The 45468-nt window shown below is 72.6% G+C and carries 41 protein-coding genes and 1 pseudogene; 24 read left to right on the top strand and 18 right to left on the bottom strand.

Features of this window, described 5'->3' with window-relative positions; translation table 11 throughout:
• The 3 genes from lanM to IEZ00_RS19740 form a co-directional block, all read right to left on the bottom strand.
• A partial coding sequence (lanM, locus tag IEZ00_RS36820; RefSeq protein ID WP_229795904.1) for a type 2 lanthipeptide synthetase LanM occupies positions 1 to 1237 on the bottom strand: 1237 nt, incomplete at its 3' end.
• Positions 1238 to 1353: 116 nt separating this feature from the next.
• Complete coding sequence (locus tag IEZ00_RS19745; protein ID WP_229795903.1) at positions 1354 to 1998, bottom strand: hypothetical protein; 645 nt, start codon at positions 1996 to 1998, stop codon at positions 1354 to 1356.
• A gap of 209 nt (positions 1999 to 2207) precedes the next feature.
• Positions 2208 to 2768 (bottom strand): hypothetical protein, encoded by a 561-nt coding sequence (locus IEZ00_RS19740; protein ID WP_189224753.1) that lies wholly within the window; start codon positions 2766 to 2768, stop codon positions 2208 to 2210.
• A gap of 120 nt (positions 2769 to 2888) precedes the next feature.
• On the opposite strand from IEZ00_RS19740, the gene IEZ00_RS19735 reads away from it, so the two are divergent.
• From IEZ00_RS19735 to IEZ00_RS19685, 11 genes are all read left to right on the top strand, one after another.
• Positions 2889 to 3890 carry a LacI family DNA-binding transcriptional regulator gene (locus IEZ00_RS19735; protein ID WP_189224752.1) on the top strand — a complete coding sequence of 334 codons (1002 nt, stop codon included), beginning with the start codon at positions 2889 to 2891 and terminating at the stop codon, positions 3888 to 3890.
• Between the two features lie 187 nt (positions 3891 to 4077).
• Positions 4078 to 5430, top strand: coding sequence for an extracellular solute-binding protein (locus IEZ00_RS19730; RefSeq protein WP_189224751.1), 1353 nt, complete (start codon positions 4078 to 4080; stop codon positions 5428 to 5430).
• The gene (locus tag IEZ00_RS19725; protein WP_189224750.1) at positions 5430 to 6299 is read left to right on the top strand and encodes a carbohydrate ABC transporter permease; all 870 of its coding nucleotides are present in this window, start codon (positions 5430 to 5432) and stop codon (positions 6297 to 6299) included. Before IEZ00_RS19730 ends, IEZ00_RS19725 begins: the two co-directional genes overlap by 1 nt.
• Positions 6296 to 7135 carry a carbohydrate ABC transporter permease gene (locus IEZ00_RS19720; protein ID WP_229795902.1) on the top strand — a complete coding sequence of 280 codons (840 nt, stop codon included), beginning with the start codon at positions 6296 to 6298 and terminating at the stop codon, positions 7133 to 7135. The genes IEZ00_RS19725 and IEZ00_RS19720 overlap by 4 nt, the downstream gene beginning before the upstream one ends.
• Positions 7136 to 7160: 25 nt before the next feature.
• Positions 7161 to 8681, top strand: a complete 1521-nt coding sequence (locus IEZ00_RS19715; protein ID WP_189224749.1) for a glycoside hydrolase family 13 protein — start codon at positions 7161 to 7163, stop codon at positions 8679 to 8681.
• A 9-nt stretch (positions 8682 to 8690) separates the two neighbouring features.
• Entirely contained in the window at positions 8691 to 10883 is a 2193-nt protein-coding gene (locus IEZ00_RS19710; RefSeq protein WP_229795901.1) for a discoidin domain-containing protein, read from the top strand.
• A gap of 351 nt (positions 10884 to 11234) precedes the next feature.
• The gene (locus IEZ00_RS19705) at positions 11235 to 11996 is read left to right on the top strand and encodes a DeoR/GlpR family DNA-binding transcription regulator (protein WP_189224748.1); all 762 of its coding nucleotides are present in this window, start codon (positions 11235 to 11237) and stop codon (positions 11994 to 11996) included.
• Positions 11997 to 12074: 78 nt separating this feature from the next.
• Positions 12075 to 13418, top strand: coding sequence for an ABC transporter substrate-binding protein (locus tag IEZ00_RS19700; protein WP_189224747.1), 1344 nt, complete (start codon positions 12075 to 12077; stop codon positions 13416 to 13418).
• A gap of 31 nt (positions 13419 to 13449) precedes the next feature.
• Positions 13450 to 14334, top strand: a complete 885-nt coding sequence (locus tag IEZ00_RS19695) for a carbohydrate ABC transporter permease (protein WP_189224746.1) — start codon at positions 13450 to 13452, stop codon at positions 14332 to 14334.
• Positions 14331 to 15131 carry a carbohydrate ABC transporter permease gene (locus IEZ00_RS19690; RefSeq protein ID WP_189224745.1) on the top strand — a complete coding sequence of 267 codons (801 nt, stop codon included), beginning with the start codon at positions 14331 to 14333 and terminating at the stop codon, positions 15129 to 15131. The genes IEZ00_RS19695 and IEZ00_RS19690 overlap by 4 nt, the downstream gene beginning before the upstream one ends.
• The gene (locus tag IEZ00_RS19685) at positions 15128 to 16117 is read left to right on the top strand and encodes a zinc-dependent alcohol dehydrogenase family protein (RefSeq protein ID WP_189224744.1); all 990 of its coding nucleotides are present in this window, start codon (positions 15128 to 15130) and stop codon (positions 16115 to 16117) included. The genes IEZ00_RS19690 and IEZ00_RS19685 overlap by 4 nt, the downstream gene beginning before the upstream one ends.
• Before the next feature lie 82 nt (positions 16118 to 16199).
• Here IEZ00_RS19685 and IEZ00_RS19680 read toward each other — a convergent pair whose 3' ends face one another.
• The 4 genes from IEZ00_RS19680 to IEZ00_RS19665 all read right to left on the bottom strand — a co-directional run bounded on the left by IEZ00_RS19680 (position 16200) and on the right by IEZ00_RS19665 (position 22930).
• Complete coding sequence (locus tag IEZ00_RS19680) at positions 16200 to 16871, bottom strand: LPXTG cell wall anchor domain-containing protein (protein WP_189224743.1); 672 nt, start codon at positions 16869 to 16871, stop codon at positions 16200 to 16202.
• A gap of 134 nt (positions 16872 to 17005) precedes the next feature.
• The gene (locus IEZ00_RS19675; RefSeq protein WP_189224742.1) at positions 17006 to 17635 is read right to left on the bottom strand and encodes a hypothetical protein; all 630 of its coding nucleotides are present in this window, start codon (positions 17633 to 17635) and stop codon (positions 17006 to 17008) included.
• A 258-nt stretch (positions 17636 to 17893) separates the two neighbouring features.
• Entirely contained in the window at positions 17894 to 21307 is a 3414-nt protein-coding gene (locus IEZ00_RS19670) for a TM0106 family RecB-like putative nuclease (RefSeq protein ID WP_189224741.1), read from the bottom strand.
• A 213-nt stretch (positions 21308 to 21520) separates the two neighbouring features.
• Positions 21521 to 22930 carry an SDR family NAD(P)-dependent oxidoreductase gene (locus IEZ00_RS19665; RefSeq protein WP_209621168.1) on the bottom strand — a complete coding sequence of 470 codons (1410 nt, stop codon included), beginning with the start codon at positions 22928 to 22930 and terminating at the stop codon, positions 21521 to 21523.
• Between the two features lie 77 nt (positions 22931 to 23007).
• On the opposite strand from IEZ00_RS19665, the gene IEZ00_RS19660 reads away from it, so the two are divergent.
• Both IEZ00_RS19660 and IEZ00_RS19655 read left to right on the top strand, forming a co-directional pair.
• Positions 23008 to 24240 (top strand): hypothetical protein, encoded by a 1233-nt coding sequence (locus tag IEZ00_RS19660; RefSeq protein WP_189224740.1) that lies wholly within the window; start codon positions 23008 to 23010, stop codon positions 24238 to 24240.
• A complete protein-coding gene (locus IEZ00_RS19655; protein ID WP_189224739.1) occupies positions 24237 to 24917 on the top strand; it encodes a hypothetical protein in 681 nt (226 codons plus the stop codon). The genes IEZ00_RS19660 and IEZ00_RS19655 overlap by 4 nt, the downstream gene beginning before the upstream one ends.
• Positions 24918 to 24968: 51 nt before the next feature.
• Here IEZ00_RS19655 and IEZ00_RS19650 read toward each other — a convergent pair whose 3' ends face one another.
• Positions 24969 to 25559, bottom strand: a complete 591-nt coding sequence (locus IEZ00_RS19650) for a TetR/AcrR family transcriptional regulator (RefSeq protein ID WP_209621160.1) — start codon at positions 25557 to 25559, stop codon at positions 24969 to 24971.
• Between the two features lie 102 nt (positions 25560 to 25661).
• On the opposite strand from IEZ00_RS19650, the gene IEZ00_RS36815 reads away from it, so the two are divergent.
• The 3 genes from IEZ00_RS36815 to idi all read left to right on the top strand — a co-directional run bounded on the left by IEZ00_RS36815 (position 25662) and on the right by idi (position 27702).
• On the top strand, positions 25662 to 26471 hold the full coding sequence (locus tag IEZ00_RS36815; protein WP_229795900.1) for a nuclear transport factor 2 family protein: 810 nt from the start codon (positions 25662 to 25664) through the stop codon (positions 26469 to 26471).
• Positions 26472 to 26554: 83 nt separating this feature from the next.
• On the top strand, positions 26555 to 27052 hold the full coding sequence (locus IEZ00_RS19635; RefSeq protein ID WP_189224738.1) for an AfsR/SARP family transcriptional regulator: 498 nt from the start codon (positions 26555 to 26557) through the stop codon (positions 27050 to 27052).
• Between the two features lie 68 nt (positions 27053 to 27120).
• The gene (gene idi, locus IEZ00_RS19630) at positions 27121 to 27702 is read left to right on the top strand and encodes an isopentenyl-diphosphate Delta-isomerase (protein WP_189224737.1); all 582 of its coding nucleotides are present in this window, start codon (positions 27121 to 27123) and stop codon (positions 27700 to 27702) included.
• Positions 27703 to 27723: 21 nt separating this feature from the next.
• Here the strand turns inward: idi and IEZ00_RS19625 are convergent, their stop codons facing one another.
• Entirely contained in the window at positions 27724 to 29172 is a 1449-nt protein-coding gene (locus IEZ00_RS19625) for a trypsin-like serine protease (RefSeq protein ID WP_229795899.1), read from the bottom strand.
• A gap of 190 nt (positions 29173 to 29362) precedes the next feature.
• On the opposite strand from IEZ00_RS19625, the gene IEZ00_RS19620 reads away from it, so the two are divergent.
• The 4 genes from IEZ00_RS19620 to IEZ00_RS19605 all read left to right on the top strand — a co-directional run bounded on the left by IEZ00_RS19620 (position 29363) and on the right by IEZ00_RS19605 (position 32055).
• On the top strand, positions 29363 to 30049 hold the full coding sequence (locus IEZ00_RS19620) for a DUF998 domain-containing protein (RefSeq protein WP_189224736.1): 687 nt from the start codon (positions 29363 to 29365) through the stop codon (positions 30047 to 30049).
• Positions 30043 to 30450: a type III secretion system chaperone family protein gene (locus IEZ00_RS19615; RefSeq protein ID WP_189224735.1), complete on the top strand. Its 408-nt coding sequence runs from the start codon at positions 30043 to 30045 to the stop codon at positions 30448 to 30450. The genes IEZ00_RS19620 and IEZ00_RS19615 overlap by 7 nt, the downstream gene beginning before the upstream one ends.
• Positions 30451 to 30515: 65 nt before the next feature.
• Positions 30516 to 30866, top strand: coding sequence for a hypothetical protein (locus IEZ00_RS19610; protein WP_189224734.1), 351 nt, complete (start codon positions 30516 to 30518; stop codon positions 30864 to 30866).
• Positions 30867 to 30996: 130 nt separating this feature from the next.
• Complete coding sequence (locus tag IEZ00_RS19605; RefSeq protein ID WP_209621151.1) at positions 30997 to 32055, top strand: glycoside hydrolase family 5 protein; 1059 nt, start codon at positions 30997 to 30999, stop codon at positions 32053 to 32055.
• A 151-nt stretch (positions 32056 to 32206) separates the two neighbouring features.
• Here the strand turns inward: IEZ00_RS19605 and IEZ00_RS19600 are convergent, their stop codons facing one another.
• The 3 genes from IEZ00_RS19600 to IEZ00_RS19590 are packed head-to-tail and all read right to left on the bottom strand — an operon-like array spanning position 32207 to position 35206.
• A complete protein-coding gene (locus IEZ00_RS19600; protein WP_189224733.1) occupies positions 32207 to 33685 on the bottom strand; it encodes a glutamate-cysteine ligase family protein in 1479 nt (492 codons plus the stop codon).
• 19 nt (positions 33686 to 33704) lie between these two features.
• A complete protein-coding gene (locus IEZ00_RS19595) occupies positions 33705 to 34364 on the bottom strand; it encodes a 4'-phosphopantetheinyl transferase family protein (protein WP_189224732.1) in 660 nt (219 codons plus the stop codon).
• Positions 34361 to 35206, bottom strand: coding sequence for a metallophosphoesterase family protein (locus IEZ00_RS19590; RefSeq protein ID WP_189224731.1), 846 nt, complete (start codon positions 35204 to 35206; stop codon positions 34361 to 34363). Before IEZ00_RS19590 ends, IEZ00_RS19595 begins: the two co-directional genes overlap by 4 nt.
• 430 nt (positions 35207 to 35636) lie before the next feature.
• Here IEZ00_RS19590 and IEZ00_RS19585 point away from each other — a divergent pair.
• Positions 35637 to 36028 (top strand): annotated as a pseudogene (locus IEZ00_RS19585) (transposase); the annotation flags it as partial.
• Between the two features lie 57 nt (positions 36029 to 36085).
• Here IEZ00_RS19585 and IEZ00_RS19580 read toward each other — a convergent pair.
• From IEZ00_RS19580 to IEZ00_RS19560, 5 genes are read right to left on the bottom strand one after another with little or no spacing between them, the layout of a single operon-like run.
• Positions 36086 to 37261 (bottom strand): histidine kinase, encoded by a 1176-nt coding sequence (locus tag IEZ00_RS19580; RefSeq protein ID WP_189224730.1) that lies wholly within the window; start codon positions 37259 to 37261, stop codon positions 36086 to 36088.
• Positions 37258 to 38979: a sodium/solute symporter gene (locus IEZ00_RS19575; protein ID WP_189224729.1), complete on the bottom strand. Its 1722-nt coding sequence runs from the start codon at positions 38977 to 38979 to the stop codon at positions 37258 to 37260. Before IEZ00_RS19575 ends, IEZ00_RS19580 begins: the two co-directional genes overlap by 4 nt.
• On the bottom strand, positions 38976 to 39362 hold the full coding sequence (locus IEZ00_RS19570; RefSeq protein WP_189224728.1) for a DUF485 domain-containing protein: 387 nt from the start codon (positions 39360 to 39362) through the stop codon (positions 38976 to 38978). The genes IEZ00_RS19575 and IEZ00_RS19570 overlap by 4 nt, the downstream gene beginning before the upstream one ends.
• A complete protein-coding gene (locus IEZ00_RS19565) occupies positions 39359 to 40198 on the bottom strand; it encodes a LytR/AlgR family response regulator transcription factor (protein WP_189224727.1) in 840 nt (279 codons plus the stop codon). Before IEZ00_RS19565 ends, IEZ00_RS19570 begins: the two co-directional genes overlap by 4 nt.
• Positions 40199 to 40233: 35 nt before the next feature.
• Complete coding sequence (locus IEZ00_RS19560) at positions 40234 to 40542, bottom strand: hypothetical protein (protein ID WP_189224726.1); 309 nt, start codon at positions 40540 to 40542, stop codon at positions 40234 to 40236.
• A 345-nt stretch (positions 40543 to 40887) separates the two neighbouring features.
• On the opposite strand from IEZ00_RS19560, the gene IEZ00_RS37945 reads away from it, so the two are divergent.
• Positions 40888 to 41538 carry a LysM peptidoglycan-binding domain-containing protein gene (locus IEZ00_RS37945; RefSeq protein ID WP_189224725.1) on the top strand — a complete coding sequence of 217 codons (651 nt, stop codon included), beginning with the start codon at positions 40888 to 40890 and terminating at the stop codon, positions 41536 to 41538.
• 228 nt (positions 41539 to 41766) lie between these two features.
• On the opposite strand, the gene IEZ00_RS19550 is transcribed toward IEZ00_RS37945, so the two are convergent.
• Entirely contained in the window at positions 41767 to 44268 is a 2502-nt protein-coding gene (locus IEZ00_RS19550) for a DEAD/DEAH box helicase (protein ID WP_189224724.1), read from the bottom strand.
• 115 nt (positions 44269 to 44383) lie between these two features.
• Between IEZ00_RS19550 and IEZ00_RS19545 the strand changes: the two genes are divergently transcribed.
• Positions 44384 to 45073 carry an energy-coupling factor ABC transporter permease gene (locus tag IEZ00_RS19545; protein WP_209621133.1) on the top strand — a complete coding sequence of 230 codons (690 nt, stop codon included), beginning with the start codon at positions 44384 to 44386 and terminating at the stop codon, positions 45071 to 45073.
• The gene (locus IEZ00_RS19540; RefSeq protein ID WP_189224723.1) at positions 45070 to 45357 is read left to right on the top strand and encodes a PDGLE domain-containing protein; all 288 of its coding nucleotides are present in this window, start codon (positions 45070 to 45072) and stop codon (positions 45355 to 45357) included. The genes IEZ00_RS19545 and IEZ00_RS19540 overlap by 4 nt, the downstream gene beginning before the upstream one ends.
• Positions 45358 to 45468 lie beyond the last annotated feature (111 nt).

Raw genomic sequence — 45468 nt, 5'->3', positions numbered from 1 at the left:
CGTCGTAGCCCAGCCGGAACCCGGCCAGCAGGGCGCACTCGTAGTCGGCGGGTTCGGCGTCCCGCCCGCCCACACGGGGCCGGTTGTGCGCGGACGCGGTGGGCGCGGGCACGCGCACCAGTCGCATCCGGTCGGTGCCCTCGTCGGCCCACGCGGCCACGTCGGCGGGGAAGCGCTCGGCGGGGTCGCCGCCCACCCCGCCGACGTCGTGGGCGCCGTGCTCGCCCAGCAGCACCCGCGGCAGCACGGCGGTGCGGTGCACCGACCGGGCCAGCGCCCACGCGGCGGGGTCGGCCGGGACGCCCGTCGTCGGGTGGAACAGCGTCTCCACGTCGACCAGGACCGGCTGGTCGCCGCAGGCGATGAGGTTCTCGTAGTGCATGTCGGTGGCGTCCACCGCGTGCAGCAGCGCCAGCAGGCCGCCCAGCCGCCGGTAGAACCGGCCCACTTCGGCCACGTCGGCGCACGGGGTGTGCTCGACGAACTCCAGCCAGCCGTACCCGTCGCCCGCCACCGCCGCCACCGGCCGCAGCCCCAGCCCGGTGTGCCCGTCGAACCAGCGCAGCAGCTCGGTGAAGCGGGCGTGCAGGTGCACCGGGCGCGGCTTGTGGACCACCCTGCGGCCGTCGGCGAACCGCAGCACGCTCACCGAGCAGCCGCCCGCGTGCGAGTCGCCGAGGCCGGTCTCCACGGCGACCAGCGCGCCGGGGTCCACCCCGCCCAGCAGCTCGGCCACGATCCGCGCGCGGTCGGCGGCGAACCGGTCCAGCAGGTCGCGGTGCGCCCGCACCGCGTGCAGGCAGGTCTGCCCCAGCAGCCGGGCCAGCACCGGGTACTCGGCGAACAGCTCGGGCAGCCGCACGGTGGAGACGAAGTCGGCGAAGCGCTGCCGGGGCGTGCCACCGGACAGCTCGCCCGCCACCCGCCGCAGGTTCAGCTCCAGCACCAGGGTGCGGGCGGCGATGCGGACCAGCCTGCCGCTCAGCCGCCGGGCGAAGTCGTCGTCGAGCCGCCGGTCCAGCGCGGTGGCCGCGCGCACCAGCGGGCGCAGCGCGAAGGCGAAGCCCTCCTCCCAGGTGCCGCCGGGGAAGGCGGCGTGCGCCGCGGTCGCGGTGGCGCGTTCCACGAACGCGGCCCACGCGGGCCGCCCCCCTGGGACGGCCTGGTCCTGCGGTGTCCCGCGCACGCCGCAGGACCACCACGTCGCGGCGGGCCGGTCTACGGCGGAGTGAGTCACAGTGACAACGTGGCACGTCCGCGGCGCGCGCACATGGGGGCTGCGCCCCCACATTCCGCGCCCCGTTCGCCCCCGCTGTTGCCTAACCCGAACGGCAGGCCGCTGTCCGGCGGACTTCACCACCCGCGCTTGGACATCGACCGGCCCAGCGACCCGAGCAGGCACAGGGCCAGGCCCACGACGAACAGGACGGCGCCCCGCGTCAGGACGTCGAGGTCGGGCGGCAGCGGGCGGCCCACCTCGTCCCGCCCCGCCGACATCGCCGTGGCCACGTCGAAGACCAGCAGGACCAGTCCCCCCAGCGCGCAGAGGGCGCCCAGCGCGGTCGCCACCTTGACCCACGCGGGAGCGCCGGAGTAGTTGCCGGGGTGCTCGGTGGAGCGGGACCAGCTCTTGTTGATGACGCCGCCGTGGGTCGCCTGGTCGCCCGAGCCGAAGTGCTGGACGTTGGTGCGCGCCCGCACCTGGTTGACCAACCGCCTGCCACCCGCCTGGTCCAGCCGGGCGACGATCGCGGCGATCTCGTCGGCGAAGCCCCGGTCCACCGCGGCGACGTTCTCCACCGCCCTGGCCACCCGCCCCCGCGCGGCTTCGTCCGCCGGGTCCGCTTGGAGGTCCTGCACCGCTCCGCCGCCGAGCCTGCGCACCACCCGGTCGTAGAGGCTCTTGAGGCCGTCATCGATCCGGTCGTTGACGAACCGCCCGGCCGCCTGGGTCATGAGCACGGCGAGATAACCCACCACCACGCCACCATCGATCAACGCCGCCCCCCGTTCCGGACCGCGCGAGGCTTTCCAGGAGCACGTCTGCGGAGGTCACTGTAGCGCCACTGACCTGCGGAAATGTCGATCGTGGACGTTTTTCACCCAGGCGGTCCAGCAACGTCCGAGCATTCCCGCGGAAATCGTGAGCCGTGCTTTCGCGCCATTGGGTCCACGACCGGCGGGACCGGCCTTCCCGCCGGGTGCGGTCAGCGCTGGGCGCAGTTGGGCGCCTGCGGCACGGCCCGCTGGAACTGCTCGGGCAGCGAGACCACGGCCAGCTTCTCCACGCCCTGGGTCATCCCGGTGACGGCCTCGGTCATGTTCTTCATGACGCCCTCGAACACCTCGCCGGTCAGCTCGGGGGCGTTGTCGACGGCTTCCCTGGCCGCGGCGAACTTGTCCCGCGCCTCGGCCAGCGGGGTGGTGATCAGCTCCACCGAGGTGTCAGCGGCCGGGTCCGGGGCGGGGGAGAGCTCGGCCAGGTCGTGCAGCGCCACGTCCAGCACGTCGACCACGCGGCCCAGCGACTCGCTCATCGCCTGCTTCATCCGGGCCGGGTCACCGGTCGGCTGGCCCGCGCTGACCGAGCCCGCGGCGATGAGGTAGTTGGCCACCCCGCAGAACTTGTCCACCCAGCGCACGACCTCGTCCGGAGCCGCCGCGGCGGCGGACGACGTCACCGGTGCGGCCACCGGCTTGCCCGCGACCGGTGCGGCGCACCCGGCGGACAACAGCAGCGCGCCCACCAGCAGCACCCACCTAGTCATGGGGGAGTTGTACCCCACGGATCACCCGGTAGGGGATAGAAGCGGAGAACGGGGGACGGGGGACGCAAACGAGTGCAAGCCTGCGCAAGTGGGCGACAAATCCTGCCCTATAGTTGCTCCATGACGCAACGGCGGTTGGCAGAGGTGGCCGCGAAGGTCGGCGTGAGCGAGGCGACCGTGAGCCGGGTGCTCAACGGCAAGCCCGGCGTGTCGGACGCTACCCGGTCGGCCGTGCTGACCGCGCTGGACGTGCTGGGCTACGAGCGGCCGACGCAGCTGCGCGGCGAGCGCGCCCGGCTGGTCGGGCTGGTGCTGCCGGAGCTGCAGAACCCGATCTTCCCGGCCTTCGCCGACGTGGTGGGCAACGCGCTGGCGCAGCGCGGGTTCACGCCGGTGCTGTGCACCCGGACCGCGGGCGGCGTCTCCGAGGCGGACTACCTGGAGCTGCTGCTGGAGCAGCACGTGTCCGGGGTGGTGTTCGCGGGCGGGCAGTACGCGCAGGCCGACGCCCCGCACGAGCACTACCGGCAGATGGCGCGGCGCAAGCTGCCCGCGGTGCTGGTCAACGCCGCCGTGGAGGACCTGGGCTTCCCGCGCGTGTCCTGCGACGACGCGGTGGCCGTCGAGCAGGCGTTCGGGCACCTGGTGGCGCTGGGGCACACCCGGATCGGCGCGGTGCTGGGGCCGACCGACCACGTGCCGTCGCGGCGCAAGCTGGCCGCGCTGGTGGCCTGCGCCGAGCGGGCGGGCGTGGAGCTGGCCGAGGAGCACGCGATGTTCTCCCTGGAGGGCGGTCAGGCCGCGGCCACCCGGCTGCTGCAGCGCGGGGTGACCGCGGTGGTGTGTGCGAGCGACCCGCTGGCGCTGGGCGCGATCCGCGCGGTGCGGCGGCAGGGGATGCGGGTGCCGCACGACGTGTCGGTGGTCGGCTACGACGACTCGGCCTTCATGACGTGCACCGAGCCGCCGCTGACCACGGTCCGCCAGCCGATCGAGGCGATGGGCCGGGCGGCGGTGGAGCTGCTGGCCAACCGGATCGCGGGCACCGCCGTGCCGGACGAGGAGCTGCTCTTCGAGCCCGAGCTGGTGGTGCGCGCCTCCACCGCCCCGGCGCCCCGCTAACCCGCGAGAACGTCCAGGACCCCCGAGTTCGCCGCTCGGGGGTCTTCGGCATGCCCGGGTGGACAGGACTTGCGGCTCGGCGGCGGCTCTCTGTCACGAAGTTGCGAGATTTCGTACAGATCTTGCGGAGAGATGTTCGGCGGATTTACCGTGTGCGCCTCACCACACCCGAGGAGGGTCCGCCACCATGAACTCATCCAGCCTCCGCAGAGCGGCGGGGTTGCTGCTGGCAGGCAGCCTCGGCCTGACCGCCGTCGCGTGCTCGGGCTCCCAGCCGTCCGGGGGTGGCGGCAAGGTCGTGCTCTCGATCAACGGACAGCCGCCGCAGACGCAGGCCTTCGAGCGCAAGGTCTTCGACGAGGACGTGGCCGAGTTCGAAGCCGCCAACCCCGACATCGACATCCAGCCCCACGAGGGCTTCATGGACCCCAAGACGTTCTCCGCCAAGCTCGCGGGCGGCCAGCTGGAAGACGTGTTCTACGCCTACTTCACCGACCCGGCGCAGCTCATCGCCCGCCGCCAGGCCGCCGACATCACCGCGCACGTCAAGGACATCCCGCACTACTCCGAGATCCGCCAGGAGCTGCGCGAGGTCTTCAGCGCGGACGGCAAGGTCTACGGCGTCCCCACCGCCAACTACGCCATGGGCCTGCTCTACAACCGCGAGCTGTTCACCAGGGCGGGCCTGAACCCCGACCAGCCGCCCGGGACCTGGGCCGAGGTCCGCGAGGCCGCCAGGAAGATCGCCGCGCTGGGCGATGGCACCGTCGGCTTCGCCGAGTACAGCAAGAACAACCAGGGCGGCTGGCACTTCACCGCCTGGAACTACTCGCTGGGCAACCGGATCGCGCGCCGGGACGGCGACAAGTGGGTCGCGGACTTCGACAACGACAAGGGCGAGCAGGTCCTCCAGCACCTCAAGGACATGCGCTGGACCGACAACTCCATGGGCGACAAGCAGCTGCTGGTCCTGGAGGACGTGCAGCAGATGATGGGCTCCGGCAGGCTGGGCATGTACCTGGCGGCCCCGGACAACGTGCCCACCATCGTCAACCAGTTCAAGGGCGACTACAAGACCTACGGGCTGGCGGGAATCCCCGAGGGCGGCGGCACGCTCATCGGCGGCGAGGGCTACATGGTCAACCCCAAGGCCACGCCGGAGAAGGTCAAGGCGGCCATGAGGTGGCTGGGCTGGAAGTACCTCAACCCGGACCGGTTCGAGAAGAACCTCCAGCGCTACCAGGAACAGGGGCAGCCCGTGGGGTTGCCGGTGCCCCCGGTCGCCGACATCTGGACCGGTGAGATCCGGGCCCAGCAGGCGGCGCTGAAGCAGAAGTACGCCACCATGCCGGTGAGCAACTTCCAGTCCTACGTGGACTCGACGGCGGAGGGGCTGATCGAGCCGCCCAACGCCCAGCAGGTCTACGCCGTCCTGGACAACGCCATGCAGGCCGTGCTCACCAACCGCGACGCCGACCCGACCGCCCTGCTGGCGGAGGCCGAGGCCAAGGTGAACCAGGTCCTGGCGCAGGTGAAGTGATGCGCCGCCGCGTCGCGGAGAACCTGACCGCCTACGGGTTCCTCACCGCCGCGCTGATCTGCTTCGCGGTGTTCTCCTGGTACCCCATCGCGCGCGGGCTCGTGCTGGGCTTCCAGCAGGTCGACTTCGTCAACGACCCGGTGTGGGTCGGCTGGGAGAACTTCGAGCGGCTGTTCGCCGACCCGCTGTTCGCCGTGGCGTGGCGCAACACCCTGCTGTTCACGGTGCTGGCGCTGGTGTTCGGGTTCGCGGTGCCGTTCGGGCTGGCCGTGGTGCTCAACGAGCTGCGGCACTTCAAGGGCTACTTCCGGCTGGTGGTGTACCTGCCGATGATGCTGCCGCCGGTGGTCGCGGCGCTGGTCTGGAAGTGGCTGTACGACCCCGGTCCCGGCCTGCTCAACACGGCGTTGCGCGGGCTCGGGCTGGAGGGCCTGGGGTGGCTGGACGACTCGGGCACGTCGCTGCTGTCGCTGGTGCTGGTGGCGACCTGGGCCAACCTCGGCACCGCCACGCTGATCTACCTGGCCGCGCTGCAGTCCATCCCCGGCGAGCTGTACGAGGCCGCGGAGCTGGACGGCGCGGGCGTGGCCCGGCGGCTGTGGCACGTGACCGTGCCGCAGACCCGGTTCGTGCTGCTGGTGCTGTTGCTGCTGCAGGTCGTGGCGACCATGCAGGTGTTCACCGAGCCCTACATCATGACCGGCGGCGGACCGGAGGACTCCACGGTCACCGTGCTGCTCCTGCTGTACCGCTACGCCTTCTACTACAACGACTTCGGCACGGCCAGCGCCCTGAGCCTGTTGCTGCTGCTCGTGCTGGGCGCGTTCTCCGCGCTGTACCTCAGGATCACCAGGAAGGCGGAGGCGTGAGGACGCTCATCGCGCCGGGACGGCACCGCGCGGGCTACTGGGTCGCGCTCGGCGCCACCACGATCGTGCTCACCGCGGTCTTCGTGCTGCCCCTGGTCTGGGTGGTGCTGTCGGCGATGAAACCGGCGGCGGAGCTGGCCCGCGTGCCACCGACCGTGCTGCCGCGGACCTGGGTCCCGCAGACCTACGCCGAGGCGTGGCAGCTGATGGACCTGGGCAGGTACTTCCTCAACACCGTCGTCGTGGCGGTCGGCGCGTGGGCGGTGCAGCTGGCCGTGGACGTGCCCGCCGCGTACGCGCTGTCCCGGCTCAAACCGGTGCTGGGCAGGGGAATCCTGGCCATGATGCTGCTCACGCTCATGCTGCCCGCGGCCGTGCTGCTGCTGCCGACCTACCTGACCATCGCCGACCTCGGGCTGATCAACTCGCCCGCGGCCATCTGGCTGCCCGCCGCGGCCAACGCGTTCAACATCTACCTGCTCAAGAGGTTCTTCGACCAGCTGCCGCGAGAACTGCTGGAGGCGGCCAGGATCGACGGCGCGAGCCAGCTCACCCTGCTGTGGCGGGTCGTGCTGCCGCTGTCCCGGCCGATCCTGGCGGTGGTGTCGATCTTCGCGGTGGTCGCCGCGTGGAAGGACTTCCTCTGGCCGCTGCTGGTGTTCCCCGACCCGGCGCGGCAGACGCTCAGCGTCGCGCTGCAGCGCTTCGCCCCGGACACGCCGGTCAACGTGCTGCTGGCCGCTCTGGTGCTGGCCAGCGCGCCGATGGTGGCGCTGTTCCTGCTGTTCCAGCGGCACGTCCTGGCGGGCCTGACCACGGGCGCCGTGAAGGGCTGACCCCACTACCCAGGGAGGAAACCACATGAACTGGTGGCGCGGTGCGGCCATCTACCAGGTGTACCCGCGCAGCTTCGCCGACGGGAACGGGGACGGCATCGGCGACCTGGCCGGCCTGCGGCAGAAGCTGCCCTACCTCGCGGAGCTGGGCGTGGACGCGGTCTGGCTCAGCCCCTGGTACCCCTCGCCGCTGGCCGACGGCGGCTACGACGTCGCCGACTACCGGGACGTCGAGCCGGTGTACGGCACCCTGGTCGAGGCGGAGAAGCTCATCGGCGAAGCCCACGAGCTGGGCATCCGGGTGATCATCGACATCGTCCCCAACCACTGCTCCGACCAGCACCCGTGGTTCCAGGAGGCGTTGCGCGGCAAGGGGCGCGACCGGTTCTGGTTCCACGAGGGGGACGCGCCGCCCAACGACTGGCAGTCCCGCTTCGGCGGCCCGGCGTGGAGCCAGGCCCCGGACGGCAGCTGGTACCTGCACCTGTACAGCCCTCAGCAGCCCGACTTCAACTGGGACCACCCCGAGGTGCGGGCCGAGTTCGAGGACATCCTGCGGTTCTGGCTGGACCGCGGCGTCGACGGGTTCCGCATCGACGTGGCCGACGGGCTGGTCAAGGACTTCAGCAGGCCGGACGCCGACGCGCCCTACTCCGACCAGGACGGCGTGCACGAGATCTACCGGTCGTGGCGGCGGGTGCTCGACGCCTACCCCGGCGAACGGGTGTTCGTCGGCGAGATGTGGCTGCCCGACCCGGTGCGCTTCGCCCGCTACCTACGCGCGGACGAGCTGCACTCGGCGTTCAACTTCGACTTCCTGTGCTGCCCGTGGGAACCGGCCGCGCTGCGGTCGTGCGTCGACGCCACGCTGGCCGCGCACGCCCCGGTCGGCGCGCCGCCCACCTGGGTGCTGTCCAACCACGACGTGACCCGGCACGTCACCCGCTACGGCCGCGCGGACACCTCGTTCGACTTCGGCGACCGGCAGCACCTCGCGCCCACGGACTTGGAGCTGGGCACCCGGCGGGCCCGCGCGGCGGCGCTGCTGACCACCGCGCTGCCCGGCTGCGTCTACGTCTACCAGGGCGAGGAGCTGGGCCTGGAGGAGGTCGAGGACCTGCCCGACGAGCTGCGCGAGGACCCGGTGTGGGAGCGCTCCGGCCACACCGACCCCGGCCGCGACGGCTGCCGCGTCCCGATCCCGTGGGGCGAGGACGGGCCGAGCTGGCTGCCGCGGCCGGAGTCGTGGCGGGAGCGGTCGGTGCGGGCGCAGTCCGGCGACCCGGACTCGATGCTCAGCCTCTACCGGGAGGTGCTGCGGCTGCGCCGCGCCGAGCCCGCGCTGGGCGACGGCGACATGGCGTGGCTGGACCTGGGGCCGGAAGTGCTGGCGTTCACCCGCGAACCCGGCTTCGCCTGCGTGGTCAACCTCTCCGCCGCCCCGGTCGCCCTGCCCGAGCACCGCGGCGTGCTGCTGTCCAGCGGTCCGCTGGCCGATGGCGCGCTGCCCCCCGACACCGCCGCCTGGATCAGGTACACCCGCTAGGAGACGACGATGTCACGGACAACCCTGCCGATGGCCGCTGTGGTCGCCGGTGCGCTGGCGACCACAGCGGTGGTCCTGACGACGACACCGCCGCAGCGGCCCGCGATCGAGCTGACCGCGGGCGGCAACGGCGCGACGGTGCCGTTCACCGAGCACGAAGCCGAAGCGGCGGCACACAGCGGAACCCGGATCGGCCCCGACTTCACCCAGGGCACCCCGGCCTCGGAGGCCTCCGGGCGCCAGGCCGTCACCCTGGACGGCCGGGGCGAGCACGTCGAGTTCACCCTCACCCGGCCCGCCAACGCGATCGTGCTGCGCTACAGCGTGCCCGACGGCTCGTCGGGCAGCGTGGCGGTCTACGCCGACGGGGCCAAGCTCAAGGACCTGCCGGTCACCTCCGAGTACAGCTACCTCGACACCCCCTGGATCGCCGGTTCCAGGACCCACCACCTGTTCGACGAGTCGCGCCTGCTGCTGGGCCGCGACCTGGCGGCGGGCGCGAAGGTGCGCGTGCAGCTCGACGCGGGCAGCGTCGGCGCGATCACCGTCGACCTCGCCGACTTCGAGCAGGTCGCCACCCCTGCCACCCGACCGGGCAACTCGGTGTCCATCGCCGAGCACGGGGCCACCGCGAACGACGGCTCGGACGACACCGACGCCATCCTGCGCGCCGTCGCGGCGGCCAGGTCCCAGGGCCGCGAGGTGTGGATACCGGCGGGCACCTTCGAGGTCGGCCGCGCCATGGCCGTGGACCAGGTCACCATCCGCGGCGCGGGCATGTGGCACTCGGTGCTGCACAGCAACAACCCGTTCCGCAACGACGGGCAGGTCGTGGGCAACATCCGGCTGCACGACTTCGCGGTGCTCGGCGAGGTGACCGAGCGGGTGGACGACCGCCCGGACAACGGCTACCACGGCCCGCTGGGCGCGGGCTCGGTCATCTCCGGGTTGTGGCTGCAGCACCTCAAGGTCGGCGTCTGGACCATGAGCGGCACCACCAGCGGCGCGGTCATCGAGAACAACCGCTTCCTCGACCTCGCCGCGGACGGGTTGAACTTCAACGGCCGCGTCACGGACTCGGTGGTGCGCAACAACTTCCTGCGCAACACCGGCGACGACGCGCTGGCCATGTGGTCGCTGGGCGGGGCCGACGTGCGGGACACCTTCGAGAACAACACCGTCGTCCAGCCCAACCTGGCCAACGGCATCGCCATCTACGGCGGCACTGACATCACCGTGCGCGGCAACCTGGTCCGCGACACCAACGCGCTGGGCAGCGGCATCGCCATCTCCAACCAGCACTTCATCCACGACGGCACGTTCGCGCCGCTGGCGGGCACCACGACGGTGGCCGCCAACACGCTGGTGCGCACCGGGGCGATGAACCCCAACTGGGGCCACCCGCACGCCGCGATCCGGGTGGACTCCTACGACCGGCCGATCACCACCCCGGTCAACCTCACCGGCAACCGGATCGTGGACAGCCCCTACAGCGCGCTCCAGGTCGTCGACGGCGGCGGCAAGGGCAACGCGGTGACCGACCTCGACGTCAGCGGCGCCGAGGTCGACGGGGTCGGCACGGTCGTGCTCCAGGCCGAGACCACCGGCCAGGGCCGTTTCACCGACGTCGTGGCCACGCGGGTGGGCACGCGCGGCTTCTACAACTGCGCCTACCCGTCCGGGACGTTCACCATCAACCGGGGCGGCGGCAACTCCGGGTGGGACAGCCAGTGGACCGACTGCTCGTCGTGGCCGCCGCGCGACGACCCAGGCGGCAGCCTGCCCGGCGGGAACCTGGCCCTGGGCAAGCCGGTCGTCGCAGGCGGCCACACCGACGTGTACCGGCCCGCCAACGCCGTGGACGGCGACGCGAACACCTACTGGGAGAGCGTCAACAACGCCTTCCCGCAGACGATCACGGTCGACCTGGGCGCGGTGACGGCGGTGCGGCGGGTGGTGCTGAAGCTGCCGCCGTCGGCGAGCTGGGGCGCGCGCACGCAGACGCTGTCGGTCTCGGGCAGCCCGGACGGCTCCTCCTACGGCGTGGTCGTCGGCTCGGCGGGCCACCGGTTCGACCCGGCCACCGGCAACACCGCCACGATCGCGGTGTCGGGCAGCCACCGCTTCCTCCGGCTGACCTTCACCGGCAACACCGGCTGGCCCGCGGCCCAGCTGTCGGAGTTCGAGGTGCACGCCACCTGACCCGCGCCCTCAGCCACCACGGGTCGAGCGTCCGGACACCGTGAACCGAGCGTTCGGGCGCCACGGGTAGTACTTACCGGCCTTCGCGGGCACGCCGGGTAGTACTTGCCGACGTGGTGGGGGCGGGCGGGATTCGGGCCCGCGGAGCGGGATCGGGCCATGATCGGGCCGGGATCGGTGCCCAAACGGGCACCGATCCCGGCTTTTCTGTGGGTTCGGGCCTGAGAATCGGGCGGAATTCGGGCACGCCTGCATCGGGTGTGGTGCTGGCCACACCGTTTTCGCAAGTGTTAAAACTCAGGTGTCGCCCGATCGGGCGACGCACCGGACCGAGCGGGCGAGGAGGCGGTCGTGCGGGCTGACGAGCGCAAGCGGCGCATCCTCGCCAGGGCGCGGGCCGACGGCCGGGTGGACGTCGCCGAGATCGCGGCGGAGCTGTCGGTGGCGCAGGAGACCGTGCGGCGCGACCTGCGGATGCTCGACGAGCACGGGCTGGTCCGCCGGACCCACGGCGGGGCCGTCCCGGTGGAGAGCGCCGGGTACGAGACCGGGCTGAAGTTCCGGTCCGCGTCGATGGTGCCGGAGAAGCGCCGCATCGCCAGGGCCGCCGCCGACCGGCTCGGCGACGCCGAAACCGTCTTCATCGACGAGGGCTACACCCCCCAGCTCATCGCCGAGGCGCTGCCCACCGGCAGGCCGCTGACGGTGATCACCGCGTCGCTGCCCACCGCCGCGGCGCTGTCGGAGTCGCCCTCGGTGACCGTGCTGCTGCTCGGCGGCCGGGTCCGGGGGCGGACCCTGGCCACGGTGGACCACTGGGCCACCCGGATGCTCGGGGAGATGGTCGTCGACCTCGCCTACATCGGGGCCAACGGCATCTCCCGCGAGCACGGTCTCACCACGCCCGACCCCGCGGTGGGCGCGGTGAAGGCGCAAGCGCTCGCCGCCGCCCGGCGCCGGATCTTCGTCGGCGTGCACACGAAGTTCGGCGTGGCGAGCTTCCACCGGTTCGGCACCGTCGCCGAGCTGGAGGCCATCATCACCGACTCGGCGCTGCCCGCGGGGGAAGCGCACCGCTACGCCCTGCTGGGCCCCAAGGTCGTCCGGGCCTAGCCGACCCACCACAACCGCCACCACAGGACCCGATCCGCACGGGGCCTTGGTCCAGCACGTCCCGAGGAAGGCAAGACAATGAAGTCACTGCGACACGGCGGGATCGCCGCAGCGGTCCTCCTGGCCACGACGGCATGCGCGGGCGCGGGAGGCGGGGGCGGCGGGGCCGAGAACTCGATCAACGTCCTGATGGTCAACAACCCGCAGATGCAGGACCTGCAGAAGCTGACCGCCGACAACTTCACCAAGGAGACCGGCATCGCGGTCAACTTCACCGTGCTGCCGGAGAACGACGTCCGCGACAAGATCAGCCAGGACTTCTCCAGCCAGGCCGGGCAGTACGACGTGGCCACCATCAGCAACTACGAGACGCCGATCTACGCCCGCAACGGCTGGCTCACCCCGCTGGACGACTACTTCGCCAAGGACACCGCGTTCGACCAGGACGACATCCTCGAACCCATCCGGCAGTCGCTGACCGGCGAGGACGGCAAGGTCTACGCCGAGCCGTTCTACGGCGAGTCCTCCTTCCTGATGTACCGCAAGGACGTGCTCGACGCCAAGGGCATCACCATGCCGGACCGGCCGACCTGGCAGCAGGTCGCCGACATCGCCGCGCAGGTCGACGGCGCGCAGCCGGGCATGAAGGGCATCTGCCTGCGCGGCCAGCCGGGCTGGGGCCAGCTCATGGCCCCGCTGACCACCGTGGTCAACACCTTCGGCGGCACCTGGTTCACCGAGGACTGGCAGGCGCGGGTCAACGCGCCGGAGTTCAAGGAGGCCACCAAGTTCTACGTCGACCTGGTCCGCGCGCACGGCGAGGCGGGCGCGCCGCAGGCCGGGTTCGCCGAGTGCCTGAACAACATGACCCAGGGCAAGGTCGCCATGTGGTACGACGCCACGGTGGCCGCAGGCCTGCTGGAGGCCGACGACTCGCCGGTCAAGGGCAAGCTCGGCTTCGCGCAGGCGCCGGTGGTGAAGACCGAGAGCTCCGCGTGGCTCTACACCTGGGCGTTCGGCATCCAGAAGGCCAGCAAGAAGGCCGACAACGCGTGGAAGTTCATCTCCTGGGCCTCCGGCAAGGGCTACGAGGAGCTGGTCGGCAAGACCCTGGGCTGGTCCAAGCTGCCCGACGGCAAGCGCTCCTCGACCTACCAGCGGCCCGAGTACGTCCAGGCGGGCAGCTCGTTCGCCAAGCAGGCCGAGGCGGCCATCGCGGGCGCCAAGCCCACCGACCCCGGCGTGCAGCCGCGCCCGGCGGCGGGCATCCAGTTCGTCGGCATCCCGGAGTTCACCGACCTGGGCACGCAGGTGTCGCAGAAGATCAGCGCCGCCATCGCGGGCGCGTCCACTGTGGACGCCGCGTTGGACGAGAGCCAGGAGCTGGCTGACACCGTCGCCAAGAAGTACCGGGACAAGTGATGAGCAACCCCACCCCCATCGGGAGGAATTCGTGAACGCGGCGGCGCGCTGGGCCAGGCGCGCGCCGCTGCTGCCCGCCCTGATCTTCACCATCGCGGTGACCCAGCTGCCCTTCGTGGCCACGCTGGTGATCTCGCTGATGCGGTGGAACTCGCTGGACCCCCGCAACCGCGGGTTCGCGGGCGTCGACAACTACGTGGCCGTGTTCACCGACCCGGACCTGCGCTCGGCCATCGGCACCACGGTCGTGCTGACCGTGGTCGTGGTGCTGGTGAGCCTGCTGCTGGGCCTGGGGCTGGCCCTGCTGCTGGACCGCAAGTTCGCGGGGCGCGGCCTGGTGCGCACCATGCTCATCGCGCCGTTCCTGGTGGTCCCGGTGGCCGCCGCGCTGCTGTGGAAGCACGCCCTCTACAACCCGGAGTACGGCCTGCTCAACGGCGCGCTCACCTGGTTGTTCGGCGAGGGCGCCCCGCAGCCGGAGTGGATCAGCGGGATGCCGCTGACCGCGGTGGAGGCCGCGCTGGTGTGGCAGTGGACCCCGTTCATGATGCTGATCCTGCTGGCGGGCCTGCAGAGCAGGCCGCAGGACGCGGTGGAGGCCGCGCGCATCGACGGCGCCTCGTCCTGGCAGATCTTCACCCACCTGACCCTGCCGCACCTGCGGCAGTACCTGGAGCTGGGCGCGCTGCTCGGGTCGATCTACATCGTGCAGAACTTCGACGCGGTCTTCACGATCACCTCGGGCGGCCTGGGCACGGCGAACCTGCCCTACACCATCTACCAGACCTTCTACCAGGCCCACGACTACGGCCAGGCGTCCGCGGCCGGTGTCGTGGTGGTCGTCGGCTCGATCATCATCGCCACGTTCGCCCTGCGCGTGGTGTCGTCGCTGCTGCGCGAGGAGGGACGGGCATGAGCCGCGTCTGGGGCGTGCTGGCCTGGTTCTCCGGGCTGCTGTTCTTCGCGCCGGTGGCCTGGATGGTGCTCACCTCGCTGCACAGCGAGCCGGACGCCGCGACCAACCCGCCGTCGCTGACCGCGCCGATCACCTTCGACAGCTACGGCGAGTTCTTCGACTCCAACCCGTGGCCGCCGCTGATCAACTCGCTCAGCGCCAGCGTCGGCTCCACCGTCCTGGTGCTGCTGCTGGCCGTGCCCGCCGCCTACGCGCTGTCGATCAAGAAGGTCGACAAGTGGTCGGACGTGCTGTTCTTCTTCCTGTCCACCAAGATGCTGCCGGTGGTGGCGGGCCTGCTGCCGATCTACCTGGTCGCCCAGTACAGCGGCCTGCTGGACAACATCTCGTTCCTGGCCGTGCTCTACACGTCGATGAACCTGCCGATCGCGGTGTGGCTGATGCGGTCGTTCCTGGCCGAGGTGCCCAAGGAGATCCTGGAGGCCGCGGCGCTGGACGGCGCGGGCCTGGTGACCACGCTGCGCCGGGTGGTCGCGCCGGTGGCCATGCCCGGCATCGCCGCCACCTCCCTGATCTGCTTCATCTTCAGCTGGAACGAGCTGCTGTTCGCCCGCGTGCTGACCGGCGTGGTCGCGGGCACCGCCCCGGTCTACCTCACCGGGTTCGTCACCAGCCAGGGGTTGTTCCTGGCCAAGGTCTGCGCCGCGGCGACGGTGGTGTCGCTGCCGGTGCTCATCGCCGGGTTCGCCGCCCAGGACAAGCTGGTCCAGGGCCTGTCGTTGGGAGCCGTGAAGTGAGAGCAGCCGTGATCAGCGCCGTCGGCGAGGTCGAGGTCGCCGAGGTGCCCGACCCGGCTCCCGGCCCGCGCGAGGTCGTGGTGGACGTGGCCGCGTGCGGGCTGTGCGGCACCGACCTGCACATCCTGCAGGGCGAGTTCGCGCCCACCCTGCCGGTGATCCCCGGCCACGAGTTCGCGGGCGTGGTGGTCGAGATCGGCTCCGAGGTCACCGAGGTCGCGGTCGGCGACCGGGTCGCCGTGGACCCGTCGCTGTACTGCAACGAGTGCCGCTACTGCCGGTCGGGCCGCAACAACCTGTGCGCGCGGTGGAACGCCATCGGCGTCAGCCGCAGCGGTGGCGCGGCGGAGTACGCGCTGGCCCCGGTGGCCAACTGCGTGAAGCTGCCCGACCACGTGCGCACCGAGGACGCGGCGCTGATCGAGCCGCTGTCGTGCGCGGTGCGCGGGTACGACGTGCTGCGCTCCCGGATGGCCAGCCGGGTGCTGATCTACGGCTCCGGGACCATGGGGCTGATGATGCTCCAGCTGGGCAAGCTCACCGGCGCGGCCAGCATCGAGGTGGTCGACCTCAACGAGGAGCGGCTGAAGACCGCGCAGCTGCTGGGCGTCACCGCCACCGCGGCCTCCGCCGACGAGCTGGACCGGCCGGAGGGCTGGGACCTGGTGATCGACGCGACGGGCAACGCGCACGCCATCCAGGACGGGTTGGGGCGGGTCGCCAAGGGCGGCACGTTCCTCCAGTTCGGCGTGTCCGACTACGCCGCGCGGGTCACCATCGAGCCCTACAAGATCTACAACCAGGAGATCACCATCACCGGCTCGATGGCGGTGCTGCACTCGTTCGAGCGGGCCGCGGACCTGTTCGCCACCGGGGTGCTCGACCCGGAGGTGTTCATCAGCCACCGCCTGCCGCTGGCCGACTACGCCGACGCGCTGGGCATGTTCCAGGCCGGTCAGGGCCGCAAGATCCAAGTCCTGCCCTGAAAGTTCGCTCTGAGTTCCGCCCTGGCACAACGAAACGGCCCCCGCGACGCCACAGGCGCCGCGGGGGCCGTTCCGCGTCGGGTCAGCTGTTGCTCGCGCGCCTGCGCATCACGATCAGCAGCGCGGCACCGCCACCGAGCAGGCCGCCGCCGATCAGCAGCGGCACCAGGACGCTGGCGCCGGTGCTGGCCAGCTCGTCCTCGTTGGCCACCGGGACCGGGGAGACCGTCGTGGTCGTGCTGGTCGGGGCGGCCTCGGTGGTCGTGGTCGTCGACTCGACCGGGGTCGACTCGGTGGTGGTCGTCGTCGGCGGCAGCTCCTCGGTCGTCGTGGTGGTGGTGGCCGCCGTCGTCGTGGTGGTGGTGACCGCCGTGGTGGTGGTCGTGGTGGTCGTCGTGGGCACCGGCTTGACGCAAGCCGGGGTCTTCAGCTCCTTGGTGAAGGAGTACTGGTCACCGTCGGTGGCCTTGACCTTGACCACGAAGGTGTGCGCGACGTCGCCCGCGACGGTGTAGCTCTGCTTGAAGTCCGACCGGAAGGTTCTCTTCTCGATCTGCTGACCGTTGTCGGTGATCTCCAGGCCGTTGTCCTGCCTGCTGTACTGGGTCAGGTTCACCGACAGCACGGTCTTCTCACCGACGCAGGCGGCCTTGAGGTCCTTGTTGTGGGCGGACGCCGTGCCGGTGAACAGGCCCGTGATCGCGACGGCGGCGGCGATGCCCGCGGACGCGGCCACGGTGCGTGCGAACTGCATGAAATGCTCCTGAGGGAAGGGCTGAGGAGAACTGGCTCACCATATAGGGGAAAGGTCGCGTTCCCGATCGGGCAAGCGACAAGGTGCGATTCGCTTGTTGCCGATCCGTGATCTCGGCGACGCCGAAACGGACATCAGCCCCTGATCCGCCTGCGCTGGACGACCAGGACGGTGATTCCGCCCGCGAGCACCAGCAGTGCCACCGCCAGCGGCACGACCACGTCCGCGCCGGTGTCGGGCAGATCCCGGTCGGCCGCCGCCGGAACCACGGACGCGGTGAGCCGGGCGGTCGGCCAGACGAACGTCAACGGCGGCGTGGTTGTCGTCGTTAACGCAGCCGTCGTCGTCTCGACCACTGTGGTCACGGCTGCCGTCGTGGTGGTCGCCGCAACCGGTGCCGCGGCGGCAGGCGCCGCGCAGACGGGGGTGGTGAGCTCGCGGTGGAACGACCAGCCACGAGACCACTTCGGATCGTCCCACGCCCGCACAGTGACGGTGAACGCGCGCACCGCGTCCCCGGACCCGGTGTAGGCGCGCCGGAAGTGCGAGCGGAAGGAACGGTCCTCAATGGACTCCCCGCCGTCGTCCACCCGGACCCGATTGGCCCGCCTGCCGTCGTAGTCGCGCAGCTCGACCGAGAGCACCGCGCGCCCGTCCGCGCACCCGGCTTTCAGCGCGGGCGTGTGCGCGGCGGCGGGAGTGGTGGTGGCCAGGCACGTGGCCGCGATGACCGCGGCCACGGCCGCGGCTCGTGCGAGCAGCATGACGACTCCTGGGCGAAGTGGTGCTACGGCGGGACCCGCAACCCCCTATACGGACACCCGCCCGACACCGTTCACCTCAATCGCTACTCCATTCAGGTGACAAAACCGCCCTTCACCCTTCACTCACCCCCAACCCCCACGCGAGGCCGCGTCGGCCTGTCGGGATGCCTTTCGGAAAAATCACGCCCTTCGATTTTTCCGAAACGCGTGCCGATGGGCCGACTTCCAGGCGGCCGAGCCCGACCCGGCGCAGCCGGGTCAATACAGCACAGCCTCGGAGATGAGGCCGATCATGCCGGAGACCAGCCGCAGCTGCTCCACGTCGCGGATGTCGGCTTCGACCAGGCGCGGCGAGCAGATCACCACGGCCACCGCCTGGGCGCGCGAGAGCGCGACGTTCAAGCGGTTGCGCGAGAGCAGGAAGTCCAGTCCGCGCGGCAGGTCGACCGCCGCCGAGGAGGTCATGGTGGTGATCACCACCGGCGCCTCCTGGCCCTGGAACCGGTCCACCGTGCCGACTCGCACGTGCTCGTAGCCGTGCCGCTCCAGTTCCCGGCGCACCAGCCGCACCTGCAGGTTGTAGGGCGCCACCACGAGGATGTCCGAGTCGTCCAGCGCGCGGGCGTGCTCGCCGTCGGTCCACAGCCGCCCCACCAGCGACCGCACCACGTCCACCACGGCGGCGGCTTCCTCGACCGAGCCGGTGGTGTTGTGCCGGTGGTCGACCTGGCGCAGGTACAGCCCCGGCTCCAGTCCGGCGATGCCGCGCGCCGCGGCGCTGGGGTGGGCGTGCAGCAGTCCCGCGTAGGACAGGTTGGACACCGGTCGGCACACCCTCGGGTGCATCCGCCTGGTCTGGTCCAGGAAGTAGCCCAGGTGCGGCGGGATCACGTCGGCGTCGCCGATCAGGTGCCCCAGCGCCGAGGCGTCCGCCCCCGCCGGGTGGGTGCCCTGCACGACCTGCGGGAGCTGCTGCGGATCGCCCAGCAGCACCAGGTTGCGCGCGCAGGTGGACACCGCCAGCGCGTCGGCCAGCGCGAACTGGCCCGCCTCGTCCACGATCAGCACGTCGAAGGGCTGCTCGCGCAGCGCCGCGTTGGCGAAGGTCCACGCGGTGCCGCCGACCAGGTGCCCGGCGCCCTGCTCGTGCCGCCAGCGCACCAGCGCCGGGTTGTCCCTGGGCTGCTCCCACGCGCAGTCCTTGGCGGGCGTGCCCTTGGCGCGCTTGGCGGTCGGGATCGGCACGCCCGCCTCGCGGCCCGCCGCCAGCGCCGCGGTGAGCACGTTCTCCACCGCCTTGTGGCTGGTGGAGGTGACGCCGACGCTGCGACCGCCGCGGATCAGGTGGGCGATCAGCCGCCCGGCGAGGTAGGTCTTGCCCGCGCCGGGCGGCCCCTGCACCGCCAGCGTCGAGCCGTCCAGCGCGTCCACCGCCGCGATCACGTCGGAGATCACGTCGCCGCCGCGCGGCAGGCCGTCCACGCGCAGCCGCGGCGGCGTGCGGCGGACCAGGTCCACGCCGGGGTGCGGGGGCAGTTCGGGCAGCTGGTCCACGACCGCGCGGGCCAGGTCGTAGACCGCCTCGTCCTTGGGCGTCGGGCGCACCGGGCTGCCCGGCAGCACCGCCACCGGCCGCGCGTCGTCGGTCTCGTCGGCGGAGGCGCTCTCCAGCAGCAGGATCTCCTCGGCCGACTCGTCGAGCACCACCGCGTCGCGCGTGCGGTTGGCGGGCGTGCCGGGGTAGAGCAGGCGCACCTGGTCGCCCTTGGCGAACGGGTGCGGGCGGTCCGGGTCGCAGCGGGCCCGCACCTCGCGCTTGGCCTTGCGCACCCGGCCCGACGGCATGGTCCAGTGCTCCGCGCGCACCGACACCGGCACCGCGCAGGCGTTGTCCGCCTCCAGGTCCGGCAGCGGCGCGGCGACCTGGCGGAAGAAGTCCCACCACGCCGGGTTGGTCTCCCGCCGGTGGTAGCCGACCGCCGCGGCCAGCAGCGCCCGCGCCCGCTCGTCGTCGGTGGCCTCGGCCGGGTTGTCCGGCAGCCCGGCCAGCAGCGGGTCGACCACCGCGGCCAGCCGCTCGGCGCGCTCGGCCCGGCGCTGCGCGGCCAGCTCGTCCTCGACCTCCCGCAGCAGCGATGGCTCGGGCGCCTCGGCCGCGATGCCCGCCTCGGCGCGGATGTCGAGCAGGAAGCGGTAGAGGCGGTGGGTGGAGACGCAGTCGTAGGCGTTGTACTCGGCGATGCCGTCGAGCACTTCCCGCGCGCGCTCGGGGTCCACCCCGACCAGCGCCAGGTACTGCTCGTAGGCCTCGATGCTGGACACCGCCGTGGTCACCTCGCCCGCGCGGGCCGACGGCATGTAGAGCGGTTCGAGGTACTTGATCGAGTACGACCGCTGGGAGACCCGCAAAGCCTTGCGCACCACCGCGTAGAGGTCCACCAGCGCGCCCGAGCGCAGCAGGTGGTCCACCTCCTCCTCGCGGGTGCCGTGCAGGGCGGCCAGCCGCTTGAGCGCGTTCACCTCGTACGGCGCGTAGTGGTAGACGTGCGCGCCGGGGTGCTCGGCGACGCGGGCCGTGGCAAGGTCGACCAGCCGCTCGAACGCCTCCTTCTCCTGCGGCCGGGTGTGCGCCCAGAAGGGGGTGAACCGCTCCTCTGGCGTGACCACGCCGAACAGGTACTCCAGGCCCTCGCCCGCCAGCGCGTACGGGTCGCCCTCCATGTCGAAGAACAGGTCGCCGGGGCTGGGGTCGGGCAGCGCGGCCAGCGCCTCCGGGGCGACCACCTCGTAGGCGACCTTGCCGACCGGGTCGTCCTCGGTGCGCGAGGAGTCCTGGATGACCTGGAGCGCGGCCTGCGCGCGCAGGGCGGTGAAGGTGGCCTGCGACATCGTGGCCGGGCGCTGGGTGGCGGTGGCGTTGGCCAGCGCGTCGATGGTGCCCAGCCCGGCGGCGGCCAGCTTGCGCCGCTGGTCCGCGCGGATGCCCGCGACCAGCGACAGGTCGCGGTCGCGCTCCCGGCCCTCGGCGCAGTGCCGGGAGAACCGGCAGGTCGCGCACGCCGGGCGCTCGTCGTCCCACAGCCGCTCGGGCAGGGCGGGCCGCTTGGCCCGCAGCCGCGCCAGCAGGTCGCGCACCACCGGCAGGAAGTCCGCGGCCCGGAAGGTGCGGGTGCTGCCGTCGCCCAGCAGCAGGTGCGTGGCCGGGCCCGCGTGCTCGCCCAGCGCGTGCGCGTAGGCGGTCAGCTGCACCACGGCCGCCGGGGTGGCGTGCCGGGCCAGCTTCGCGTCGTGCGGCTCGTAGCCCCGGTCGGTGGCGACCAGGAAGTCGGCGCGGCCGTGGAAGCCGTCCTCGTAGAAGACGCCCTGGTAGATCACCGGAGCCCCGGCGGCGATGGCCTCGCGGGTCTGCCTGGCGGCCAGGGTGAGCGCCTCGTGGGTGGGCGCGGGCTGCGGGATCTCCACCACGGCGTGCCGCTCGCGGAAGCGCTCCAGGATCGCCTGCTCGTGCTGCAGGCCGTGCTTGGCGGCCAGGGTGTCGCGCTGCGGTTCGCCGACCGGCGCACCGGGCAGGCCCAGCGCCGCGGCCAGCGACAGGGTGCTGCGGTGCTCGCACTCCAGCAGGTCGACCAGGTCCGCGGGGGAGTGGACCAGACGGCCGTCGGCGCTCAGCATGACCGGCAGTATCGCGGCCGGGTTCGCCCGGACAGGGGAACCCGATCGGCGTTTCGCGGATGATCCTCCCCCCACCGCGCCCGCAAGTACCACCCGACCCGCCCGCGAGGGCCGGTGAGTACTACCCGAGGTGCGCGAACGCTCGGTTCGCGGTGTCCGAACGCTCGGTTCGCGGTGCTTGGACGCGCGACTCGCGCGGGGTCCGCTGTGGACTCACCAGGGGGCTGGTGCGTAGTCCTTCAGGAAGCAGCCGTACAGGTCCTCGCCGCGCTCGCCGCGCACCACCGGGTCGTAGACCCGCGCGGCCCCGTCGACCAGGTCCAGCGGCGCGTGGAAGCCCTCGGCGGCCAGCCGCTGCTTGGTCGGGTGCGGGCGCTCGTCGGTGATCCACCCCGTGTCCACCGCGGTCATCAGGATGCCGTCGGAGAGCATCTCCTGGGCGCTGGTGCGGGTCAGCATGTTCAGCGCGGCCTTGGCCATGTTGGTGTGCGGGTGGCCGGGGCCCTTGTAGCCCCGGCTGAACTGGCCCTCCATCGCGGAGACGTTGACCACGTACTTGCGCCGCGCGGGCGAGGCCGCCATGGCCGCGCGCAGCCGCGAGATCAGGATGAACGGGGCGGTGCTGTTGCACAGCTGCACTTCCAGCAGCTCCACCGGGTCGACCTCGTCGACCCGCTGCACCCAGCTGTTCACCGGCGCCTGGTCGGGCACCAGGCCGCCCGCGTCGATCTCCTTCGACCCGGCCACCAGCGCCAGCGAGGTCACCGCGGGCACGGTGTCGGCCAGCCCGCCGGTCAGCGCCACCGGGTGCGCGGTGGCGGTGTGCCCGAAGGTCACCAGCTCCGGCAGCGGCCCGGCGGGCAGCGGGGCGGACTCGGCGGCCACCAGCGGCGCGTAGGCGTCGGGGGAGCGGCGCACGGTCTGCGCCGCGTTGTTGATCAGGATGTCCAGCGGCCCGGCCGCGGCCACCGAGTCGGCCAGCGCCACCACCTGGGACGGGTCGCGCAGGTCGATGCCGACCACGCGCAGCCGGTGCAGCCAGTCCGCGCTGTCGGGCATCGAGGCGAACCGGCGCACGGCGTCGTGCGGGAACCGGGTGGTGATGGTGGTGTGCGCGCCGTCGCGCAGCAGCCGCAGCGCGATGTACATGCCGATCTTGGCGCGTCCGCCGGTGAGCAGCGCGCGGCGGCCGGTCAGGTCGGTGCGCGCGTCGCGCTTGCTCCGGTTGAGCTCCGCGCACGGCGGGCACAGCTGGTGGTAGAAGGCGTCGACCTCGGTGTAGCGGCGCTTGCAGGTGTAGCAGGACCGGGCCCGCAGCAGGGTGCCCGCCTTCTCACCGGGCGCGGGCTCGCGCAGCAGCACGCCCCTGGTCTCGTCGTCCACGCGGGTGGGCGAGCCGGTGGCGGTGGCCTCGATGACCGCGCGGTCGGCTGCGGTCACGGCCTCGCGGCGGGCGGCCTTGCGGCGCTTGCGGACGCTTTTGTAGATGCCCGCCGTGGCGCGGCGGATCGCTACCGCGTCGGGGTGCTCGGTGGGCAGGTCGTCCACCTGGGCGAGCACCTTCAGGGTGATCTCCATCAGCGCCGGGTCGATCCCCACCTGCGCGTCCTCGGTCGTGCTCATCACGCGGAACTCTACCTGGGCGGTATTTCGAGACCGGATGGGTGAAATTCACGTGAGGCAGCGCTAGGGTGCCCCGCATGTCAGTCGCGGGTGGCGGTCCGCGGGTGCGCCGGTTGGCCCACCCGGACGCCGAGATCAAGCCCAGGTCGCTGCGCCTCCCCCGCGGTCGCCCCGTCGTGGCGGTGCTCGGCACGACCGGTGAGCGGTTGGCGACCGAGCTGTCCTCGGCACTGCTGCCGGTGCTGCGCGCGGTGCTGGTCACCGCCGAGCGGCACGCCGCCGCGGTGGTCACGGCCGGTGCCGACACCGGTGTCGCGCACCTGGTCGGCCTGGCCGCCGAGGCGGTGGAGGGGCGCCTGCCCCGGCTGGTGGGCGTGGCCCCGTCCGGCCGGGTGGCGGCCGACGACGCCGAACCCAGCCAGGACGAGGTGCGGCTCAACGCCAACCACGACACCGCCGTGCTGGTGCCGGGCGCGCGGTGGGGCGAGGAGGTGCCCGCGCTGCTCCGCTTGGTGGAGGCGGTCGCGGGCAAGCGCCGCCCGGCGCTGGCGCTGCTGGTCGGCGGCGACGAGGCCGCCCGCGCCGCGCTGGTCGAGCACCTCGGCCGGGACCGGCCGCTGCTGGTGCTGGCGGGCACCGGCGGGCTGGCCGACGAGATCGCCGCCGGCGAGCTGGCGGAGGACGACGATCTGCCCGTGCTGCTGCGCGGCGGCCAGGTCGCCGTCGTGCACCTGGACGAGGGGCCGGACCGCGTGGGGGCGGTGCTGCGCCGCGTCCTGGGGGCCAAGCCGGGCGCGTCGGTGCGCGCCGACGTGCCCCCGCTGGCGGTGTGGCCCCGGCTGCGCTTCCGCGCGCCCGAGGCGCAGCCCGTGGTGGACCCCGGTTACGTGCTGGACTACCCGCTGCTGGCGGACGCCATCCACGAGGCCAACCAGCTGGTCGCCCCCGCGCTGCACGAGTGCGAGGTGGAGGCGCTGCGGGCGCGGGAGCGCGGGCGGCTGCTGGTGGCGCTGGCCATCGCGGCCGGGTTCGCCACCACCTCCTTCGCCGCGCTGCAGGTGTGGCTGCGCGGCGTGCCGTGGCCGGGCGTGCTGGTCGCGGTCTCGGGAGCACTGGCCGCGGTGCTCGCCGTGGTCTCCCGAGGCGCGGGCGACGCCGAGGCGCGGACCAGGGCGGAACTGCTGCGCGCGCTGTACTTCGACCACCTGGCCGCGCCTCCCGCCGCCGACGACGCCGAACGCGAGCAGCGCGTGCGGGAGTTGGCGACCGCGGTGGCCCGGCACCGACACGAGCCGGTGAGCGCGTCATGAGCGATCAGACCAGGAGCACGGCGGCCGAGGTCGAGGGCGGGGCGGTGGAGCCGGTCGCGGAGACGCCCGCCGCGCGGCGCTCGGCCGCTCGCCGGGCCACCACGCCCGACGCCCCGCCCAAGCGTCGGGCGGGGACCAAGTCGGACGCCCCGACACAGGCGACCTCCGTCGCGGCCACTCCCACCGAGGAGGCTCCGGCCAAGCGCCGGTCGACGGCCAAGCCGCAGGCGGGTTCGCGAGCGCCCCGCCCGGCCAAGGTCGACGCCGCGGCCAGAGCGGCCGACCACCGCGAGCAGTTCCTGCGCGCCTACCTGCGCCACCGGGTCGGCGAGCGGCTGGCCCGCTTCGAAGCGGCCGAGGCCGCGTACGCCAGGGCGTGGCGCTGGACCACCTTCATGTCCGTGCTGCTCTACACGGGTGCCGCGGCGCTGGGTGCGGTGGCCGTGGCCGACCCGCACCGGCGCGCGCTGTGGGGCTTCCTGGCCACCGTGGCCGCTGCCGCCGCCACGTCGGTGACGGTCTACGAGGCCGCGTTCGGGTTCCGCGCCCACGCCCGGCGCTCGGCCAGCGGGGTCGCCCTGCTGCACCTGCTGGAAGCGCACGGCGCGCCGGAGGGCGAGGACGGCGTGCAGGCGTTCCGCACCGAGGTCGAGAGCGTGCTGCGGCACTCGGACTGACCTCGACCGAATGCGCCCGCCACCCCTGACGGGACCGCCTGCGCGGTCCCGTCAGGGGTGGCGCAGGCCGTTCACCAGGAGGGTCAGCAGGCGGTCGGCCTGTGCGGGGTCGTCCTGTGCGGCCCAGGCGATGGCGCCCACCATCTTCAGCACGTCGGCCGCGACCGCGTCGGCGACGACCGCGCCCGATCGGCGCGCCCGCGCCAGCAGCGCCGTCCCCACCTCGAACACCTCCGCGTGCCAGGCCGACACCGGGTCGTCGTCGCGGTCGAGCGCCGAGTTCAGCACCGCTGCCGACAGGCCCCGGTAGGTCAGCCCGTGCCGCAGCGCCGCGCGCAACCACGTGATCAGCGCCTCGACTTCGTCCTCGTCGGTCAGCAGTTCGCGGCCGAGCCGGACCAACCCGCTCACCTGCCCGGCCAGCACCGCCTCGACGAGGTCGAGCCGGGTGGGGAAGTGGCGGTACAGCGTCCCGCTGGCCACCCCGGCCCGCCGGGCGATCTCGTCCAGGGAGGCGTCCGCGCCGGACTCGGCGAACACGACCTTCGCCTGCTCGACCAGCCGCTCGCGGTTGCGCCGGGCGTCGGCCCTGCGCGGCTGCCCGGCGGGTGGCCGCGGATCTCGGTCTGGCAGGGCGATCACCTCGACCTTGTCAACCGGGGACGTGGTCCGTTACCGTGCCACCAACCGGACTGTGCCTCATTTTAGCGGCGCGGCCCACCCGAGTTCGGAGGGGGCGGCCCGATGGCGCTCACCCAGCACGACCGGACCGACATCCACGACCTGATCAACCTGCACGGTCACCTCGTGGACGCAGGCGAGCTGGACCGGGCGGACGAGCTGTTCACCCCGGACATCACCTACGACGTGACCGACCTCGGCTTCGGCTCGCTGCGCGGGATCGCCGCCATCCGCGAGGCCGCGCGCGTGCTGGGCGCGGCCAACCCGGTCGGCCACCACGTCACCAACATCGTGATCACCCCGCTCGACGACCGGTCGGCGCGGGTGCGCTCCAAGGGGATCGGGGTCAACGCCGACGGGACGGTGGGCAGCGTCGTCTACGACGACGTCGTCACCCGCCAACCCGGCGGCTGGAGGATCAGCCACCGCAAGGTGACCGCCAGGCGGGCGGCACCGGGCGGACGGGACGCGGACCCGCGCGGCGTGCTGGATCGCTGGCGCCGAGCAGCCGTCAACCAGTCCGTCGACGGCATGAGGCGCGTGTACGCGGCCGACGCGGTCCACGAGTTCCCGTTCACCCGCCCCGGCCTGCCGTCCCGGCTGGAGGGGCGGGACGAGATCGTGGGCTGGATCGCCGCCGGGTGGCGGGCGAACGCGTTGGAGTACCAGCGCTACCGCACCCTGGCCGTCCACGACACCGCCGATCCGCGAACGATCGTCGTCGAGCAGGAGGTGCTCGGCACCAGCGCGACCACCGGCGAGTTCGTGCTGCCCAACGTCGTCGTGCTCACCGCGATCGACGGACGGATCGCCCACCTGCGCGATTACGTCGACATCCCGGCGGCCGCGGCCGCCCTGGGACGCGACATCTGAACGGGAAGGCCGGGGGGTGGAGCGGGCGCGACGGCGGCGTGGCACTGTTGGGGGAGCTTCAACGCGACGACTGGGGGGTCGGAGTGGAGTTTCGAATCCTGGGGCCGGTGGAGGTGGCGCGCGGCGACGAGCCCGCGACGCCGCTGCGGCCCAAACCCGGACAGGTGCTGGCGGTCCTGGCCGCGCGGTGCGGCAGGCGGGTCGCGGTCGACTGCCTGCTGAACCTGCTGTGGGGCGACCACCCGCCCTACCGGGCGCGCAAGACGCTCCAGGTGCACGTCTCGGCGCTGCGGGCGGCGGGCGTCCCGGTGGTGCACCGGGACAGCGGCTACGCGGTGCTCGCGATGCCGCAGCAGGTGGACGTCCACCGCTTCCGCGAGCTGACCGCCCGCGCCGCCGCGACGGCCGACCTGGGGCGGCGGTGGGAGCTGTACCTGCGGGCGCTGGCGCTGTGGCGCGGCAGCCCGCTGGCGGGCACCGGGGCCGAGCCGCTGCGGGCGTGGCTGTGCGCCCCGCTGGAGGCCGAGCACCTGGCCGCCGTGGAGGCCGCGGCCGCGTTGCGCGCCCGGCTCGGCGGGTGAGCACCGCCCGGAGCACCCGCCCCACACGGGGGGCGCGGTGATCCGGGGAGTGTGGCAGGGTTGTCCCCGTGGAACAGGTAGTGCTGCTGGACGAGAACGGCACCGCGATCGGCACGGCCGACAAGGCCACGGTGCACCACGAGGGAACACCGCTGCACCTGGCGTTCTCCAGCTATCTGTTCGACCGGGAGGGGCGGCTGCTGCTGACCCGCCGGGCGCTGCACAAGAAGACGTGGCCGGGGGTGTGGACCAACACCTGCTGCGGGCACCCGGCCCCCGGCGAGGACGTGGAGAGCGCGGTCCGGCGCAGGCTGTCCGACGAGCTGGGGCTCGAGGTGGGACGGCTGGACCTGGTGCTGCCCGCGTTCCGCTACCGCGCGGTGATGGACAACGGCGTGGTGGAGAACGAGATGTGCCCGGTGTTCCGGGGCGTGGTGGAGCAGCGGCCCACGCCCAACCCGGACGAGGTGGACGCGGTGGAGTGGGTGCCGTGGGCGGAGTTCGCCCCGGCGGCGCTCGCGGGCACGCGGCCGATCTCGCCGTGGAGCCTGCTGCAGATCGAGCAGCTGGCGGCGCTGGGACCGGACCCGTTCGCCTGGCGGGCGGGGTCCGCGGACGACCTGCCGCCCGCCGCCAGGAAGGCCGCCTGAGCCCCTCCCCGCTGCCCGCGGTCAGCCGTTCGGCGCGGTGATCACCGCGAAGGTCGAGCCCTGCCCCCTGGCGTCGAGCTCGCCGAGGACCGTGCTGATCGGCACGTAGTTGTTGCGCTCGTCCGGCTGGCAGGCCCCGGTCCTGGCCTGCTGGCTGCCCTCCAGGATGCCCAGCGCGGTGTGGTCGGCCTGGTTGAACAGCGGGCCGCCGCTGTCGCCCGCGCGGGCGCAGATGTCGGTGTTGATGCCGACGTCGGTGGACAGCACCCGGCCGCACCGGGTGCCGGGGGAGTAGCCCGCGCCCGCGCCGCTGTCGACGGAGTCGGGGAAGTCCGCCGCGCTGGAGGCCGATCCGGCCGCGCACACCACCCAGCCCGCCTTGATGTCGGTCAGCGCGTGCGTGCCCGTGATGGGCTCCTCCTTCGAGCCGAGCACCAGGTTGCGCCGCGGCGCGCTTTCCAGCCAGGCGGTGGCGGCGTCGCCCGCGTAGGGCAGGGCGGCGTAGTCGTAGGGGTAGGAGTTCTCCTCGATGCCGTGCTGCTGGAGCACCTCCGCGCCGTTGTGCTGGACGGGCCGGTTGTTGGTCTTGCCCACCGTGCAGTGCCCGGCGGTCAGCACCCAGGCCCGGCCGTCGTGCTGACCGCCGGTGGAGCGCAGGTTGAAGCCGCTGGTGCAGCCGCCGCGGGTGCCGTTGTCGCGCCTGATGTCCAGCCGCATCCCGCCGCGCATCGGAGCGGCGCACGCCAGCGGCCCGCACGCGGTGGGGCCTGCCGAGAGCTGCGCCGAGGTCCTGGGCTCGGGCAGGTTCCTGGCCACCGCCGCCTCGCCCTCGGCGGCCACCGCCTGGCGGGCGTTCTCGGCCAGCTGCGCGCGGGCGCTGAGCGGGGTGATCCGGTTGGCGACCCAGGTCCGCGCCCAGAGGACCACCCGGTTCTCCGGCTCGCTGATCGCGGGCAGGTGCGCCGCCTCCGGCCCCGTGCCGACCTTCGCGGCGATGCGGTCCCGGACGGCGGTCAGATCGGCCAGCGACCGGGCCACCGGCTGCACGCGCACGTGCTGCCGCGAGGGCAGCAGGTCCAGGTGGGGCTCGACGCCCGCCTGCCCGGTGGCGGCCACGACCAGCACCCCGCCCGCGTCGTGGTCGACCCACATCCCGCCGTAGGCCGCGCTCGCCTTCTCGCGCAGCACGGCGTCCAGCCGCACGGCGTCCTGCTGCAGCTCCAGGCGTCGCAGGGCCTCCGCCCGATCGACGCCGAAGGTCTGGACCAGGTACCGCAGCGAGTCGTCGACCGCCGCGGGGTCGAGCGGGCGGTGGACCGACGGCTTGCTCGTGGTGGTGCTGGTCGTGGCGGTCGCGGCTGTCGTGGCGGTGCGCGGGGGACCGACCACCCCGGTGAACGCCAGCGCGGCCGCCGCGGCCGCGCCCAGCGACAGAGCGGTCAGCAGGGGGCCCGCGCCTGAGGTTCTCACGACATCTCCACACGTTCGAGGTTGCTGCCGGGTTCAACAGCGTGGTGATCATCCCCGAACGCGCGACGGGCGAGGTCTTCCCGAAAAAGCACCGATCCCGGTTCTTTCGGGAAACGCGCGCCCGGCGCGCCGGAGCTGTCGGTTGCCTGAAGGCCGGAACACCGGGGCGGGACCGTCCGTTCTGCCGGACGTGTCGACTGCCGAACTCGCCCCGCCCCGCTCCCCGGCCCGCTTCGTCGCGCTGGGCGGCGCCGCCGCCGTGGTGCTGACCGTGCTCATGGTCGGCTCGCTCGACCTGCGCCGCGCCAGCACCTCGGTGACCCTGCTGCGCCGCACCATCAGCGAGTACGCGCTGGGACCGCACCGGTGGGTGTTCGACACCGCGGTGATCCTGCTGGCGGTCGGGTCGCTGGCGATCGTGGGCGTGCTGGTCAGCCGCGGGCTGGCGCGCTGGACCTCGGCGGGCGCGCTGGCGTTCGTGGCCTGGTCGACCGGGCTGACCCTGGTGGTGCTGTTCCCCAAGCACAACTGGGCGGTGGGGCCGAGCGTCAGCGGTGACATCCACCGGGTGGCCAGCCTGGTCGCGTTCCTGAGCCTGCCGCTGGCCGCGACCCTGCTGGCCCGGCCGTGGCTGCGGCACGAGGTGTGGGGCGGCCACGCGCGCCGGGTGTTCCGGCTCGGCCTGCTCTCGGCGTTGAGCTTCGCGCCGATCCTGTACGCGGTCCTGGTCAACGCGGTGGTGGGCACGCCGTGGTGGCGGGTGGTGCCGCTGGGCTACGTGGAGCGGCTGCTGGTGCTGGTGGAGGTGGTCGCCGTCCTCGTGGCGGGGTTGTGGGCCATCGCCGCGGCGCACCGCCCTAAGGTGAGCCAATGGTGACTTGGGGTGACCTCGCCGCGTACGTCCGCGACCAGTACGACGTGATCTCCGAGCAGGACGGGGAGATCCGCATCCTGTTCGACTTCCAGCACCTCAACGAGGAGGACGAGCGCACGCAGGTGATCATCGTGGCGCGCGAGGTGCTGGACAGGAAGCACGAGTGGGTGCAGATCGCCACGCCGATGGGCCTGGCGGAGAAGGTCGACCTGCGCGAGCTGCTGGCGGAGATCGGCCGCTCCTCGATCGCCTGCGGTGCGGCGATCATGGGCGAGCACGTGGTGCTGCGGCACTCGCTGCCGCTGCAGGACCTGGACATCCACGAGTTCACCGAGCCGCTGGCGCTGCTCTCGGGCACCGCGGACACGCTGGAGGAGCAGTTCTTCGGCGGGGACGACTACTGACCTCGCCGCGGGGTACCTCCCTCCGGTGAGTTAGGGTGACCTTACTTCCTGGAGGGTGGTCCGCTGTGCCCACGAGTTCCCGGCTGGCCGAACCAGTCCCGTACGAGTCGATGACCGTGCAGGTCAGAGCCGGTCTGGGGGAGCGACGCCTGGTCGCGGCCGCCGACGCCCTGCGGCACCGGCACGAGGAGTTGCGCCGGGGCGGGGTGAGCGCGCACCGGGTGGTGGCCGAGGACGACCTGGAGCGCCAAGCCGGGGCCGTCGCGGTGGGCGGAACCGGGGCGCTGGAGCTGATCTGGCTGGACGCGGGCGAGGAGTCGGGCCGCCTGGTGCTGGTGGCCCGGCGCGACGTGCTGGCCGAGCTGCCCTGGCACGTGCTGCTGCCCGAGCTGGTCTCGGAGTGGAAGACCCACTGACCCGCGGCTCGCCCGCGCTGCCGTTGACAGCCGGGATCGGGTGGTGTCTGATCCTCTAACGGATAGGGAACTTTCCTAACCATATCGCCGCCGTGAACCCTCATCCCGACGACGTGTGGGAGGCAATCCCGTGGCTATCCGTTCCCGATGGCTCGGCCTGCTGGCCGCCGCGAGCCTGCTGCTCGCACCCGCCACCGGCTGGGCCCAGAGCACGACCGACCAAGACCGGGACGGGGTGAACGCCGCCGTGGCGCGGCCCGCCGAGGTCAACGGCCAGTTGCGGGTCTGCGGCGTCAAGCTGTGCAACAAGCACGGCAAGCCGGTCCAGCTGCGCGGCATGAGCACCCACGGCATCCAGTGGTACGCGCACTGCGTCAAGCCCGCCTCGCTGGACGCCCTGGCCGACGACTGGGGCGCGGACATCCTGCGCATCTCGATGTACGTCCAGGAGGACGGCTACGAGACCGACCCCCGCAAGTTCACCGACATGGTGCACAACTACATCGAGGAAGCCACCAAGCGCGGCATGTACGCGCTGGTCGACTGGCACCAGCTCGACCCCGGCGACCCGAACTACAACCTGGCCCGCGCCAAGACCTTCTTCACCGAGGTCGCGCGGCGGCACAAGGACAAGACCAACGTCATCTACGACATCGCCAACGAGCCCAACAACGTCTCGTGGGCGGGCATCAAGTCCTACGCCGAGCAGATGATCCCCGTCATCCGGGCGCAGGACCCCGAGGCCGTGGTGTTCGTGGGCACGCACGGCTGGGCGTCGCTGGGCGTCTCCGACGGCCGCAGCGAGGCCGACATCGTCAACAACCCCATCAACGCCACGAACTTCATGTACACGTTCCACTTCTACGCCGCGTCGCACCAGGACGAGTACTTCGAGGCCCTCAAGCGCGCGGCGGCCCGCCTGCCGATCTTCGTGACCGAGTTCGGCACCCAGACCTACACCGGCGACGGGGCCAACGACTTCGCCTACGCGGCGAAGTACCTGGACTTCCTGGCGGCCAACCGGATCGGCTGGACCAACTGGAACTTCTCCGACGACTTCCGGTCGGGCGCGGTGTTCAAGGAGGGCACCTGCGAGGGTGACAGCTTCGCGGGCACCGGCGTGCTCAAGCCCGCAGGCGTGTGGATCCGTGACCGCATCCGCAGCGCGGACGACTTCCCCACCGCCTGACCTCCAGCGCCCGCAAGTACCACCCGACCCCTCGGAAAGGGCCGTCAACCACTACCCGTCCCACGGCTCCGTCGGCACGGGTAGTGGTCGCACGCTCCGCGAGGGCACGCGGGTGGTACTTGCGGGCGCCAGGTCGGTCGGACCGCTGGGCTCAGCTCGTGGGCCAGGTGTGCACGGGTTCGTTGCTGTGCATCAGGTCCCGGTAGGAGCGCAGCATCCGGCGCAGCGCCTCGGGCCGGTCCAGCGAGGTGTGGTCGTAGTGCCGGTGGAACGCGCGCGCCTGCCAGGTCGCGCCGTTGAGCCCGGTCAGGCAGCGCTGCTCGATCACGCCCAGCAGCCGGTCCCGCTCCTTCTCGTCCACCCGCAGCTTCACCAGCCCCTCGTGGGCCAGCGGCAGCAGCCGCCGCAGCACCAGTTCGGCCACCGGGACGGTGCCCAGCCCCGGCCAGTAGACCAGCGCGTCGATGCCGTTGCGGGCGCCCGAGACGAAGTTCTCCTCCGCCGCGCTGAAGGACATCTGCGTCCAGAGTGGACGCTCCTCCTCGGCCAGCATCTTCACCAGCCCGTAGTAGAACGCGCCGTTGGCCAGCGTGTCGATCACGGTCGGCCCGGCGGGCAGGGTGCGGTTCTCCACGCGCAGGTGCGGCTGGTCGCGCACCACGTCGTAGACCGGCCGGTTCCACCGGTAGATCGTGCCGTTGTGCAGCCGCAGCTCGGCCAGCGACGGGGTGTCGCCGCGCTCCAGCACCTGCAGCGGGTCCTCCTCGTCGCAGATGGGCAGCAGCGCGGGGAAGTAGCGCACGTTCTCCTCGAACAGGTCGAAGATCGAGGTGATCCAGCGCTCCCCGAACCACACGCGGGGCCGCACGCCCTGCTCCTTGAGCTCGTCGCTGCGGGTGTCGGTGGCCTGCTGGAACAGCGCGATGCGGGTCTCCCGCCACAGCTCCTTGCCCAGCAGGAACGGCGAGTTCGCGCCCACCGCCACCTGCACGCCCGCGATGGCCTGCGCGGCGTTCCAGTAGGCCGCGAACTGGTCGGGGCTGACCTGGAGGTGGAACTGCGTGCTGGTGCAGGCCGCTTCGGGGACGATCGAGTCCGCGGTCATCTGCAACCGCTCCACGCCCTCGATGCCGATGTGCAGGTCCTCCCCGCGCGCGGCCAGCACCTGCTCGTTGAGCAGCGCGTAGCGCGGGTTGCCCGACAGCGCGTCCACGGCCATGTGCTTGGCCTGCAGCGTCGGCAGGATGCCGATCATCACCATGTGCGCGTCGATCCCGCGCGCCTTGTGCTCGGCCTCGTTGAGGCTGTCCCGCACGGTCTCCTCGAACTCGGTGATGCCGCCCTCGTTGAGCTGGCGCGGCGCCACGTTGATCTCCAGGTTCCACTGGCCCAGCTCGGTGACGAAGTCCCCGTCGGCGATGACCTCCAGCGCCTGGGAGTTCTTCATCGCCGGGTCGCCCGCGTCGTCGACCAGGTTCAGCTCGATCTCCAGCCCGGTCATGGGCCGGTCGAACTCGAACCGGGACTCGCGCAGCATCCGGGCGAACACGTCGAGGCAGCGCCGCACCTTCGTCCGGTACCGCGTGCGGTCGTCGCGGGTGAACTCGTGCCGTGCGACGTCGTCGCCCAATGCCGCCTCCTCGCCTGGATCAGCGAGCGGGTACCGCGATCGCGGTGACCACAAACCCGTCCCGCGCCAGCCAGCGGCCGGTGAACCCGGTCAGTGGGATGCCGTCCACCACCGGGGCTTCGACCAGGATGCGCGCGCTGAAGGTGCCCCCGTCGGGGTCGATGGTCACCTCGGCGTCCTCGAAGCCCAGCCAGCTGCGGGTCAGCGGGAACCACGCCTTGTAGACCGTCTCCTTGGCGCTGAACAGCAACCGGTCCCAGCTGGTCTTCCCGTCCGCCGCGCGCAGCTCGGCGGTCCTGGCCAGCTCGCCGGGCAGCGCGATGGCCTCCAGCACCCCGTCCGGGGTGGGCTCGTCGGGTTCGGCGTCGATGCCGACCGTCCACACCTCGGAGGCGCGGGCCACGGCCGCGGCGCGGTAGCCCGCGCAGTGGGTGATGCTGCCGACCACGCCCGCGGGCCAGAGCGGCTCCCGCTTGGGGCCGGGCAGCAGCGGCACGGGCGGCAGGCCCAGCCTGCCCAGCGCCACCCTGGCGCAGTGCCTGCCGGTGGTGAACTCCCGGCGGCGCTTGTCCACCGATCTGGCGATGTGCTCCTCCTCCTCGGGGAACAGCACCGCCTCCGCCGGGTCGCCGAACGACTCGACCGCGGCCACCGGTTCCGGCAGCAGGTCCTCGATCACCGCTGATCCCCCTCGCGCAGCACGTCCAGCAGCGGTGCGCCGGTCCAGCCCCGTGGCTGCCACTCCCTCGGGTAGCCCAGCGACACCTCGTCGAAGCGCACGCCGTCCACCCGGATGGTGCGCGGGATGTGCAGGTGGCCGTACACCGCCGCGGCGGCCCGGAACCGCAGGTGCCAGTCCGCGGTGCGCTCGGTGCCGCACCACAGGGCGAACTCCGGGTAGCGCAGCACGCGCGTGGGCTCGCGCACCAGCGGCCAGTGGTTGATCAGCACCGTGCGCAGCGACGGGTCGACCGCGGCCAGCCGCCGCTCGGACTCCGCCACCCGCGCCAGGCACCACGCCTCGCGGCTGGGGTGGGGGTCAGGGTGCAGGAAGTACTCGTCGGTGCAGATCACGCCCGCCCGCTCCGCGGCGGCCAGCGCGGACCGCTTGTCCGAGGTGCCCGCCGGGCGGAACGTGTAGTCGTACAGGGTGAACAGCGGCGCCACCGCGACCGGCCCGCCCGCGCCCTCGAAGACCGGGAACTCGTCCTCGGGCGTGCGCACGCCGATGCTCCGGCACAGCTCCACGAGCTGCTTGTACCGCACCTCGCCGCGCGCCTGCACCGCGTCGTCCTTCGTGGTCCACAACTCGTGGTTGCCAGGAGACCACACGACCGTGTGAAAACGCTTGCTCAGCAGGGTCAACGCCCACTCGATGTCGGCGAACTTCTCCGCCACATCCCCCGCCACGATCAACCAGTCATCCGCCGAATGCGGCCGGATGGCTTCTGTGAAATCACGGTTCTGCTGGTAGGTGACGTGCAGGTCGCTGGTGGCGAGCAGGCGCGGTGGACTGGTCACGTTCCCGAGCGTAGCCGTCACCTCAAGGAGTGAGGGGCGACCGTTCGCCCGTTCATCGCGCGAAGCCGGCCGCTCGGCGTGGTACGACTGGCCGCGTGACGATGGAGCCGTCCGTTCGTCGCGCTCCCGGTTATGGCCGGGCACCGGGGTTCCTAGCGTGATGGGTATCACGACTGTCCTGGCGGAGGACCCGATGACCAACCACACCCCACCCCCCCGACCCGCACCGCAGCCGTTCGGGCGAACGGTCGGCGCCGAGATCGCCCGCCAGGCCAGGCAGCACGTCCACCCGGCCGTCGCGCCCCGGCGCTCGGCCGAGGACGTCGCGCTGGCCACCCTGCTGCGCGCCCGCCAGCGCGGGGACGAGCAGCGCCAGGAGCCGTGGGTGCGCCGCGCCCCGGAGAGCCCGGCCAGGCCGCCGCACGCGGACGTGATCGAGCAGCTGTCCGCGCGCCTGGTGCCGCCCGCGCTGTGGGCCGCGGTGGAGCCGGTGATCCCGCCCGCCAAGGTGCGCCGCCAGGGCGGCGGGCGCGGGCGGGTGTCGGACCGGGCGGTGTTCACCGCGATCGTCTTCGTGCTCACCAGCGGCTGCGCGTGGCGGCACCTGCCGCCGACGTTCGGGGTGACCGTGCCGACCGTGCACCGGCGGTTCCAGGAGTGGACCGACGCGGGCCTGTGGACGCGGCTGCGCCGGGTGGCCGCGGAGGGGCGCGGCGAGGACGCGGAGTGGCTGCGGCTGGTGCTGGAGGCCGCCGAGCGCCGGGGCACCAGGGCGGTGGGCTGAACCCCCGTCCGCGAGTCGCGCGCCACGAACCGGGGACGGGTAGTAGTTAAGGGCCCGCGCGGGCACGTCGGGTAGTACTTGCAGGCGCTTTGGGGTCAGGAGGCGTGGATGCCGGGCTGGTACTTGGGCACCCGGACGCTGATCTTGGTCCCCAGCCCCTGCGCGGTCTCCACCACCAGCCCGTAGTCGTCCCCGTAGCACCGCCGCAGCCGCTCGTCGATGTTGCCCAGGCCGATCCCGGCGGTCTCGCCCACCTGCCCGGCCAGCGTGCGGCGCAGCGCCTCCGGGTCCATGCCGATCCCGTCGTCCTCGATGGTGATGTGCGCCTCGTCGCCCGCGTCGGCCGCGTGGATGGCGATGTGCCCCGGCCCGACCTTGCCCTCCATCCCGTGCCGCACCGCGTTCTCCACCAGCGGCTGCAGGCACAGGAACGGCACCGTCACCGGCAGCACCTCGGGCGCGATCTGCAGCGTCACCTGCAACCGCTCGCCGAACCGGGCCCGCTCCAGCGCCAGGTACTGGTCGATGGACTTCAGCTCCTCCGACAGCGTGGTGAAGTCGCCCGCGCGCCGGAAGGAGTACCGGGTGAAGTCGGCGAAGTCCAGCAGCAGGGTCCGCGCCCGCTCCGGGTTGGTGCGCACGTAGGAGGCGATCGCCGACAGCGAGTTGTAGATGAAGTGCGGCGAGATCTGCGCCCGCAGCGCCCGCACCTCGGCCTCCACCAACCGGGTCCGCGAGCGGTCCAGCTCCGCCAGCTCCAACTGCCCCGACGCCCACCTGGCCACCTCGTTGGTGGCCCGCACCAGCCCCGCCGACGGCTCGCGGCTGTAGGCGGCCAGCACGCCCACCACGCGGCCCTCGACGGTCAGCGGCGCCAGCACCGCGGTGTGCACCGGGCAGTCCGGCTCGGCGCACGAGATGTCGAACGCCCGCGTGCGGCCGGTGGCGAAGACCTCGCCCGCCAGCTGCACCGCCTGCGCCGCGTGGTGCTCGCCGCCGCCCTCCCAGGCCACCACCTCGGTCTCGTCGATCAGCGCCAGCGCGGGCGTGCCCAGCAGGGTGCGCAGGTGCCGGGCGGACTTCTTGGCCGCCTCGGGCACCAGCCCGGCGCGCAGGGGGGGAGCGGCCGACCACGCGGTGTGCAGGGTCTCGAAGGTGATCCGCTGCGCCTCGGTCAGGAAGTCGTTGCGCGTGCGGGAGGTCCGCCACAGCACCGCCACCACGGCCGCGCCCACCAGCAGGGCCGCGCCCACCGCCCACAGCGCCGTCACAGCCGGTCCTGACTGCGCAGACCCAGGTTCTCCGGCGCGTGCAAGCGCACCATCACGTGGTTCACCCCCGGCGGCACCCGGCGCGGCGTCAGCAGCGACACCGCGTACATCACGACGAAGCCCAGCGGCGCGGTCCACGCCGCGGGCCGGGCCAGGAAGGCGTGGTACCAGGCGTCCCCGGAACCCGAGCTGATGGTCACCATGCCCGCCGCCAGCGCGGGCACCCCGCCCGCCAGCATCCCGGCGACCGCGCCGATCGTGGTGATCCGGGTGCTCCAGATCCCCAGCACCAGCAGCGGGCACAGCGACGACGCCGCCACGGCGAACGCCAGGCCCACCATGTCCGCCACCGGCACCCTGCCCACCAGCGACGACATGGCCAGCGGCACCAGCACGGCGATCACGGTGGACACCCGGAACCCGCGCACGCCGCGCAGCCGCAGCACGTCCCGGCTGAGCACCCCGGCCAGCGACACCATCAGCCCCGAGGAGGTGGACAGGAACGCGGCGAACGCGCCCCCGGCCACCAGCGCCCCCAGCAGCTGCCCGCCCACCCCGCCGACCACCCGGCTGGGCAGCACCAGCACCACCGCGTCGGTGTCGCCGGTCATCAGCAGCTCGGGCGCGTAGAGCCTGCCCAGCGCCCCGTACAGCGGCGGCATCAGGTAGAAGAAGCCCAGCAGCCCCAGCACGATCAACGTCGTCCGGCGGGCCGCGCGACCGTTGGGGTTGGTGTAGAAGCGCACGATCACGTGCGGCAGCCCCATGGTGCCCAGGAACGTCGCGATGATCAGCGAGTACACGCCGTAGAGCGGGAATTGCTCGCCGCTGCGCATGGGCAGCGCCCACTGCTCGTTGGTGGTCCGCTCGATCGTGCTCACGTGCGGCACCGGGGCGCCTGCGGGGAAGGTCAGCCGCGAGCCCGCGGCCACGGTGTGCTCGCCCACCGCCATCGACGCCGGGCCGTCCACCCGCGCGCCGTCGACCACCCCGGTGCCGGTGAAGGCGACCGGCTGCTCCGCGTGCACGGTGGTGCTGGTGTCGAACGACACCGAGGTCTCGCGGGAGAACTGCGGGGACGACGGCGCGGCCAGGTCGCGCGCGCCCTGCGCGTGCCAGGCCAGCACCACGAACACCAGCGGCACGGTGATCGCGGTCAGCTTGAGCCAGTACTGGAACGCCTGCACGAAGGTGACGCTGCGCATCCCACCGGAGATCACGTTCCCGGTCACCACGACCGCCACCACCAGCGCGCCCACCCAGTCCGGCGCCCCGGTCACCGTGTGCAGGGTCAGGCCCGCGCCCTGCAGCTGCGGCAGCAGGTACAGCCACCCGATGCCCAGCGCCAGCACGCTGGCCACCGCGCGCACCACCGGCGAGCCGAACCGCGCCTCGGCGAAGTCCGGCAGCGTGTAGGCGCCGCTGCGCCGCAGGGGCGCGGCCACCAGCGCCAGCAGCACCAGGTACCCGGCGGTGTAGCCGACCGGGAACCACAGCATGTCCGGGCCGTAGGCGAAGATCAGCCCGGCGACGCCCACGAACGAGGCGGCCGACAGGTACTCGCCGCCGATGGCCGAGGCGTTCCACCACGGCGACACCGTGCGCGAGGCCACGAAGAAGTCCGAGGTGGTGCGGGACACGCGCAGCCCGTAGGCACCGATCAGCGCCGTGCCCAGCGCCACCACCAGCACCGCGACGATGCCGTAGGTGCTGTTCACGAGCGCTCCACCAGCTCGGCGAACTCGCGCTCGTTGCGCTCGGCCTGCCGGACGTAGAACCAGCCGGCCAGCACCAGCACCGGGAACACCACCACCCCCAGCAGCAGCCAGGGCAGCTGCAGGCCCAGCAGCCGCTGCTCGCTCAGCCTCGGGACCAGCGCGAACACCACCGGCAGCGCCGCCAGGGCGCCGCACACCACCGCGCACAGCAGCAGCCCCAGCCTGCGCTGGGTGCGGATCAGCGACCGCATGTAGACCGCGCCCAGCTCGCTCTGCTCGTCGATCTCGCGGGAGGCCGGGTAGGGCCGGGGGGCGCGGGGGGCGCGGGTGCGCGGACTGGTGACCACCACCCGCTGCGCCGGGGGCTGGTGGGGGCCGGTCATGTCGGTTGCCGGTTGCGCCGCACCAGCAGCTGCCGCAGGTGGCGGGCGTGCCTGCGGCTGACCGGCAGCACCGCGCCGCCGATGTTCACGCTCAGGTGGCCGTCCTCCAGGCGCAGCTCGTCGATGTGGCTCAGCGAGACCAGGTGGCTGCGGTGGATGCGCACGAACCCGGCCGAGCGCCAGCGCTCCTCCAGGCCGTTGAGCGCGGCCCGGACCAGCCCGCTGCCGGTGGCGGTGTGCAACCGCGCGTAGTCGCCGTGCGCCTCGACGTAGCGAATGTCAGCCAGCCGGATGAACCGGGTGATGCCGCCCAGCTCGACCGGGATGACCTCGTCGCCCACGTCCGGGGCCTTCTCCGCCGGGGCACCGCCGGAGGGCTCGGCGGTCTTGGAGTCCAGCACCTCGTGCACGATCCGGTGCACCGACTCGGCCAGCCGCTCCGGGCGCACCGGTTTGAGCAGGTAGTCCAGCGCCTTGAGCTCGAACGCCTCCACGGCGGGCTCCTGGTGCGCGGTGACGAACACGATCGGCGGCGGCTGGGCGAACCGGGACAGCACCCGCGCCAGGTCCAGCCCGTCCAGGCCGGGCATCCGGATGTCCAGGAACACGGCGTCCACGGGCTGGCCCGCGTCCATCGCCCGGTGCAGCGTGCGCAGCGCCTTGGTCGCGTCGGTGACCGCCTCCACGTGCGCCACCCTCGGGTCCGACCGCAGCAGGTAGACCAGGTCCTCCAGGGCGGGGGCCTCGTCGTCCACGGCCAGCACCCGCAGCGTCCGCTCCAGCGCTCCTCGGCGCTCCGGCCCCTCGCACAGGGGACAGGGAAGGGTCGACGTCATGGGCGTCCAATGCGGTGTCTCGGCGTCGTCGGCGATTAGACCATTGGAGGGTCATCCTCGCCCCTGGGGGTGGTCAGAGGCAATGGCCGTCGCGCGGCTCGCGCGTCACCGAGGCTGACCTCCAGCTCCAGGAACGCCTCCTCGGCACGCCTGGCGGCCAGCACCACCGAGGCCGCGGCGGCCGAGCCGATCAGCCTGCGGGTGGGGTCGCGCAGCTCGCGGACCGACTCCGACCAGTGGCTGGCCTGCCTCGCCAGTTCGGTCAGCGCGCGGACCAGCTCCTCGACGGTCAGCGGAGCGCCGCCGTGCGGGCGTGCCAGGTCGGCGAGCGGGTCCGGAGCCATCGGCGTCCCCCGAGTCGGTGCGGTATCGAAATCGATCGTCCCGCCGGGGTGACAACGTGGTCAACGGTTGGTGGCAGTGGTCTCAATTGGCTCAAACCGACCGGCGTCGATCAACACCCGAACCGATGGGTTTGCTCACCGCTTCGTGTGGCTCGCCGCGCGCCGCGACGCGGCGTGTTCTTACGGTCCTGCCGGCGTCCGGGCCTCGGCCGGGACGCCGATCCGGGAGGGTGGGCACCGCGACGCCCCGTCCACCGCCCTCCCGGCCGATGACCCGAGCGAGAGGGTACGGCTGTCGGACGGGGTGGGACTGGTTACCGGCGGTGCGGCGGTCGGCGGTAGGTCATGGACAGTATCCGGGACGAGCGGCGCGCCTGGCGGCCCGCCCGCATCCTCGGCCTCCTGGTCGCGGGTGCGCTCTCCCTCGGTCTGGCCTTCGGGCTGGCGCCCGCGGTCTCGGCCGCCCCAGGGGTGAACTGGGACGCCGTGGCCCGCTGCGAGAGCGGGGGCAACTGGTCGATCAACACCGGCAACGGCTACTACGGCGGCCTGCAGTTCAACCCGAACACCTGGCGGGCCAACGGCGGCACCGGCATGCCGCACCAGGCCTCCCGCGAGGAGCAGATCCGGGTGGCCGAGAACGTGCTGCGCACGCAGGGCATCGGCGCTTGGCCGGTGTGCGGCAAGCAGGCGGGTGCCGCCGCGGCGCCGGTCCGCGCCCAGGCGAGCCCGCAGGTCAAGGCGCCGGTCAAGGCCAGTGCGCCGGTCAAGGCCAGCGCGCCGGTCAGGGCGAGCACGCCGGTGAAGCAGGCGCCGGTGACCGGGTCGATCGACAACCCCGCGGGCGACTACACCATCCAGCCCGGTGACACCCTCACCGCGATCGCCGAGAAGCACGGCATCGACGGCGGCTGGCAGACCCTGGTGCAGCGCAACACCCGGTTCTTGACCAACCCGGACCTGATCTACCCCGGCCACCGGATCGCCCTTCGGTAGGCCGACCCCGCGCCAGGCGCGGCGGCCAGGCCCGGCCCCCGCGCGCACGGCGACCCCCAGGGCGGGACCGGACGGGGCGGACTTCGCCATCCGACCCCGGTGCGGCCCCTGATGACGGAACGCGCTGGTTCGGCCAGTGGCCCGGTGGTGGTCGCGGTCAAGGCGAAGGCCGCGACCGCCACCGCGCAAAAACCCCGACAACTCCACAGCGGCACGCGACCGGGGCGGTCAGCCGCCCAGCGCGCCCACCTCGGTGATCCGCACGGCCGCCGTGCCGATCTCGTCGGACTCGGCCAGGTCGACCTCCGCGGAGAAGCCCCAGTCGTGGTCCCCGGCCGGGTCGTCGAAGATCTGCCGCACCAGCCAGCGACCCGGCTCCTCGGTGATCACCAGCATCGCCGGTCCGCGCGCGTTCGGGCCGGTGCCGATGTCCTCGTGCTGCTCGAAGTAGGGCTCCAGCGCGTCCTGCCACTCCTCGGCGGTCCAGCCCGAGTCGCCGTCGAGCTGCCCCAGCTCGTAGTAGTCGCGGCGGGCGGCCAGCTCCACGCGGCGGAACAGCGCGTTGCGCACCAGCACCCGGAACGCGCGCACGTTGCGGGTGACCGCGGGCGGGCGCTCGTCCAGCTGCGCCGCGGCGGTCTCCCCGGCGGCCTCGGCGGTGGGGTTGCGCAGCTTCTCCCACTCGTCGAGCAGGCTGGAGTCGACCTGGCGGACCAGCTCGCCCAGCCACTCCACCAGGTCGTTGAGCTCCTCGGTCTTGGCGTCCTCTGGCACGGTCTGCCGCAGCGCCTTGTAGGCGTCGGCCAGGTACCGCAGGACCAGGCCCTCCGAGCGCGCCAGCGCGTAGAACGACACGTACTCGCTGAAGGTCATGGCGCGCTCGAACATGTCGCGCACCACCGACTTGGGCGACAGGTGGTGGTCGGCGACCCACGGGTGCCCGCGCCGGTAGGTGGCGAACGCCGCCTCCAGCAGCTCCGCGAGCGGCTTGGGATAGGTCACCTCCTCCAGCAGCTCCATGCGCTGGTCGTACTCGATGCCCTCGGACTTCATCGCGGCCACCGCCTCGCCGCGCGCCTTGTGCTCCTGCGCGGACAGGATCTGCCTCGGGTCGTCCAGCGTGGACTCCACCACCGACAGCACGTCCAGCGGGTAGCCGGGCGAGTCCCGGTCCAGCAGCTCGATGGCGGCCAGCGCGAAGGGCGACAGCGGTTGGTTGAGCGCGAAGTTGACCTGCAGGTCCACGGTCAGCCGGATGTCGTCGCCGTCGCGCTGCACCACGCCCGCGGCCAGCAGCCCCCGGTACATCGAGATGGCGCGCAGGATGTGCTTGCGCTGCGCGGGCCGGGGCTCGTGGTTGTCCTCCAGCAGGTGCCGCATCGCCGCGAAGGCGTTGCCCGGCCTGCCGATGACGTTGAGCAGCATGGCGTGGCTGACCTGGAAGCTGGAGGTCAGCGGCTCCGGCTCGGCGGCCACCAGGCGCTGGAAGGTCTGCTCGCTCCAGGACACGAAGCCCTCGGGCGCCTTCTTGCGCACCACCTTGCGCCGCTTCTTCGGGTCGTCGCCCGCCTTGGCCAGCGCCTTCTCGTTCTCCACCACGTGGTCGGGCGCCTGCACCACGACCGTGCCGACGGTGTCGTAGCCCGCGCGCCCCGCCCGACCCGCGATCTGGTGGAACTCGCGCGCCTTGAGGTGGCGGGTGCGCTGGCCGTCGTACTTGGACAGCGCGGTGAACACCACCGTGCGGATCGGCACGTTGATGCCGACGCCGAGGGTGTCGGTGCCGCAGATGACCTTGAGCAGCCCGGCCTGCGCCAGCTGCTCCACCAGCCGCCGGTACTTGGGCAGCATCCCCGCGTGGTGCACGCCGATGCCGTGCCGCACCAGCCGCGACAGCGTCTTGCCGAAGCCGGAGGTGAACCGGAAGCGGCCGATCATCGCGGCGATGTCGTCCTTCTCCGCGCGGGTGGCCACGTTGACGCTCATCAGCGACTGGGCCCGCTCCAGCGCCGAGACCTGGGTGAAGTGCACGACGTAGATCGGCGCTTCCCGGCCGTGCAGCAGCTCCTCGATGGTCTCGTGCAGCGGCGTGGTGACGTACTGGAAGTTCAGCGGCACCGGCCGCTCGGCCGAGCGCACCACGGCCGTGCCGCGCCCGGTGCGCCGGGTGAGGTCCTTCTCGAAGAAGGAGACGTCGCCCAGGGTCGCCGACATCAGCAGGAACTGCGCCTGTGGCAGCTCGATCAGCGGCACCTGCCAGGCCCAGCCGCGATCGGGCTCGGAGTAGAAGTGGAACTCGTCCATCACGACCTGGCCGACGTCGGCGTCCGCGCCGTCGCGCAGCGCGATGTTGGCCAGGATCTCGGCGGTGCAGCAGATGATCGGCGCGGTCTCGTTGACGCTGGCGTCGCCGGTCATCATGCCGACGTTCTCCGCGCCGAAGGTGTCGATCAGGGCGAAGAACTTCTCCGACACCAGCGCCTTGATCGGCGCGGTGTAGAAGGTGCGCTGCCCCTGCGCCAGCGCGGCGAAGTGCGCGCCGGTGGCGACCAGGCTCTTGCCCGAGCCGGTGGGGGTGCTCAGGATGACGTTCGAGCCGGAGACGATCTCGATCAGCGCTTCCTGCTGGGCCGGGTACAGCTGCAGCCCCTGCTCCCACGCCCAGTCGGCGAAGGTGTCGTAGAGGGTGTCGGGGTCTGGGGTGGCCGGGAGCCGATCGGTGAGAGTCATCGCAGGCAGATCATAGGCGCACCGCCCCGCCCACCGGCTGCCGCGCGCCAGGTGTGACGATTAGCTGTTGCAGTGCTCTGGCCACAACGCGGCGCTGGCAACTAGCGTGGGTCGGGTGTCCGACTCGGTAGCGATGCACATGAGCGACGGGCTGCTCGACGCGCCCACCTCGCTGGCCTTCCTGGCCGTCGCGGTGCTGGGCGTGGGGGTGGCGCTGGCCAGGGCGCGCGGCGACCTCGACGACCGGACCGCGCCGATGGCCGGGCTGGTGGCCGCGTTCGTCTTCGCCACCCAGATGCTCAACTTCCCGGTGCTGCCGGGGGTCAGCGGCCACCTGCTGGGCGGCGCGCTGGCCGCGATCCTGGTCGGCCCGTGGGTCGGCGCGCTGTGCGTGACCATCGTGCTGGTGCTGCAGTCGCTGCTGTTCGCCGACGGCGGGGTCACCGCGCTGGGCGCGAACATCACCAATATGGCGCTGATCGGCACCGCCGCCGGCTACCTGGTGGCGCTGGCGCTGCGCGGCCTGGCCCGCCGGGGCAAGGGCGGGCTGGCCGCGGTGGCGTTCGTCTCCGCGCTGGTCAACACGGTGCTGGCATCGGCGGGCTTCGTCGTGGAGTACGGCGTCGGCGGCCAGGGCGGCGTCGGGTTCGGCACGGTCGCGGCGGCCGTGCTGGGCGTGCACGTGCTCATCGGTGTCGGCGAGGGCCTGATCACCGCCGCCACGGTCACCGCGGTCGCCGCGGCCCGGCCCGACCTGGTGCACCTGCTGCGCGGCGCGCCGCGGAAACTGGAGCTGCGGTCGTGAAGCGCTTCTTCCTGGGATTCGCCCTGGTCAGCCTGCTGTTCGCGGGTGTGCTGTCCTACTTCGCCAGCTCCGACCCCGACGGCCTGGACCACGTGACCGAGCAGCAGGGCATCGCCGAGCACGCGCGGGAGCACCCGCTGGCCGACGGCGTGCTCGCCGACTACGCGGTGGGCGGCGACGACCGGTTCACCGGGATCGCGGGCGTCATCGGCGTGCTGGTCACGCTGCTGCTGGCGGGTGGGCTGTTCTGGCTGCTGCGCAAGCGCTCCGGCGCAAGCGGATGAGCGCGGAGGTGAGCGCGGGATGAGCGCCGTCACCGCGCTGCACCTGCCCGGCGACTCCCCGGTGCACCGGCTGGCGCCGCACGTGAAGGTGGTCGTGGCGTTCGCCTCGGT

The sequence above is a fragment of the Saccharothrix coeruleofusca genome (assembly GCF_014648515.1).
Lineage (GTDB): Bacteria > Actinomycetota > Actinomycetes > Mycobacteriales > Pseudonocardiaceae > Actinosynnema > Actinosynnema coeruleofuscum.
Note: the sequence above shows the minus strand (reverse complement) of the source record. Positions and strands in the feature narration are given on the sequence as shown.

Excerpts from the sequence above, each read along its gene's own strand:
- IEZ00_RS19730 (WP_189224751.1), top strand. The coding sequence starts at position 4,078 with ATGAACTCATCCAGCCTCCGCAGAGCGGCGGGGTTGCTGCTGGCAGGC.
- IEZ00_RS19735 (WP_189224752.1), top strand. The coding sequence starts at position 2,889 with ATGACGCAACGGCGGTTGGCAGAGGTGGCCGCGAAGGTCGGCGTGAGC.
- IEZ00_RS19670 (WP_189224741.1), bottom strand. The coding sequence starts at position 21,307 with ATGCTGAGCGCCGACGGCCGTCTGGTCCACTCCCCCGCGGACCTGGTC.
- IEZ00_RS19715 (WP_189224749.1), top strand. The coding sequence starts at position 7,161 with ATGAACTGGTGGCGCGGTGCGGCCATCTACCAGGTGTACCCGCGCAGC.
- IEZ00_RS19615 (WP_189224735.1), top strand. The coding sequence starts at position 30,043 with ATGGTGACTTGGGGTGACCTCGCCGCGTACGTCCGCGACCAGTACGAC.
- IEZ00_RS19740 (WP_189224753.1), bottom strand. The coding sequence starts at position 2,768 with ATGACTAGGTGGGTGCTGCTGGTGGGCGCGCTGCTGTTGTCCGCCGGG.
- IEZ00_RS19690 (WP_189224745.1), top strand. The coding sequence starts at position 14,331 with ATGAGCCGCGTCTGGGGCGTGCTGGCCTGGTTCTCCGGGCTGCTGTTC.
- IEZ00_RS19550 (WP_189224724.1), bottom strand. The coding sequence starts at position 44,268 with ATGACTCTCACCGATCGGCTCCCGGCCACCCCAGACCCCGACACCCTC.
- IEZ00_RS19680 (WP_189224743.1), bottom strand. The coding sequence starts at position 16,871 with ATGCAGTTCGCACGCACCGTGGCCGCGTCCGCGGGCATCGCCGCCGCC.
- IEZ00_RS36815 (WP_229795900.1), top strand. The coding sequence starts at position 25,662 with ATGGCGCTCACCCAGCACGACCGGACCGACATCCACGACCTGATCAAC.
- IEZ00_RS19565 (WP_189224727.1), bottom strand. The coding sequence starts at position 40,198 with ATGACGTCGACCCTTCCCTGTCCCCTGTGCGAGGGGCCGGAGCGCCGA.
- IEZ00_RS19560 (WP_189224726.1), bottom strand. The coding sequence starts at position 40,542 with ATGGCTCCGGACCCGCTCGCCGACCTGGCACGCCCGCACGGCGGCGCT.
- IEZ00_RS19655 (WP_189224739.1), top strand. The coding sequence starts at position 24,237 with ATGAGCGATCAGACCAGGAGCACGGCGGCCGAGGTCGAGGGCGGGGCG.
- IEZ00_RS19710 (WP_229795901.1), top strand. The coding sequence starts at position 8,691 with ATGTCACGGACAACCCTGCCGATGGCCGCTGTGGTCGCCGGTGCGCTG.
- IEZ00_RS19570 (WP_189224728.1), bottom strand. The coding sequence starts at position 39,362 with ATGACCGGCCCCCACCAGCCCCCGGCGCAGCGGGTGGTGGTCACCAGT.
- IEZ00_RS37945 (WP_189224725.1), top strand. The coding sequence starts at position 40,888 with ATGGACAGTATCCGGGACGAGCGGCGCGCCTGGCGGCCCGCCCGCATC.
- IEZ00_RS19660 (WP_189224740.1), top strand. The coding sequence starts at position 23,008 with ATGTCAGTCGCGGGTGGCGGTCCGCGGGTGCGCCGGTTGGCCCACCCG.
- IEZ00_RS19665 (WP_209621168.1), bottom strand. The coding sequence starts at position 22,930 with ATGAGCACGACCGAGGACGCGCAGGTGGGGATCGACCCGGCGCTGATG.
- IEZ00_RS19700 (WP_189224747.1), top strand. The coding sequence starts at position 12,075 with ATGAAGTCACTGCGACACGGCGGGATCGCCGCAGCGGTCCTCCTGGCC.
- IEZ00_RS19675 (WP_189224742.1), bottom strand. The coding sequence starts at position 17,635 with ATGCTGCTCGCACGAGCCGCGGCCGTGGCCGCGGTCATCGCGGCCACG.
- IEZ00_RS19725 (WP_189224750.1), top strand. The coding sequence starts at position 5,430 with ATGCGCCGCCGCGTCGCGGAGAACCTGACCGCCTACGGGTTCCTCACC.